The sequence below is a fragment of the Pigmentibacter sp. JX0631 genome (assembly GCF_029873255.1).
Classification (GTDB): domain Bacteria; phylum Bdellovibrionota_B; class Oligoflexia; order Silvanigrellales; family Silvanigrellaceae; genus Silvanigrella.
The window spans coordinates 2,145,001-2,202,671 of sequence record NZ_CP123622.1; the positions used below are offsets into that span (position 1 = coordinate 2,145,001).

The window sequence follows — 57,671 nt, forward strand, 5'->3', positions numbered from 1 at the left end:
AGTATTTTTCTCCAAGGGCAAAAATTTTTCAACCCTAAATTAGCAATTTCCTTAAAAGGGGAATTTTATTATGTTGCAAAGAAAACATATAATTATTACTATAATGGAAATTCAAATGGTTATTCAAAAACAGATCCAGCTTATTCAGTAGATGGTCAATTAAGAATAGATTATATAGCTATAGAAAATTCATTTACATTATTTTCTTCATTTAATTATGGCTATGAATTTGAAAATAAAAGCTATTCATCAAATGGCTCAGCATCAAATAATAAAAATATGTATTCTACAGCAATTGCTTTAGGAACAACTTATTTGCTATGATTATAAGACACTTTTAACAACATCCTTAAAAAATAAATTGTGAAAATATAGTATAAAATTATTAAGAATTTTCTTGTTACTATAATAATCCAAATAGAGTATTGTCAAAATAATCCTTTTTCTACTGATTACTGCTAAATTAAACCTTAGCTTTCATTTGGCATCAGTTTGAAAGATTCAGGAAGCCCAGGAGTAGTTGTAAATTGGTTTGCTGCAATTCTATATATTGTTTTATACCCTGACTCTTCCCAAATTTTTTTTAAAACATATACCATTTTAGGATTATGTTCTTCTTTTTCAACATAGGCACTTTCTATAATATTTTTCCAATATTTAGAAATATTATTATCGCTAAAATCATCAAATTTATTGCAATATTTATCAATTAATTGATTAAATTCATTTTTGTTTGGCATTGTCACCATAGCAAATAGAATACAATTCATACCAATCCAATAATTTTTTAAACACTCTTGCTCTTCTTCTTTATTTAAATAGAAAGCAATTTCTTTTAATGCATGAAGAGAAGTTAAAAGATGGAGAACTACAAAATTGCATGAATAGTGAAGATAAATTAAGGTAGTTAAGTAAAATAATTCATTCCATGATTCTTCCGTTGATAAATTACTTATCCATGCTTGTTCTGAATAAATTAACGGATGACCATACTTAAGAACTGTCGCTATTCTTAATTGTGTTCCTGAACGTTTTAACTCGGGATGGAAATTAAAATTGTTTTCTTCCTCTTCTTTTTTTAATATGGAATCAATGTAATTTTTAAATTGTAGAGGATCTTTATCAATTTCATCTAGGATATTTAAAAAAGAATTTATTGGAGAATTAAAAACTTCAGACTCTTCTTTTAAAACTTTTTCAGGATGGCATGATATAAATGAAAAGCACAAGTAGGCTAGTCCTTCAGTGATCATACATTTATTTTTAATGTCTAAACCCCAACCTAAATGGATTGCTGCATGAGTTAATGAGCTAACCCAACCAGGGAGTAAATGTGGTAAATATTCAGAAAGAACTCTATTTAATCCATGTATTTCAATTTCAGATTTAAAAAATTCATAATAAGAAGTATAACTTGTCCTTTTTCCTAAATATTCTTTCCAATTTTGTTTAGTTATATGATGCCTTGAAATTTTTGGTGGTTCTAATCCACAACCATATGTCGTACATTCAATATATTCAAAATAAAATTTATTTATTAAATTTATGTCTGCTGAAAGTCTAGCAAGAGCAACTACAGCATGTTTATTATGATTAGATAAGTGTCCATTAAATTCAATATGATTTGAGATGTCATTAAGTAGATCTGGAACCGTTTTTAAACTTCTGTTACTATTAATATTAATTATATTTTCCATAGCTACTTCCTATATGTTTATTTGATTTTTAAACTTTGCTTTAAAAAAGGTAATTTTTCTAATTTGGATAAATAAATTCCTGTTATAATTAATATGATACCAATAATTTGTGCAAAAATAGAGATTTTATTTTTGAAATTAAAGTCTAGCAAAACGCTAGAAATCATTTGTCCACTTATGACAAGTAAAGCTGTTTTTACTGCTCCCATTTTCGTAAATACATAGCTATTTAATGTTACAAATAAAGCTCCAAAAACTCCGCCTAATAAATATAATAAAGGTATTATGGTCGTATAAAAATATTTGTAGCTATCTAAGAAATAAAGGAGAAGGCTTAAAAATAAAAAACCACCTAAATGATTCCAAAAAGAAGCCTTTAGCGGTCCAACATAAAAACTTAATTTTCCATTAATAGATCTACTTGTACCAATTATAATACCATTTAATATAGCAAGGAATATAAAATATGTCATTGCTTAAGTCCTAAAATTAATAATGAGCCAACTTCCTGTTAAAATGAGGAATATAACGAAAAAATCTTTTAAATTTACAGATTTTTTAGTCGTGCCAAATAATCCAAAGAGGTCTGAAAAAATTCCAAAAATAATTTGCCCAACTAGCATTAAGGATAAAGTACCAGAAAGACCTAAAGTTGTATTAACTGCAATTACTGCTAAAATTACTGTGAAAGCCCCCGGAATTCCTCCAAAGTAACTCCAGAGAGGAATCTTCTTCAGAGGCTCTTTTTCAATTTTATTAACAATAGAATTTAAGTATATAATAAGAATAGCAGTTAGCGTTCCTATTCCGTGGGCTGTCCAAGAAGCAAATAGAGGAGAAGTTATTTTTGCTAAATGACTATTAAAATTAATCATCAAAGTAAGAACAACGCCAGCAAGTAATCCAAGAATCCATGAAGGTGAAAGAGTACTTTTCATTTTATTTCCGTAAGTTTTGTTTTAGTATATATTGAATTACTGAATTAAAATTATCAGAAATAAGTTCAGGCTCTGCGGTTTCTAATTTGCTTTTATCATGAATCCCATAGGTTACACCTAAGCTACGTAGTCCAGCATCTTTTGCCATAAGTAAATCATGCGTAGTATCGCCAATCATAAAAGAATTTTTGGGTTCTAACTGTAATTTTTCGATAACAAGTAAACCCATTTCTGGATGAGGTTTTGGCTGTTTGACGAGATCTGCTCCAACTATTAATTCAAAATAATTAAGTAACTCTGCAGCAGATAGTAAATTATTTGCACTTTTTAAATATTTACTAGTAGCAATTGCCAATATATATCCACGCTCTTTTAAGTTGGTAAGTCCTTCCACAACACCTGGAAAAATAAGGTTTTTAGCTTTGGGCAAAACTATTTCATTAAATGCTTTGTGGTAGTTTTTAATTGCTAAAGAAATAAGTTCATTTCCTAATTCAACATTAAGAAGTGATGCAAATGCCTTTTCTAGAGGAAGTCCTATTGTATTTCTAATATCTAGAACACTTACATCACTATAATTTAAACATTTTAAAGAATATAAAAATCCTTCAACAATTCCTGCAGGGGTATCGATTAGTGTTCCATCTAAATCAAAGATAACTCCATTATTCATATATGTCATTCTCATTTAAATTGCTAAATATTAATTTAACATTTGATTTTGTAAATAATTCATATGTGCTTTTGCTAATTTTCCAGCTAATTCTGCAGTACTAATTAATACAGACATATTTGCTTTTACGGTTTTTCCTGCAGTCGCTTGAGCAACAGCTTTCATTAAATAAGGAGTAGCCATTGGTCCTTTAATTCCTGCGTGTTCTGCTGCAATCATTGCTTTATTAATTATGTCTTCAACCTCTTCTCTTGCAATAGCATCTTCAGTATTTATTGGGCTTGTTATTACTACAGAACTTTTATTTCCTAATTCCCAATGCTTTTCAATAATTTTTGCTATCACTTCTTCATCATCGATTCTGTGCGGGCTTTTTATTCCACTAGATATGCAATAAAATGCAGGAAAATCATCGGATTTATAAGAAATAATTGGAATGCATTGTGTTTCTAAATATTCCATAGTTAGATTTAAGTCTAAAATATTTTTCGCGCCAGCACAGACAACAGCAACTTTTGATCGGGTAAATTGAATTAAATCTGCTGAAATATCCATACTAGTTTCCGCTCCTCTATGTACTCCTCCAATTCCGGCAGAAGCAAAAAATGGAATTTCAGCTAAATCACATGCAACCAGTGAAGAAGCTACTGTTGTCGCGCCAAGACCTTTATTTGCTAAGATAACTGGAATATCTCTGCTACTAACTTTTGGAATTCCTTTAGTCGAAGCGAATTGCTCTAATTCTTCATTATTCATTCCAATTAAAAAATGACCGTTTTTAAGACTGATAGTTGCTGGAATACTTCCTGATTCACGAATTACGTTTTCGATTTTTTGGGCAGTTATTAAATTTTCAGGAAAGGGTAGACCATGCGCAATTACAGTAGATTCAACTCCAACAACTGGCTTTTGATTTTGCAATGCATCAAGTACTTCTTCACTGTATTTAAGCAAAGGATGTTTTTTTATTTTCAACATATTTTACCTCTTTCATTAATAATTTGGCTGTTTGTGTAGTAAATTTTTTTTTTCTATAATTTCCGGTTTGTAAACTTCTTTAAACCAATTTTCTTTCTCTATTTCTTCAAATGAAATTGAAATAACATTTTCAGAGCAATTTAAATTTCTTGAAATTGTTTGAATGATATCTAAAGTAATTTTGTCCCTCTGCTCTTTGCTACTTGAGGGAAAATGTTTTATTATAATATGCGGCATGTTTCACCAAACTTTTTAGTTAATTGTAGTTCATTTGTAGTATTTTTTTTTTGTTTCTTCAAGTTAAAAATTAAAATTTTCTTCTTGAAGAATGGAATAATGATCTAATGGTATATTTTTAATAATAATATTATCTTTCAAATGTAATAAATCTCTTTCAAAATTAGAAATATTGTCACCTTGTGTTAAGAAAATTTTGATAGGAGCTTTAATAATTTTATTTGTTAATTTGTTTGTCGAAATAAAATTATATGTTGATTTTACTAATTCTACTATCCGTTTTGCCATTTGATAATCAAAAGCATTATTATTAGTTAAAATAAAATTAATAAATAGTTCTTCATTATAGCAATTATTTATACATATTTCTAATAATGGCGTATTAACTTTGCCAAAGAATACAGAAAATAAAATTGCAATAAATTTTTTATTTTTGAAAGAAGCTATTTCTCCAAGTGTATTTGAATCAAGTACTGAATTTTTTATACTAGGCATCCCTGGAGCTATTAATACAACTTCAGATACTTCTTCTCCTAAGCTTTCTAACAAGTAACAAGTTTCATATGCCAGTTGAGCGCCAAAAGAATAACCCCAAAGCTTATATGGCCCAGTAGGTTTAATTTTCTTTATTAATTCCAGATCTTTTTTGCTCATTTCTTCTATAGAATTATATGGCTTTTCATTTTCATTCAATCCATATGATTGTATACCATAAAATGTACACTCTGATTTTATTGATTTACTTAAATTTTTTAAATTTAAACAAAATCCACCCAACCCAGGCCAGCAAAAAATTGATTCATTTTCTTCTTTTTCATTTAAATTAATAATTCTATTTAATGTTTTTATGTTTCTGGATTTAATAAATTCAGTTAATTTATCAATGCTTTTATATTCAAAAAATGATTGAATTGGAATATCGATATTAAATTCATTTTTTAATCTTTTTAGTATTTTAATAATTGTTATTGAATTTCCACCCAATAAGAAAAAATTATCTGTTACTGAAAACTCTTTTATTTTAAGTTCGTCAATCCATATTTGATATATAATTTCTTCAAGATCACTTCTTGGTTTTATAATGCTTGTTGATTTTATATCTATATCTATTGTCTTTAAATACTCAGTATCTATTTTACCGTTTGCTGTCAGAGGAATTTTCTCTAAAGTAACTATTTTATTTGGAATCATGAAATTAGGTAATTTCTTTTTGAGATCTTCTAAAATAATTTCGATAGGACCTTGCATATGAACTGAGTCTTCTTTCATTCCCATATCTTTTTTTTGCTCAAGACTTATCGAACCACCGAGACAAAAATATGATGCACTTTCTTTACTAAGACCTAATATTTTTTCTAATTTAAGAGCCGTTGGTAAACTATGTCCAGATTTAGAACTATAGCCAGAGGACATTAATCCAATATTGATATCATTCATTTGAAGATGTTGTAAATATCTACCTAAATCAATGTATTGGTGCCAGCTAGACTTTTTATTAATTAAACTAATTCCAAATTGTGATCTTTGATAAACAATTTGATTAATAGCAATAACTTCATTTTCTAAAACATAATCACTAGATACTTTGTTTAGTTTATTTTGTTTTATTTCGTATAGGCCAGTTTCAAGTTGTTTGAAATAATTATTTTGATTTTGAAAATAAACTTCAATATCTTTAAATTTATCTAAATTATTGTTTGAAGTTACTTGATACGATCCTAAATAGATATAGTCTGTATTTAAATTTAAGGTATTTAGTATATTAGGATCATACTCAGTATTTGTAATTTCAAGTCCAAATTTAGGCAATATTTTATCAAATACTCCTAATATATGCCCCGTTTCAAACTCTAATACCTCTGAAACATTTAGTTGATAAACATTTTCTATTGCAGATTTTTTACCGATAAAATGGATTTTTAAATAATTTTCTTTTCCGGAATGAATATTACAAAAATTAAAGAGTTTATGATCTACAGGATGATAGTAATAGCATCCATTATTAATAAAGCTTAAATTATTGCATTCCAAGTACATTTGAGTCGCATAAAGAGCTCCAGGGGAAGCGTAAGAATATTTTGGTAAAAGTCTTTCGGAGCTTTTATATTTACCAAAATATCTAAGAATTTCACTGAAGTTATCAAATGACAAATCAGAAATAAATTTTTTAACGGAATTTTTTGCAGTCTGAAAATCAGAAATCAATTTAAAAATACTTTCATTATTCAGAATATTTCCATCAAAATACCGGTAACTTTTTCTTGAAAAAGTAAATTGCATCATTTCTTCAGTTGGAGTTTTATAGTTTAAGGAATATGCGCTTTTTAATTCTAGATCATTTTTACTATGAATCCCATTTTCTGCTAATTGCATTAAAACCTGGTGTTTATTTTCTTTACTAATGTGATGAGGTGAAAATTTTCCTTGATCCATTAAAACAGCTTCATTGGTATTTAATTCAATAAATGCTATTAGATAATCACTATTGTATTGTTTTTCATTTTTAACAATTACTGCAGCATGTTTAATCCATTGATTCATTTCAATTGTAGCTTTAATTTCATCCAACTCTATTCTATACCCTCTTAGCTTTATTTGATTATCAGCTCTGCCGCAGTATAAATATGATCCATCGTCTATTAGTCTTACCAAATCTCCAGTTTTATAAAGAATTTTGTCATCTTTAGTCATTGAAAAAGGATTTGATAAAAATCTTTCATTAGTAGTCATTAAGTTGTTTAAATATCCTTGACCTACTCCTTTTCCAGCAATATAAAGTTCTCCAATTTCTCCTATTGGGGTGATTTCTAAGTTTTTATCCAATACATAGTAATACATATTTGAAATAGGTTTACCTATTGAAATTATATTTTCATAGGTGTCTAATTTTTTAATATTTATATTAAGCGCTGAAGAATTTATGGTACATTCTGTAGGGCCATACAGATTTATAAAATTGCAAAATTGAATTTCTTTTGATGCTTTAGAAATCAGTGATTTATTTAAAGCTTCTCCACCTACGAAAAGATGTTTTAAAGTATTACATGATTTTAATTCTTTTGTATCTAGCAATCCTTGGAGAAGAGTTGGGACACATTGTAAAGTATTTATTTTATGCTTATTAATATAAGATATTATTTTTGCAGGATCCATGTAACTATACGAGTCAGTCAGAACAACTTGTGAGCCACAAGCCAAAGATAATATTTCCCATTGTGCAGCATCAAAACTTATTGGAGTTTTTTGAAGTATTATTGAATTACTATTAATACTTTGATTTTTTTCTAACCAATCCATCTGATTTAAAATATTCTCATGATTTATCATAACTCCTTTTGGATTGCCTGTACTTCCGGATGTGTAAATGACATAGCATAAGTCTTCACTTTTTATATTATTGGGTTCTAGTAAATGATTTATTTCAAATTTTTCTGCAAAGTTATCTGAAAATGATTCACTTAAAATTATATTTTCTACTGAATTGACCAAACTACCTATCTTTTTGGATAATTTTTTAGACGTAATAATATTTGTTACATTACTATTCTCAAGCATATATTTTATTCTATTATCAGGATACTCTATAGATAGAGGTAGGTAAGACGATCCAAACGATATTATTCCCCATATGCTAGTAATTATGTCAAGAGGGTTTTCCAAATAAACAGCTATAATTTGTTTATTACTAGAAATTATTTTGTTTAAGCGTCTTTTAATATTTAAGATATATTTAAGAAAATCTTCATAGGTATAATTGACATCATTATATGTTACAGCATTTTTTTCAGAATATCTGACACAATTAATTAAAAGTTTGGAAAAAATATTTTTTTTATTTAAAATTTCTTTGTGTGAATTTTCAAATTTGCTTTCTTCAAAATTTAAATTATTTTCAATAATTCTATTTATTATATAAAGGTTTTCACCTTCTAATTGGCTATTTATTTTTTGCAAGATTAACCTCTTTTTGTTTTAATTATTTGAATAATGTCTTAAATATTTTTCCTTGTAAAGAGGGAATTGAAGATAAATTTTAATTCATAAAGTTTACTAAATAATTTTAATTAAATTTATTATATTGTTAATTAAAATTAAATTTATTTACACATTTTTAAATATTATATTAATTTTTGTTATTTAATTAATTTTTTAATATTCTATTTTTTTAAATTACAAAAAAAATAAATTAAAAAATATTTTTTTGATGCGAATTATAATTGCAAATTATTCGTTAATATTATTAATTCTAATAAAAAAAATAATGGGCAAAAATTTATTACCTTTAGTTTAACTAACTAGTTACAGCTTTGCCCTGGTCCAGCTGGCATTTTGCAGCTACTACAACATCCTTCGCCACCATTTATGGATACACAAGTAGAGCAATAAGCTACTAAAATCCATCCGGCAGCGCACCATCCGCTACAGTTACAGCAAACAGCCTTTGACATTGGATTTCCCAATAATTTGTTTGGATCTTTCGGATCTTGATAGTCACTAAATAAAGTTAAACACGCGTCTAATTTTTTTGTAGTAATTTGTGAGCTATTTTTTTTTGCATTTTCAATTATCAATTTCTTACTTTCTTTTGAGTTGACTGAGTCTAGTTTTTTTGTAATGTCACTTCCAAGAACCCATCGAAAGCATTCTTGAATTTCGGTAAAAGCAAAAGAATTTTTTTGAGCAAGAAAAAATAGTGCTATGATAATAAAAAAGTTAAAATTTTTCATATATATTCCTTTTTATTTAAATATATATGAAATGATTAATATCTTTATTTTATGTCAAATATTTGACAAATAATTATTTATAATTCATTTTTCTAGGAGCAATAAATAATGATCGATTAATCCAGATCCTTCATGAATAGGAGTGTCATGACCAGAGATTATATAAGATATTTTAAATTTAACTTTTTTAATTTTTTAGGATATTCATCCAAATTAGCATAAGACAAATTACCAAAATTTTCTTTTAATATACAGTTACCATATAATACTTCTTCTTTCGCAAAATAGATAAATATTTCGTCTTTTGTATTTGATGGAACAAGATATATTGATTTTACTTTGCCGTCTTGAAGTTGAAAATTATTTGGCATAATTTTAGTAGGAAAAATATATAGTAGTCTAGGATAATCAGGAATTTATTTTTTAATAAAATCTAATGCTAAAAAAAGAAATGCATTTTAATTTAGAATTCAAAAGTTACAGTTTTTTAAGTATGCCACCATAAATTTTGCCATTTAACTTTCCATTGTTCTCAAGAATAACTGTACCATTTCCATCTTCAAATAAAATGTCACCATTGACTGTGCTATTATCAATGTACACATATTTTTTATTGAAAAAACTGAAACTCGATTTTTTAATAATAATTTCTTTAGTTTTTGTTTTATTTGTAATTTTAACTTTGTTTGATTCGACAAATATTGCCTTATTAAATGTTGAATTTTCTGCATAAAAATATCCTTTAACATATATTTTTCCATTTATGACAGAATTTTCTTCAAATCTAACAGCTCCATCATTTGTAAAATTATTTAATAAAACATTGTATCCTTTAAAGTTTCCACTTCCTTTATAGTCATCACAGATTAATTTTTTTGATACAAAAGTGCCAGAGTTATTAATATTTTTTATATTAATTTTATCTCCATAAAATGCTCCAGAACCATTAAATATTTCTGCTGTTAAGTTATCAGCTGTGAAAGAACCTGAGCTATTTATGCTCTCAACGAAAACATTTTGAAAATTACTTTTACCACTATTAATATAGTTCTTTTTTATTTTTATGTTAATAAGTTTGACAGAACCTGAATGATCAATGCATTCAATTTCGGAATTACTTAACTCTATTGCTCCCAGAGAATTTATGCAAGCAAATGCAGAGCAATGCAAATAGATAAACACCAGTGCAACAATAAATTTACAATATAGATTTTTCATTTTTCACCTAATTAAAAAAAGTCCTCTAATTAACTAAGAAAAAAAATATGTAATGTCAATATTATTTTTTGGATTGAAAATAAAATAAAATTAATAGAATACATTTTTAAATTTCTAAAAAAATAGATTTCTGCTTACCATAATTGAAGTAATAATTTTATCCAACTTTGTAAAGTTAAATTATTTAGCAACGACTCCAGCCACAAGAATTACAAGTAATACAGCCAGCTTGATGAATAAGAGTATCTTTTTGGCAATTAGGACAATTTTCACTAATCAATTTACTTCCTTCTGGGATATATTTTTTTAGCACCCGGCAAATTGCTTTTGCAAAGGTTGTCAAATCTCCTTCTGATTTTTGCAGTTGCTGTTCAATAAATTTTATATCAATACCGTGCCTTAAATTAAGAGAAACAAGGCGAGTGATTGCATTTTCACAACCATTGTTTTCAAAATTTTCTTTAATATTTATTTTTTGCAATTTTTTACTTTCATTAATAATTTCTAAAAAGTAAATACCTTTTTTATTTTTAAATATTTTACCTGTTTGATGATCTTGAGAAATTATTTTTTTCTTATATACTCCGCAGAATACTTCATAAGGATTACCATCAAGTAGACCAATAAGAACTACCCAATTTTGTGCTGCTACCTTTATATAATGGATATCACAATCAAGTAGTTCTGGTCTTTTAAAGGTCGCAAATTTAGATATTTTACTTTGATTAGAAGAATCAATATTATTTAATACTCCTTCTCTACTTTTATCTCGATATACTGTAACGGACTTCAAATTTTTTTCCCAAGCATTAAAATAGATATTTTTTACATCATCAATGGTAGCAGTACTAGGTAAGTTATAAGTAACTGAAATACCACTATCAATATATTTATAAATTTCTGCTAATAAGTTTATTTTATCTATAGAATTTATATTTTTCTCAGGAATTTTATCCCATGCTGCAAAAACCCATTCTTCTGATTTTATAAGTTCATCAATATTTTCTTTAGTTGGTTCAATATTTTTTCTTTTTAATTCATTTAAAACACAATTATCATAAATAAAGTGAGATCTATATTCACCTGTTAAAACACGTTCTTTTCTTTCATGATAAGGAGCAAATGCGGGTTCGCAGCCACTACCTCCAGCGCTTACAACCATTGATAAAGTACCAGTGGGAGCTATTGAAAGGCAACATACGTGCCGCATTGAAGAAAAATCACTTTCTTTTAGATTTGTTAATTTAATAAGTCTTTGAATAAAAGGACTTTTTAAAAACCACTGTGACGAGAATTCAGTGAAATTTCCACGTTCTTTACCTAAATTAATTGAAGTTCTGTAAGCTGTTTCGGAAAAAACACGCATTATATTAGAAACTATTTCTATACTTTCTTTTGAACAATATCTTACTTTATTTTTTATAAACCAATCATAAAGTCCTGTGAAACCGAGACCAATTCTAGTCATAGATTTTAATTTATCACGTTGAACAGGATGCGGTGATCTATTTTCATTATATTCTGCTAAAATAACATTATCTAAAAATCTAATTCCAAATTCAACTCTTTCTATTAACCAGTCTTCCCATTTCTCACTATATAAAGGCATGTTGTAAAAATTTATTGAAGACAAGACACAAGTATTATATGGATCTAACTTTTGTTCAGAGCATCCATTAGTTGAAACAATGTGATATTTTTTATTTGGGTGATAGTTACTATTAGACCAATATTCGCTTGAATCCCAAAATTCTATTCCTGGCTCTCCTGTTTTCCAGGCTTGAAGTGCAATTTGATTGAATAAATCATTTGCTAAAACTGATTTTTGAATTGAAATTTCTGGGCCTGGAGAATTATCTAGTAATATTCTTTTTCCTACTTTAATTTTTTGATTTTTCCTTTCCCAAATTAAATTTATCTTTTTATTTTCTGCAACTGCGTCCATAAATTCATTATCAACTTTTACAGAAATATTTTGGGAAGAAAGTTTTGTAATATCGGATTTACAAGAAATAAATTCGGGGCTATCAGGATGATAAATCCAAATATCTGGTTTAGTGGCTCCTCTTCTATTTTCTGCTCCTATAATTTGCATCGCTGAATCATATACTGTGAGAAAACTTACAGCACCTGTGCTTGTTTTTGCGCAATTATTAGTTTGTGCGCCTCTTGGTCTTAAACCTGAGATATCAATGCCGTTACCTTGGCCATATGATGCAATTCTACTCCAATTTTTTAGTGATTCGCCAAAAATGTCTTCAATAGAATCATTAACTGGTTCTTGAGTTGTGCAATTTACAAAAGAAACTTTACGATTAATATTACCCGCTCCACGCCATATGCCTCCAGCAGGGCTAAAATCTTTTTTGCAAATATATTCTATAGTTTTATTTTTCATAATAGAATAATATTTTGTGTCGTATTTATTAACTTCATGAGCGACTCTTTCGATCGCCTCTTGAAAAGTTTCTTTTTCCACTTTTCCAGTTTTTTCAATAATTTTATCATGACAATATTTGGCTTCAATAATATTTTTATAAATATCAGAAGAAAATTCATATTTTAAAGTTTTATTCATAGCCTGCTTCTTTTAAAAAAATTCCTTCCGAGCAGTTTAGTATTTAAATTGCTCAAATTTATTTTAGATTAAATTATTAAATTTTGAAACTTTAAATTACTGGAGTCGTTTTACCTTTTTCATCGATAGCAACCATTGTAAAAATACCACTAACTGCAACTTCCCTTTTATTTGTATACATTTGTTCAACATAAATTTTAACTTCAACTTTTACACTTTTTGTTCCAACATAAGTAACAATTCCATAAATATCAGCAAAAGTTCCAGCTGGTATTGGTTTTTGAAAATCAGTTTTATCTAAAGAAACAGTAACCATTTTTTTTCTTGAAAAACGAGTTGCAGTGATAAAAGCAACTTCATCCATCCAGTTTAATGCAGTTCCTCCAAATAAAGTATTATAATGATTAGTTGTGTCGGGAAATACGCATTTTATCATCCTTGTTTCTGAAAAATGTATTCTTTCTTGAATGTCATCAGAATAATTCATGTGTTACCTCTTGCTCGAGAGAAAATAAAAATAGGTATTCGGACTTTCATTTATTTTGATTACCGTTGCGGCACAGTGTTGGATTTTCACCAAGCTTCCCCTATTTGGAAAAGATACTCACATTTAAGGCGTGAAGCAATTTTATTTTCAAAATTAATTGTTTTTTTGTTTATATTTAAGCAAAAATATTACCGTTTTATCAATTTTAAATATCAATACCTTATGATTAATGTGGTAAATTTCTTTGATTTATTATTAATAAAATATGCGTAAAAACATTATTAGGATCAATTTCTTTTAAACATTTTAAATTTTTAAATCTACAATTACTTTTTTTACCATGTCTACTGCATGGACTGCAATTTAAATTTAAATATTCAAATTTGATATCTTTACTTAATGGTACGAAACCAAATTGTGGTGAAGTAGCACCAAAAATTACGGTACCTGGTACATTAAAATTATCGGCAGCATGTGCAGCAAAAGAATCATTAGTTACAACAAATTTAGCATTCGCAATAATATCTAAAGTTTCAGATAATTCTGTTTTACTAACCATATTTATGACTCTACTAGATTTAGGAAAGTCAAGATATTCCCCTAAGTATTGTTCATTTATGGATCCGCATAATATTATAGATAAATTAGTTTCGTTTTTTATTTTTTCAATTAAAAAACGAAAGTTTTCTTTTGGCCACATTTTAATAAAGCTACTCGCACCAGGGAAAAGGCAAATATATTGCATTTCTTTTGGAAAAAAATAATTAGCAGGTAAAAAAGGTGAAAAATTATATGTATCTAAAAAGTTTTCTTGATCATTTAAAATAATTTTTTGTAAAAGATTTTTTTGCAAGCTTTTTATTCTGATAAAATTTTTAGGTACAAGTCCAGTTTTTTGTTTGAAATAAAAGAAAGATAATAGAACCAAAAGTATTCTATAAAATGAATATTTTTCTATGATATATTTTTTCTCTAATCCAATATTTAATTTTTCTTTTAGGTATTTAAATACTCTTTTACTTCTATTTGTGTTTTGTAAATCAATATATATTGCATTAGAAATTGTTTTTATTGATAAAATATAGGATAGAAAGTTTTCTGGAAGAACTTCTTTGCCTTGTAAAAAGAAGGATGGAGTTTTATTTTTTTCGAAACAAATAAATGCCTGCAAGTTTTTAATTTTTAATGCGATATCTTTGTTACTAGGAGAAGTTATAAAAACTGGAAAATAATTATTTTCTATTAAACAAAATACGCTGTTTGCAGCAATTAAAACATCGCCTATAGCACTTAATCTAGTTAAAAAAACAAGTCTATTGTATTGATTAATTTTATTCATGGGAACCATTTTTCTTCAAGTATCTAAATAAAAATAAGCTTGACCAAATAAACATTGCTAAAATATACAGTCCTCCACCAGTTGCAGAAATAGCCGTAGCATATGATATTTTTCCTATTTGATCTGGATTAAATGCTTCTAGAATAAGGCCAGTGCCAAATATTGGTATTGATGTAAGAAAGGTAATTATAATAATTTTTAACAATTTTTTAGAAAAGTAAGGAAGAATAATATTTAGAGACAATCCGAGTAAAATAGCACTATAACCCATTACATTCATATGGGCATGAGCTGATTTTAACAAGGTTCTTTGGTTTTGCATAAATTCGGAAGTTGGAATTTGACTAATTGTAATTTGCTGAATTAAAACAGCTAAAATGCTGCCAAAAATACTCCAAGCTGCAATCCAAAAAAAACCTAAGCCTATTAAAAGAAATTTGTATTTTTGCAAAATCTTCCCTTCGTGATGTTTAGCAAAAAAGTAGAGCAAATTTGATATTTGCATTAATTTTAATTTACTATGTATTAAATGACTTTACATCTTCTTTGCCTAAGGTTTAATTCTTAGCAACACTCTTCATGTATCTTAATTTGGAGAACATGAAAATAAGGAAAGAAATGGTATAATTAAATGCATCTACGGTTAGAAAGTTTTGATGGTCCTCTTGATCTTCTTTTGCATCTAATAAAGGCGCAAGAGTTGAACATCTTTAATATTCCTATCGCAATGATCACTGAACAATATCTTGGTTTTTTAAAACAAGTTCCAGAACTGGATTTTCTCACAGCAGGTGAATATTTGGCTATGGCTGCACAACTGATTGAAATAAAGGCAAATTTATTAGTGCCAGTTTTGCAAAATAAGTCTCAATCTGAAGCAGAAAATTTGGCTCAAGTAGCTGAAGAAGATCCTAGAAAAGATTTGGTTCAACAATTGCTCGAATTTGAGGCATATAAAAAAGCTTCAGAAGTTTTACAGCAATTGAATACTATAGCGCAAGAACATTTTCCAACGGCAGAACACAAAAGACGTGAAGAAGAGTTTTCGGTTTTTGAGCATCCAATTAAAGGCAATCCTTTCGACCTTATTATAGCGTTTGAAAAAGTTTTATTAAAGTTTACAAATAAATCTACTCCTAAAGTTATTGTCCGGGCTCAAAAAATCACAATTCAACAAAAAATGGAATTTATCAAACAGAAATTATCTGAAAGTGATTCTGTAACTTTAAAATTTCTATTTAGCGAGTGCTTGTCGAGATATGAATTGATTGTGTTAATTATGGCTCTTTTAGAATTATGTAAAGCTAATCATGTGAATGTTTTGCAAACATCTATGTTTGCGGACATAGAAATTTCAAAAGGTTTAAAATTTTTTGATGATGCTTCTACTCTTCAAGAAACTGAAGAGTTGACTTGACATATTCTCGATATGCTACACTTAAAGGATATTCTGTATCATTTAAGCGCATTTCTAGTCGAGCACGTGTAATATTTTCTTTACTTATTGCTTGATTTAAATTATGAATTTCTTCATCAATTAAGTCATTAAATGATATTTTATTACTGTTTTGTTCTGTCATTTTCTTTTGCAAGCTTTTAATATTTAATGAATCTTCATTTTTTCTAGATAATTGATGTCCTAATCTTTCTATAAAAACCTGATTTTCATAAAATTTTTCATTTACTTGAATTTCTTGTTTTGCTTTTTCATGGTTTAAAACAATTATTTTTAAAAGCTTCGCTAAAAATATACTTTTTTCATATGTTTCATCAGTAGAATAATTCATCAAATTTTCTTTTAGCAAAATTAAATTAAAGCGAAATTTTTCATCTTTTAAATTTAAAAAATAAAAATATGCATTTGCAATAGTTTCTAGTTTATTTAAAATAAGATAAAAACCAGCATTTATGGTATCTTCTTGCCAGTATGTCAATGGCGCAAATAAATCTTCTTTTCTGAGTGCTAAATTAGAAAATATAATTTTGTTTATTTCTAAAAAAATGTAGTCTAAATTGAAATCTAAATTTATTTCTTTTTCTATTTGTTCAATAAACATTAAGGCTCTAGAACACTTTACCGTTGCGGAAGGAATTTCATTAATATTATTGATACCTTTTTTAGCATTGTGAATGAGAATTTTTTTTATTTCTTTTAAAAGTGCACAATATTGATTATAAAAATCTTTGAACATTAAAAAGCTTGTATACTGTCTAGCTAATGGAATTCCTAAAGCAAAATCGAATTCTTTTATAATTTCTTTGTAGGCAATATCACCCCTATTTTTTTGCTGAGTTTGTTCTAAGTGAATAAAATCAATAAATTGGGATTCGCCTCCATCTATAAGGCAATATGATGTTTTTACGATGAACTGCAGACATTCCTGATATGGATTGAAATTTATGAATTGATTTGGATTTTCTTTGTTGACCACGATGAATCTTCCCGTTATAAAGCAAAATCTGCGGCAAATTTTTGCGCGAAGAGTCCTGCTAGTGTTAAGTTATTAATCATACAGCACTATTCTACTCTTAATGCTAAATTGTGTCACTGCTTCTGAAGGAACTCCACGCCTTTTTGTGTGGTGGCATAAGCGGTTGAAATTGTTATTTTTTATTTGTATGCGTTGTGACAACGCCCAAGACAAGTAAGTTAAGCAACAAAAAGATACTCGCAGAAATAACGTAACTTGTTGAATTTATTAGTTAAATTCTTAATTGTTAGTGGAGATTAGAAATGAATACTACATACTCTGCCAAAGCTTCTGAGATTCAGAAGAAATGGTATATCGTTGATGCTGAAGGCAAAACCCTAGGACGCTTAGCAAGCCAAATCGCTTATATTTTGCGTGGTAAGCACAAACCTACATTTACACCTCACATGGATATGGGTGATAATGTTATTGTAATAAATGCTGAAAAAGTTGTTTTATCTTCCAATAAAGAACTTACTAAGCTTTATCACCGTCATACAGGCTTTTTTGGTGGTATTAAAACCCAAAATGCTGCTGAAGTACGTGCAACCAATCCTGAGCGTTTATTAGAGCTTGCTGTGAAGGGAATGCTTCCACATAACCGTTTGGGCAGTGAATGCTACCGCCATCTTAAAGTATATGTTGGCAAAGAGCATCCACATGCTGCTCAAAATCCGCAAGCATTACCTGAACGTACACTTAAAAACTAATAAGCGATCAAAATGAGGGAGCCTAAAATGGCAGTTAAATACATATCTGGCGTAGGTAAACGTAAGACATCTATCGCTCGTGTTTATTTGGTTAAAGATGGTAAAGGTACCATTACAATCAATCACCGTTCTCTTGAAGACTACTTTAAACGTCCAACTTCTCGCATGGTTGTTGAACAACCGTTAAACTTGACTCAAACTTTGGGTAAAGTTGATATCAATGTAAGAGTTATCGGCGGTGGGTTATCAGGACAAGCTGGTGCTATTCGTCATGGCATTACAAATGCTCTGTTAAACTTAAATCCGGAATTCCGTTCAATTCTTAAACCTGCAAGTCTTATTACTCGCGATGACCGTATCAAAGAGCGTAAGAAATATGGTTTACGTTCTGCGCGTGCTCGTTTCCAATTCTCAAAACGTTAAGAGAGTTTTTCTCAAAACGCCAAAAACCCAGACCAGAGATTTTTTCTCCAGTCTGGGTTTTTTTGGGTGGAAATTGTATTTTTTGTTTTGCTTTGAAAAAAGACTATTTTGCTAAAATTCGAGCAATTTCTGTAACTAATTGAACGCCGTAACCTGAGCTATGCTTACGAATATACCCAATAGAAAGATTATCGTTAGCTACACCAGCTATATCAATGTGTGCAAAAGGAATGTTATTAGTAAATTCATTTAAAAAAGCAGCACCAACCATGCTTCCTGCAGAGCCTCTAGTATTTCCAATATTTATAATATCTGAAATAGATCCTTTAACATCATCAATAACTTCATCCCAAATAGGCAGAGGGTAAGCTCTTTCGCCAGTAGCATCGGAAGCTGTCATAATAATTTTTTCAAGTTCTGGATGAAATGCAAAAACACCTGCTCCTATATGCCCAAAAGTAGTGATCATCGCTCCTGTGAGAGTAGAAAACTCAACAATATAGTTTGGGTTTAAATCCTTAGCTGCGAAATATAAAGCGTCACTAAGGACAACTCGGCCTTCAGCATCGGTATTTAATATTTCAATAGTTTTCCCAGAATATGATGTAATTACATCGCCAACTCTGTAAGAATGTGCATCGATCATATTTTCACACAAAGCAGCAACTGCATAAACTTTAATAGGAAGTTTTAATTTAGCAATTGCTAAAATGGAGCTTAAAGTAACTGCAGCACCCGACATGTCATACTTCATGCCTTCTTGGCTAGTAGAAGGTGTTTTTATTGAATAACCACCTGTGTCCATGGTTAGTCCTTTTCCAACAAAGGCAATAGACTTTTCAAACTTTTCTGGTGAATACTCAATTACAACAAATTGTGGTTCATTAGCGCTTCCATTTGAAACCGCTAGCATTGCATTAAAACCTTTTTCACGTAGTTTTTCAGCCCCCCAAACCTCAACTTTTAAACCTACTTTTTTTGCTTGTTCAATGGCTTGATGAGCTATAAATTTAGGAGTTGCAACATTTGGAGGGGAATCTTGGAGTAAGCGACAAAAATTTATCGAATCTTCAATGTGCTTTGCTTCTTCAAATGAGTCTTGTAAATTTTGTGCTGTATGAACAAAATTTAGTTGGATAGGTTTTTCAAGTTCTATTTTTGCTTCTTCTTTCATATTTGAATTAGGATATTTATACATACCCATATTGAAACCAAGACGACTTTGGGCAATCAATTCTTTTGAACTACAAAGTTGTGAGGTGCAATAAAAATGAACTGTTGCAGCTTTTAAATTTAATGCAGTCTCAGCGCATTTTATTCCAATTTGTCTAGATCTTGCTGGCAAATAATTTAATTTATTCCCCGCTCCAACTAACAAAATTCTTTTAGCAAATTTTTGATTCAAAACTAGTGAGGTTGAGGTTTGAAGCCATTTGCCTTCAAAATCACCTAATGCAATTAAATTAGAAATGGTGCCACCCATTTCATTATCAAGTGATAAAATAGTTTTAGATTTTAACTGTCCCTTTTCTATATCTTGTTCGTCAATTACAATTATTGCAAGATCTTGGGGTTGATTATTAGGGTGGGAGTTATTTGTGATATGAAGAGGTTTTAACTGTGGCAGTAACATAAAAACTTCCCTTAATTATTAAGCAGTTATTGTTATTTCGCAGCCCTATCATGCAATCATTCTTTGGTTTTAGCAAGGATAACTATGAGAATTTTTTCTTTTTATTTTTGGTTTTTACAGTTACCTTTAGTTGCTATTTTCTTCTTTTTTATCTGGTTTATTCCTTGGGTTTTTGTTTTGCATTTAGGTTTTTTAGTTTATTTCCCTTATAGAGATGATGGACAAACCCGATTTTTTCGGATTACAGGACCAATAGTAGGGCTTTTTTCAAAAACTTGGGTTAATAAAAAAGAAATTCCAAATGCTTGTAAAGCAGCTTTAATTGCTTCTGAAGATGGAAAATTTTATCAACATAATGGAATTGATATTGAAAGCATTCAAAAAATTGTAAAAGATAAAAGCAGAACAACTAAACAAAAACGCGGTGGTTCAACAATTACGCAACAATTAGTTAAAAATGCATTTCTTTCAAGAGATAGAAGCTACATCAGAAAAACCAGAGAATTAATTGGCGCTGTTTTGTTAGATGCGACTATAGCAAAAGATAAACAAATTGAATGGTATCTTAATATTGTTGAATTTGGACCAAATACTTACGGATTAGAAAATGCCGCACAAAAGTATTTTAAAATCGATGCAGCTAAATTAACTCCTTCACAGTGTGTTGCGCTTATTGCAATCTTGCCATCTCCTAGGAAGTGGAATCAAAGTTTAGAAAAGAAAAAATTAACTCAGTTTTTTCTACAAAGATACAGACAAATTTCAAATAATATTATGGAAATGCATATCGCTTCTCGAAAAGAAAAGCTTGATATTAAACAAATAAATTTAGGGTTTTCAACTAAAAAAGAGAATTTACCACAATTTATTGAGCCAGAAGTTACGCAAAAGACTATTGAAGAGCAAAATCAACAAAATTCTTCTATAGAAGATCAATCACAAATTGATAAGAGCGAAAAAGTAAATGATAAAGAGATAGAGAATAAAGCAAATGATTCAGTTCCGTCAGGAATAGAATCTGATGAAAGTCTAAATGATATAGAAAATAGTGATGAATAATTTGATAATTTTTTCAAAAATTTCAATATGTTTAATCTATTGGCAGGTTTCACTTGACCTCAATTCTAAGCTTATGTATTAAGTTCTCGTTTGTTGATAGACTATCACTACAAAATCATTTTTGTTTTAAGGCATTTTGGCAATTGCTTCTGATTAAGGGGATTCAAAATGAACGCAAGTTTTAGAAAGTTGTTTCTGCACGCTTTTTTTCTACTCTCAACAATTCCCTCTTTTCATTTAAATGCTTTTGCTGCAAATTCCGATGAAAATAAAAAAGAAGATGTAAGTTTACAAAAAATTAAAACAGAAAAAGTTTTAAAAGTTTGTTCTGATGCTGGTTTCCTGCCTTTTGAAATGAAAACACAAAAAGGCGACTGGATAGGATTTGATGTAGAAATGATGAAAGAATTTGCTAAAACTCTTTCAGTAGAACTTAAAATGATTCAAATTAGTTTTGATGGTATTATTCCCGCACTAATTTCCGCTAAATGTGACATAATAGCTGCGGGTATGACTGTTACAGCAGAACGTAAAGCGATGGTTCTTTTCAGTGATTCTACTTTTACAAGTGGGTTAAGTATTGCCATAAAGAACAATGAAAAAAATAAAAATGAGTTTAAAGATCTTAATTCTTTAGATAAAGTTGGATTAAAAATTGCTGTAAAAACAGGTTATACAAGTGATATTTATTTATCCAAAACATTAAAAAAAGCGCAAATTTTAAAATTTGATCAAGATGCTGATTTAGTTCTAGCTGTCATGCAAGGGAGAGCTAATGCTTTTGTTTCTGATACAACTTATGTTGATCTAATGGACAAGGGAAATAAAAATAAATTTATTATTTTACCAACTAAAGTTGTGGCTGAAAGTTTTTCTATAGCAGCTAAAAAAGATGATACAGTATTAATATCTAAATTTAATTCTTTCTTAAAACAATGGAAAGAAAATGGTGGATATGAAAAAGCAAGAAAATATTATTTTGTTGACCAAGTATGGCGTTCTCAAGTTGCTAACTAATTATTCATTAATGTAATTTATTTAAAAAATAATTCTTTTAAATTTTCTTAATATATTTTAAAAAATAAATATTTTTCTTTCACAAAGATAAAAAATTTGTTTAACTTTATTTTGAAGTAATAAATATATTGCTGAAAGTATTTCTTTCTAAGGAGTTTTTTTAATGAATCAGAAAGTAAATAAAATGTATAAATTTAAAGCTGCTTGGTGGCTTAAAAATCGGCATTTACAAACTCTCTATCCTGTTGTTTTTTCGGCTCGTAAAAAAATCATTTTAAAAAGAGAAAGAATTCAATTGGATGATGGAGACTTTTTAAGTTTGGATTGGAGTCAGAATTATGATCCCAAAAGACCAATTATTCTTTTTTTACATGGCTTAGAAGGATCTTCCCAGTCTCCATATATTCAAAGAATGATGAAAATTGCGATGAATAAAAATTATAATGCAGTTTGTCTAAACTTTAGGGGCTGCGATGGAGAAACAAACGTAAAATTAAAATCATATCATGCAGGAGAAATTGGTGATTTAAACTCTGTGGTAAAAAAACTAATTAGTGAGGTAACAGCCGAACAAAAAATTTATCTTGTCGGCTTTTCATTGGGGGCTAATGTCTTATTAAAATGGTTAGCTGAAAGTGAGCTTTCGGGATTCATTGCAAAAGCGATTGCAGTTTCTGTTCCATTTGAATTGGCAGGATCTGCTGATGCTTTGGGTAAAGGTTTTTCCAGAGCCTATGAATGGTGGTTATTAAAATGTTTAAAGCAAAGTTTGGAAAGAAAAAAATCAATTTTTTTGCAACATAATTTTACTTACAATGAAAAAAATATAAAAAGTTTTTGGGAATTTGATAACTTAATTACTGCGAAAATAAATGGTTTTAAAGATGTTTTTGATTACTATGAAAAATCAAGTTCACGCCAATTTATTAAAAAAATTAAAGTAAATACTTTGATAGTTCATGCAAAAGATGATCCTTTTCTTATGCAAGAAAATATACCTAAAGTTAATGAAATAAATGATTCGGTAAAACTTGAAATTACAAAAAATGGTGGACATTTAGGATTTGTTGAAGGATTTATTCCATTTTTTCCTAAATATTGGATAGACAACAGAATCTATGAATTTATTGAACAGTGATGAAATTTTTTTATAATTTGAGCTAGTAATATCTAAAAACTTTTAAGTATAAAATGTTATCGTTAATTGACGGTTGTTATTAAAAGAAGTATAAATATATTTAGATGAATGTGTGATTTACTTTCTTAGGAGTTTATAACCTGAAATTTGCTTTTTTACTCATCCTATTGATTATTTTATTTGTTATTATTTTAAAATTTTTATTAAAGTATAACGAAAAAAACAAGCAAAAAATTAATCATAAAAATAAATCCCAAAAAGATTTTATTCAAGAAACAGGCAGTTTAAAAACTGGTACTAGTGACCAAGTTAATAATTTAAAGAAAGATCTGGGAAAAATTTCTAAAGAATGGAACTCTATTCTTAGTTTGATTGAAAATAATATACAAGAAATTTATAAAAAAAGGGAACAATTGAATACTAGAAAGGAAAATTTACTAAGAAAAACTAAAAATACCCAAGAAATCATGAATGAATTGCTAATTAAATATAATAAAAATTCGGCAAGTATTTTAAAAAGTGAGTATATTAAACACTCTATAGAGTTAGAAAAGTTTCAAAATGAAATTCAGGTTATAGATAAACAAATTATTGAATACAATGATGCCTTACAAATACTTGTAGAGAAAAATAATAATGTGCAACTTGAGTATGATAATTTTAAGCAGTCATATTCACATGAAATTTCTAAAACTGAAATATTTTCAAAAATAAGTTTGATAAACTCTGAAATTGAAAGATTGAAAACAGGAGAACAGCAAAGCTTTTTAACTTCATTTGCTATTTATAAATCTGAAAATGTGTTAGAAAATAATGCTAAATTTGATGATAATCTTCTAAAAACTGGTAAAGAAAAAAAACACATAGATAAAATGAATGATAATTTAGCGTTTGAAAATTTGTTTTTTGAATCTGAAACAGAGGATAAAAAAACTTCGCCAAAAACAGTAGAACATTTATTTAAATAAGGAGTATTTAAATGGAAAAAAAGGATTTAAAATTAAGAAACTATGTCTTAGTAATTGATAGATCGGGATCAATGTCGGACTCAGTAAGTGCTAAGATATTGACTAGCAAATGGGATTATGTAAAAGAGTCTGTAAAAGCTTTAGCTAACAAATGTTTTGAATATGACAAAGATGGTTTAGATATTTATCTTTTTAATAGATCTTTTCAAAAGTTTTTAAATGCTACTCCTGATAATATTGATTCTGTCTTTTCGGACTATGCCCCAATGGGTGGTACAGATTTTATTCCAGTTCTAACAGAAGTTTTTAATCAACATTTTGTGCATTCAGAATTGCCAACATCCATAATTGTAATAACAGATGGAGAACCTTCTGATGGAATTCAAGGGCAAAAAGCTCTTGCTAATTTAATAGTTAATACTTCTAAAAAGTTAGAAAGTGATAATGAATTGGGAATTTCTTTTATTCAAGTAGGTAATGACAAACAGGCTTCTGAGTTCCTTAAAAAATTAGACGATGAGCTTCTGTCAGTAGGTGCTAAATTTGACATTTGCGATACCAAAACCTTTGATGATTTAGAAAACCTACCTTTAGATAAAATTTTATTAGATATTGTTAACGATTAATAAAAGCTATAAATCTAGTTATAAGAATATTAAAAAAAAATATAGCAAGAAAAATTAGGTAAGCTGAGTTTATTACTATAACTGCTCTAAAGAAGATAAATTTTAAATTAAGTAATATAAATAATTTTTATATTGCTTAATAATTAAATTTTTTCAAAATACATTCGAATTAGTCTTTCGTCTGAATTGAAATAATTATTTCATAGAATTTTCTATTAATTTAAAGAGATTTCCAAATAAATTAAAGGAAATATTAAAATTAATTTAAGTAACATAATTTGTTTATTTAATTGACAAATATTTTAATTAGTAATAAATGAGCTTTGTTCTTAAAAACAATAGAGGAGAGTGTATGAAAAGTAATAAATATTTTTTGTTAACCATATTTTATATGATATTTTTTCCTACAAATATTTTTGCTTCAGAAAGGTATCTTTCTTGTAATAATGATGATTTACTTCTAAACTATGAAACATTTACAGGAGTTTCTAGAGGAGCATCAATCACTATAACGAGTTTTACTATAAATAATAAAGATATAGTGGAATATTTTAAATCAAATTTACCTGACTTATTTATTAGTTCTTCTATCAATATGAATCCATTTTATAAAGAAAATAATATTATACAATTTAGTTCAGAAGGAATGACTATAAATCATTACTTTAAAAATAAAAGCGAGTATTCTACAAGTTCATTTATCCAATATTTTGGTCAAAAAAATTCAGGAAAGAGCTATGTTTTTCTTTCATCGAGACACTCTAAAGGAGTTAAATTTGAAATTTATGAAAACATTTATCCATTAAGTAATAAACCAATTTTGAATTGGTATTTTCAAGACTGTAAACGCCTGAACAGCAGCTACTCTTCCTTTGATCCGCTAGAATTTTGGAATGTAACTAATGAGCGTTTGAACACCGGCGATAGTTTTAATAGAGCAGCTAATGGTTATAAGAAAAGAAAATTTATTGCCAGTGATGAAGTTTGGAATAAGCATATAGACTCATGGGGAAAAAAAGACGTAAAAACGATTCTTTTAGATTATACACCTGATGCTCAAGTTATTGTGAATGGAAAAGTTTTTAAAGGTAAAAATGAAATTGGGAAATTGTTTGAAAAATTATTCACTATTTTTGGTGCAGCTGATGAACATATAATAAATCCTCCAGTGATACTTGATCAACTTGTTTATATAACTTGGCATGCTAAAATTAATGGAATAAATCATGCAGTAGGTTCAGATTCATTTTTTATACAAAATGGTAAAATTAAATATCAAACAATAGTATCTGATGATATCATATTCAAAGATTTATGAATTAAAAGTTAACACTTTTTAAGGATTGAAATTACAATCAATATCTCTGAAATAGTCTTCTGACTTAACTCAATTCTAAATTTTGAGGTTTATTTTTTTTTCTAGAATTTACAAATTTTTTAAAATATTCAATAATAAACAACCTATCCTTTTTTAAATCCCTATTCCTAATAATCTTGCTTTTTCAACCGATGTGATCTACTTATATAGAGATGTATATCACCTAAGAGGAGTTTGCCTACTAATGAGGCTTCAAGTAAATCCGCATTCTTCAACTCCCCTGTATGCACAAATAGTTGAACAAATGCGTAATCAAATTTTATCAGGGTCAATACTTGCAGGCACTCCTCTCCCATCTGTACGTGAAATATCTGAAATGATAGAAGTAAACTCTCTTACTATTCAAAAAGCCTTAAAAATTTTGGAAGTTGAAAAATTCATTATTATTCGAAGAGGGGTTGGTGCTTTTGTTTCGGAAAGTATAGTTTCCTTAACAATAGAACAAAAAGTAGAATTGATAAAAACTGGCTTAGTTAATGTTGTAAATCACGCAAAAGAATTAAGTATTGATAAAGAAAGATTCAATATATTAATTGAAGAATGTTGGGGTGAGGTGAACCAAAACAATGATTGATGTTCAAAATCTACTCCTTTACAGTAGGAACGGAGTTAAAAGGCTTAATATTCCAGCACTACACATCAATTCTCCTGGCATTACAGCACTTGTTGGACACAATGGTGCTGGGAAATCTTCACTGCTTAAGCTTATTGCAGGTCTAGATCAACCAAGTGCTGGGAGTATTTTGTATCATGGGAAAAATACTTTTTTGAATTATGAAACAATAAAATCTGAAATACATTTGCTATCATGGGGTATTGAACTATTTAAATCATTAACAGCTAATGATCATTTTAATTTAATGAAAAAAATATCTCCTGTATGGGATACTGAAATTGAAACAGAACTATTAAAAGATCTCATTATCCCTTTAGATAAAAAAATTGAAAGAATGTCAAGAGGTGAGCAAGTAAGATTAAGATTATTACTAAGCCTCCCAAGGGCGCCAAAAATTATTTTATTAGATGAAGTAACAAATGATCTTGATAATGATTCAAGAAGGGCGATTTTTAAAAATTTAGATAAATACACTTTTGCTACTGGTGCTCAAGTGATTGTAGCAACAAATATGATTGAAGATATTGAACGTTATGCAACAGGAATAATTTTGTTGCGAATGGGTGAAGTTATTTTACAAGATTCTTTAGATACAGTTAAAGAAAAGCATAAAACCTCTTTTGAGGAAATAATTAGGATCTATGAAAAGGAAGGGGCAAAAACATGAGCTCCATTACTAAATTTTTATTGAAGCAATACTGGGCTTTTATACTTATTTGTTTTTTAGGAACAGGAATTGGAATATTTTACGGAGGAATATGGAATTTTCTTCCTTTTCTCTTTTTACTATTATTCTTTTATGAATGGAATATAGCACCTAAAAAAGATAAAACCTGGTACTTTTTTGATTCTTTACCTATAAAATTGCGTCTTAAATTTTTCTTAAAGGTTATTTTTCCATTTTCTTTTAGTTTTTTAATTATATTTTTACTAACTATTTTTAAAAAAAATAATGACTTTGAAGTGATTGGTGGGATTGCTGACGGACTTAGAATTTCATCAATATTTACATTAAGCTCAATATTAGCTCTGTCATTATCAGGTTTTTTAAGCTGGGTAATTTTTTTCTACATAATTTGTTATTTATTTTCATTTATAACTTTTTATGAAGTAGTGATAGCAGTCTTCGCTTTATCGGTAAGCTTTTTTTATCTTTCTGAAAAAAGAGTTTCAAAACTGAAATATGTTGTACTACCTATTGTTACTACTTTTTTTGTTATGAGTATTGCAACTTATAATAAATTAAAAATATTTGAATTGGCTCTAAATTTACCTATTCACAATTTGCAAATAAATTTGGCTGAAAATTTATTAGAAAATAAGGCTTTTCTGGGTAGTAATTATTTAATTGATTGGTCTCAAGGAGGTAACGATAGTTTTTCAATGAACTCTAAAGTACTTATCCCTTCTAAATATGATGATAAATTACTAGAAAAAATTGAATTGATTTTTTTTGCTGAAGGTGAATGTACCAAGAATTGTCATCAGTTAGCGGATCTTGTAGCTAATTTTCCTAAAAACTGGAATCAAGAAAGATTGTTAAGTTATTTAAATTCGGAAAATGCTGTTCAGCAGATTTATGCTTTAGAAGTTATTGAAGGATCAATAGATCCAATCTTTCCTCATATTATTCTTCGTTTGACACATAGTTCAAATCAAGAAGTCAGCGAACTTGCTATGAATTTAATTAGTAAATGGGGTGAAAGAAATATTATACAGTTTTCACCCAACACTGTATTTTAATATATCAAAATTTAGACATAACAAAATTAGATAAAGTATCTTAGATGTCCTAAAATAACAGTACTTAGGTGTAAGGTTAAAAATGGCTTCATTTATAAATATCTCTAAAATTTTAATTTTTAGTATTATTGTATTTTATATGCCTTTTATTTATTCACTTGGTAATGAAATTCGGATTTGTTCAGATGATAATGATGATCAACCATTTTTGATTGCTAATCAAGAAAATCCTACGGGGATATTGATTGATATAATTCAAAAAGCAATTATACTTTCTAAAGAACTAAATATATTTACAGTAAAAATTCAACCAATGCCATGGAATCGTTGTTTAGATATGGTTAAAAAAGGGCAAGTCGATGCTGTCTTAAATATTTCATATAATCAAGAAAGAACACAATATATTCAATTTCCAGAGGACTCGGGGGAGAAAGAAAAGCAACCATGTAGTTCTAAACTAAAATTTTATTGCGGAGGATATTTAGTTATTACTTTGAAAACTTTTAGACCACAATATTCTGGAATAGTTACTGATCTTCCATATCCAATTCGAGTTGCAAGAGGTTACTCTATAAATTCAGAGCTGGAAGGAATATTGAAAGATAATTTAGAAATTGGAAAGAGTGATAACGTGAATTTAAAAAAAATGTTGCGTGATAAATCTGGTTCTGTAATTGCATATACTTCATATGCAGATAGATTTTATTCTGTTAAATTTGAAGATAATTATGATCTTTTGAAATTAATTAAAGTGCATAAAAAAAGTTATACAAAAAAATCATATTATTTAGGGTTTTCAAAATTTTCTTCTCTAGATGAAAAAATAAGAAAATCTATCTGGAAGAATTTACAAACAATTAATGATAATAAAAAAATATTAAATTCTATTTTTAAGAAGTATACAGACTTATGAGTATTAAAAATATTTTAATTATACTAAAAACAAATTTTATTTCTTTTCTTTTTTGTTATTCACTTTTTTCTTATGGAAAAATTATTAAAATATGTGCGGATGAAAACGAACAAATTCCTTACATAATTATTAGCGAAGGTTCTTTAAAAGGAATAGAGATAGAAATTATCGATGAAGCATTAAAAGATCCTATTTTAAAAGAAAAATATAAATATGAGATTGATGTCATGCCATGGGCAAGATGCTTAGATTCAGCAAAAAAAGGAATTTATGATGGTACAATTAATGCCTCATATACGGAAGAACGTGCTGAATTTTTAAATTATCCTCCCCAATCAGGGAAAAATGAAAAGAAACCATGCAGTTCAGATTATAAATTATATTGCGGTGGCTATCTAGTAATTACACAAAGAAACGAGAAATATGAATTTGATGGAAACAAAAAAAATTTACCAATACCCGTAAGGGTTTCTAGAGGGTATTCCGTTTTTAAAGAGTTAGAGGAAATATATAAAGAAAATTTGGATATCGGTAAAAGCGATATCGTCAATGTTCAAAAAATGTTACGTGATAAAATAGGGTCAGTGGTCGCTTATATTGCCTTTCAAAATAAAATAAATAAAATAAAAAATGTCAAAAACAAAGTGAAAGTAAATGAAGTACCATATGTTATGAAATCTTATTTTATTCCATTTTCTAAAGAGTCTAAAATACCAAAGCAGGACATTGATAAAATATGGGAAAATATAAAAAAAATAAATCAAAACGAAAATAAAATGAAAAAAATGTATGAAAAGTATAGTAAGTATATATAAATAAAAATAATTAAGGAAATTTAATGCATAAATTTTTAAAATATTTTCTTTTTCTAGTAATTACTAACTATAGTATAGCATTGAAAGCACAAAGTATTAAATTATGTTATCCTGATAATGATACTTCTCCTTTACAAGTTGGGCATGGTGATCTTGTTTTTAATCCCCCTGGTATTACTGTTGATATTGTCAATGAAGCGGCCAAAAATTTAAAAATTAATGTAATTTTTGTTAGAGAACCTATATCTAGAATATTCGATAGTTTAAAAAGAGGAAAAATCGACGGAGCATTTATCTTTTCTTATACAAAAGAAAGGGCAGAGGTTGCTGAATACCCGATAAAAAATAGTAATTTACTTGAGGGTTTAAGATTGATAAAATTATCGAATAACTTTTATACCCTAAGTGATTCTTTAATAGAATGGAGAAAAAACAATTTAGTAAATAATAAAGAAAGTATTGGTGTATTACGAGGTCATGCTGTTATAGGAACTTTAAAGGAATTTAAAATACCTTATGAAGAAAGTAGTACATTAGAAATGATGATTAAAAAACTTATAAATAAAAGAATTTCAGCATTTGTTGGACAATCTATAATAGTAGATAATTTCTTAAAAAAAAATAACATAAGTGGGATAAAAAAATTATCTATTCCAATAACTACAAAAAATTATTACTTGATATTTAGTAAAAGTTATTATGCAAATAATAAAAATTTAGCAAATAAGTTTTGGGATGAAGTTTCTAAAATAAGAGAAAAAGTAATATCTGAAAAATTTAAAAATTATGAAAAATAATATATACTATTAAAAACTTAAATAGGGTAATTTATGGAATCACCAGAAGATCATACTGAAAGCGTAAAAGAACACATAAGGCATGAAGCTATGCATAAATCAAATGAAAAGAGAGTGATGACTTATGCGATAACATCGGCAATTTATGCAATATTTGCAGCAACGGCATCTTTGCTCGCTGGTTATCATTCAAATGAATCAATTGTTGAGCAAATGAAATCCTCAGATCAATGGTCTTACTATCAAGCTAAAAGCATAAAAATGAATGTTGCAGAAACAAAGTTAGAAATCTTAAAAACAATTAATCCTCACTATAGCGATGAAAAAATATTAAATAAAATTGAATCATATAAAAATGAAATTAATGAAATATCAAAAATTGCAAAAGAAAAAGAAGTATTGTCTGAAATGCATTTATTAAAGCATATTTCATTCTCAAGATGTGTTACATTGTTTCAAGTTGCTATTGGTATGACTGCATTTGCAATACTTATTAAAAGAAAAAGATTTTGGTATTTAAGTATTGTATTTAGCTTAGTTGGGCTAGGTTTTTTAATTTCTGGTTTTAGTAGTTAAATTGGAACTAAATATAGTGAAAAATAAAATTCATGTAGCTACGGCACAATTCTCGCCATTAGCAGGTAATTTAGGCTATAATGTAAAAAAAATTTGCACTATATTAGAGGAATCTGCGCAAAAAAATGTCCAATTGGTACTTTTTCCTGAATTAGCAATTTGTGGTTATGATTTAAAATTAATTGATGAAGGACGAGGTGTTTTTTCTGAAGATGGAAGTGGATTAAATTTTTTATTCAATACTTGTAAAAATTGTAAAATTGCAGCAATAGTTGGTTGCTGTATTCAAAAAGGTTCAAAAATTTATAATAGTGCTTTGATCATAAATGAGTTTGGTGAACTTATACAAATTTATGATAAGCAGCTTTTAGATGCTGAAGAAAAAGAAATATTTAATTTTGGCGAAAAAACTTGTGTATTTAAAATTCATGATTGGAATTTTGGTATTGCAATTAGTTATGATTGCTATTCACTAGATATAACTACAAAGTTAAAATTTTTACAAATAGATGCATATCTTATTTTAGGTGCATTTATAAAAGGAGGTTATTACAGTTTTGACTTAAATCATTTTGCTTTATTGGCAAAAGAATTTGAGTGCTATGTTGTTGTTTCTAATTTTATTGGCAGTCATGGTGGATTGACATTTTCTGGAAATAGTTCAATATATGCAAAAAATGGTGATTTATTAAATAATTGTTTTGAAAATTTTGGTGTAACTTATGGAATTTTAGAAAAAAATATTATTAATAGTGAAGCTACAATTACTTTAGATAACGTCATTAATTTGGAGCTTGAAACAATAGAAGAAGAAAAGAAAATAAATCAATAATATTTTTCAAAATACTTTTCAATAAATTCTCTTAAATCTACATTTGATAAAGCTAGATGATCTTTTTCAAAATTCCCCGTGTTACGATAAAAGCAATATTTACATGCGTATTTCATAAAAAAATGACCTGGCGCTGCTACTCCATTTTTTGTTCCTAGTAGATACCAGCGATCAAATCTGCTATCAGCAGGTTGAGCATAGGAATAATTATTGCCAAATTTTGATATGCATTGATTTCGTAACGAGGAGATTTTTTCTGCTCCTCCATCCACTTCAAAATATTTCAGATATAAATACCGCCCATCATAATCTTTAAAATAAGAGACCCATTTACCAGTAATTTCAACTAAAGTTCCATTTTCTTTAAGCCATTCCCATTTTGCATCTTGGGTCGAGCAAAAAACATTTGTCTTGGCAGATTCATGACTTTCTGAACTCTGAGCATGCGCAGAAGTTGAAAGTATAAAAATAATAGTAAAAGACTTTTTTATATACGATATATATTTTTTCATTTTATTTTTCCTTGTTTTATTTTTTAGACTACAATGTATTTTGTTTTTAATCAATCTAATTTATGAATTTAATCTCTAAATAGTATATTCTAAGTAATTACTAAACTAAAATCAAAACAATGTGTTTTTTAATTTATAGTAACAAGTATATTTAATTATTTATGGTTAAAAAATTAAACTAGGAAAAAGTATTAAAAATTTAAATCTAAAAAGTGTGTTAAAAAATTTGCTACTATATATTTAGATAACCATTAAAAAATATAAATATTTGTAATTGTAATAAAATTAAAATTTATATATCAATATTCTTGCTAATTAATAAAAAATGATATTTTGTTACTCTTTGGAAGAGTCTGTTTAAAATGACTTATTTTAGTTATTAAATATAAAGAGTCTTGTATGCCAGAATATAAATATATCTATCATTTTCAGTATGAAGAAAAAAAGAAAATGCTGCACTACTTTGCAGCTTTAAGAATAGTCTATTTTCGAGATTTTCCTTATCTTTATGTAGGAAATTTTGAATATGAATTGAGCTACTTGCAAAATTACTTGGAAGATCCAAGCTCTGTTTTTATCACAATTCAAAAAGAAAATCAGATTCTTGGAATTGCAGCAGGAGGTTCATTTGCAAATCTTTCCAGTTCATTTGGGAACGTTGCTGAAAAATTTAGAATGCAAGGATTTGAGCCGAAAAAATTATTTTATATAGGAGAAGTTATTGTCAGATCGACCTCTGCAGGAGAAATTAATGGGGCAAAGCTATTTAAAAAGTTAGTACATTTTTCCTTAGATTTTCATTATGAGGGATTAGTTTTTTGTCATGAAAATAGTTTTAGTGAAAATGTAAGTCAAATTTCAAAAAATAAAAATGAAAGATTTAAAAGAATTTTTTTTAGATCAGGTTTTAATGATCCTAATATTGAAATTGATGTATCTTATGATTCTTTAGAAGACGATAATTCAATTAAAGAAAAAAAGCATACTTTAAAGTTTTGGCACTTAAAATACAAAGAAAATCTTTTAAAAAAATTTGGATTTAGAAAAGAATTTATATGAAAAATATAATTAAAAATAGCAAATTCGTTTTCTTTTTTATTTATTGTATTATACCTATTGTTATTATTAAATCTTTTAATCAACCTACAAACATTGTTTTTGGAATTCATGAGGGAATTACAGAGCTTTCTTTATTAATAATAATTTCGACAATAATGCTTAAAAAATATCACAAATGTGGGAATAAAACGTCGAGTATATATATTGCGTTAGTTTTTTTTATAACATCTTTGCTTATAGCTGACTTTATTTACATGTTAACTATAGTATTTCCTGATAAAGAGAGTTTACTAACATTTAAACTATCTATTTTAATGTATGATATCTCTTTTCTTGCTATTTTATACATTCTGGTTAAAAAAATGTATATAAAAATTAAAAGTTATTATATTCATGTTTTAACAATAATTTTTGCCATAATATTTGGATTTATTTCTTTACATTATGTTTTAATTCCCTATTTAAACTCGAGTTCTGCGGATAAAATAGTGCAGTTACTCTGCACTATTTTTTCTCTTATTGAAATTGTAGTGGTTGCTGTATCAATCTCGCTTTCATTTATCGTGAAAAAATTAAATCAATTGATTTTTTTAGCTGGTATAGTTTTGATGGCTTTTGGAGATTTAGTCATAAGATATGAACAAGTATTTAATCAAAATGGGCCTCAGACATACTATGAATATACTTGGAGTTTGGGAGTTTTTTTAATTGCAATAAGTTTTATTAAAGTGAAAGATTTACTAGATTTTAGAAAGGAAAATTTTTCAACTTTTTTTAGTTTAAGGTGTCTATTCCCAATTTCAGGAGTTTTAACGGCACTAGTTATTTATACTTTTTTTGTATTATCTATTGAATTTGAGAAAATAAGTATATTTAAACTTTCCCGTGAAGCAATCATTTTTTATTTTATATTAATTAGTTTAAATATAGTATCATTAAAATTTTCGATTTATCTTACAAAAACATTAAAAAAAGTTTATTTCAATGTTAGTGCTAGTAATCCAGAAGAAAAAATAAATCCTGTATTACAAGAAGTTGAAGAAATAGTGAAAGAATATTATATAGCAAATGAAAAATTAAAAAATCTATGTCAAGTTAATATATTGCAAGAAAGAGAAATAAATAAATACGAAATTGAGAAAGTTAAATATTTACTTTCTTCTAAATTATCCCATGATATTAGAGGTCCAATTACTATTCTTAGAATATTATTCAAAGAGACTGAAAAAGAACTAGAGCAATCACAAGCCAAAATAATTACAAACCAGATAGAAAGAATTTCAAGTATAATAGATGAACTAATTTTAGTGAATCTTAGCAAAAGCAGTACAATAACAAAACAATATTTTTGCAATACTAAAAAAGTAATTGAAGAAATTATTGTTGAAAAAACTGAAAAACTTTATAAAGATTTAAAAATAAAATTTTCAGTTCAAATTGAGAATCTTTCTCCAGCAAAAATGTGTCCGATTGAATTAACAAGAATTTTATCAAATATAATAAACAATGCTTATGAAGCTTCCCAGAATAAAAATGCCCAAATTTTTATTAATCTTTCAAAAAGTGAAGATAATTTTAATGTTATTGCAGTTAAAGACCATGGGAAAGGTATAAAAGTTGAAGATTTAAATAAAATTGGCAACTTTGGGGTTAGTATTGGAAAAGAACATTTCACCCATGCTGGTTTTGGGTTGGGTTTGTATTATGCAAAATTAACCATTGAAAAATGGGGAGGAAAATTGTTTATTCAATCAGAAGAAAATGTGGGAACAACAGTGTTTCTGCATATTCCAATTCATTTAACAAAGTAAAAAAATAAACTCTATTCATTTATTGGTTCTCTTCTGAAAAAAAATAAAATAAAGGTAATCTAAAATACTTAATAATCTATAAATTGTTTGTTAGAGCTAACAAAGCAAACTTTTTAAGTGAGGTATGACCTCATTTATTTTTATTTTACCGGATTATTAATGTTTATGAAAATTTTAAGTCTCGTTTGTAATATAGGTGTAGTAATGTCTTTGGGTTTGACTAATACCTCTAAAGCTTCTGTCAATATCATAGCTTGGTGGGGTTACTTTAATAAAGAATTGGTTAGTTTTTTAGAAGATAAATGTAAGACCAAGGTATCATATGATGAATATTATACAACGCATGAATTTATAAAAAGAATGAATGAACAATCATATTCTATCGCAATTTTTGCTCAAACAGGTTATAACTTTATAGCAAAAAAAGCAAACAATAAAGGAGTCAGTTTAGAAGAGATAAAAAAAACTCAACATCCTTTCATTTCTCAGTCTATTTTCAATCAAAATTTACCTAAAAATGTTGCTATTTTTGCCATAGAAGCCGCTGGATTTTTATATAATGCAGATAAAATTAGTATTTCACCAACAGACTCTTTGCAGGAAATTTTTAGGAAAGCAAAAGGAAAAAAAGTAATAGTGATTGATAATCCTATTGAACCAATGAAATTTATTTCTCCTAATTATCAGTTTCCAAGCAATATTAATGCTAAGTTTCAAGATCTTTTTGCAGATGTGGAAATTATTGTTTCTAATGATTTGGCTAATTTTAGCAACGATAAAGATATTGTGTTAGCACAAGCTTGGCTAGGAAACGCTTATGCCCAAATTAAAAACAATCCTAAATTAAAGTTTATTCATCACCCTGCTATTTCATATTTAGGTGCAGATCTTATTGCCGCATTGAATACAAAAGCAGAAACAGAGTGTGTAGTAAAAGCATTGGCTGGGAAAGAGATCAATACAAAAATAGTTTCTAATGATTTTCGTCTTTCTCCCTATGGGATATTAACAAAAAATAAAAATATTGCGAGTGACTTGTATTTAGAAGTAAACAACTATTTTTTTAAAAATACGCTTCAAAATTTACAGTGGACGACTAGGCCTACTGAGGAAGAATATTTAAAAATTATAAAACTATGGGAAAGAACAAAATTAGATTTGTTAAGTAAAAATTGATCTTTTATGCAAGTTTTTTTCACTTATTTAATAAAAGTAGTTCTAATGAGTTTAACTTTAACAACATATCAGAAAAATGCTTTTGCAGTAAATATATTATCATGGTGGGGATATTTTAATTCCGAAATTGTTTCTGAATTAGAGCTAAAGTGTGGAGCAAAAATATCTTACGATGAATTTTATTCTATCGATGAATTTTTAAAAAGATTTCACGAACAGGAATATTCGATAGTTATATTTCCCCAAAGCACGTATAATTTAGTTGCGCAAAAAGTTGCAAATAAAGGAATAGATATCTCGGATATTCGAAAAAAATATGCCGAAAGTGTGTCTAATTCAGGTTTTGCTAAAAATTTGCCAAAAAATGTAGGTATTTTTGCCATTGAGGCTGCAGGTTTTTTGTATAATTCTGAAAAATTAACAATTGGTCCTGACTTACCTTTAGAAGTTATTTTTCAAAAGCTAAAAAATAAAAAAATTATTATTTTAGATAATCCAATTGAGCCTATGAAATTGGTTTCTAAATTAGGTGAGCAAGTTTCTTTTGAAGAAGCTGTACTACGGTTTAAAAAACTTTTTACCAATGTAGATGTTATTTTAAGCAATGATATTGCTAATTTTTACAAAGATGAAAATATTGTACTGCTGCATGCTTGGATTGGAAATTCATACGAAATTATTAAAAAAAATCCAAAATATAAATTTATGCATCACCCAAAGGTTTCATATATAGGTGGAGATCTTATAGCTTCACTCGATAAAAATCCTAAAACTTCTTGTGTAATGAAAATTTTAGCCGACAAAGAAATGAATACAAAAATTATTGCACATGACTTTAGAATGTCACCATATGGTTCTCTACAAGAATTTGAGAAAAAAATTGATCCGCTCTATTTACAAGTTAATAATTCATTTTTTGATAAAAGTTATGATAAGTTACAGTGGCATGGTAGACCAAGTAGTAACGAGTTTCAAAAAATTTCGGAATTATGGCAGAAAATAAAAGTAGAAATACAAAACTAAACTTTAATAGAATTATAAACTATATCAATGCGCTTTCGTTAAGCATTATTATTATAATTTTTGTTATTTTAACAGGAGTTATTCTTCTTTTATATTTTCAGTATAAAGAAACAAATAATAATCTTTTAAAAGAAAAGAAAGAAAAAATTTATGGAACTTATGTAAATGAAACTTTTCAAAAAATTTTACTACTTTCTTACTCTAGTCCTTTTTTAAGTTACTTACATGCTGGTGAAACCTCGCGAAATTTGTTAGAAATTGAGCTTCTAAAAAATTTCAACATGTATGTTAGTAAAGAGTTAATTGGTTATAAACTTTTTGATCATAGTAATAATTTTCTTTCTTCTGTTGGAAAAGAAAGTGATACATACTTAATTTTAGAACTCTGCTATTTGAATAATACAATAAATCCTACAATTGGTAGATGCAAAGCCTATTTGCATGTTTTTTTTAATTTTGCAGCCGTACTAAAAAAAATTAGTAATTTAGATGCAAGTTGGAATCATTGTAGTAATTGTTATCAATTTGAAATAAAAAATGGAGCTATTTTAAATGGTATTAGAATAATTAAAAATAACAATTTTGTTATTCCGTATGAAATAAAACGTGATAAAAATGAACAATTACTTTATTCTTTTTTAATAGCATTAATTTTCTTACTTATATTTGTTTGTATTGCCTTTTATATAAATGGATTAATTTTAAAAAAATATATTATTAAACCAGTTAGTAATTTATTTGAATATGTCCAAACATCAAGAAGTAAAGGTTCATTTTTACTAGAAGAAATTTTTCAGGTAGCTGAAAAAATTGATGAATTAAGAATAAAAATAGCAACTGCAGAAAGAGAAAAACAACAGGCAGAGTTTATGAAGCTAGCTCAAGTAGCCCATGATATTCGCTCACCACTTGCCGCTCTAAATGTTTTTTTAAATGTAATAAATGAGTTACCCGAAGATAAAAGAATATTAGCGCGAAATGCTATATATCGAATTCAAGATATTGCAAATAATTTAGTAAAAAAACAGCAAAACATTTTTCAATCTGAAAATAAAGTACTTTCAGAAGAAGAAGAAAGTATCCAACTCATTTCTAGTCTAGTTGAATCTTTAATCTCAGAAAAAAGAATGCAATATACTTTTAATAGTAGTATTAAAATTGAATTTGAACACAGTCATAATGCATATAATACATTTGCAAAAGTTCAGCCAAATGAATTTAAAAGAATGTTATCTAATTTAATCAACAATTCTTTTGAAGCAATTGAAAATGAAGGGAAAGTTACACTTTCATTATCAGTATTAGAGGGTAAAATTCAATTGAAACTTAAGGATACTGGGAAAGGGATTCCAGAAAATATTCTTCCGAAATTAATAGAGGAAGGACGCACATATAATAAAAAAGGTGGCACAGGTCTTGGTCTTTCTCATGCTAACAAATTAATTAAAAATTGGGGAGGTGATTTTTCTATTCAATCGCAAGAAAATTATGGGACTACAGTATCAATGAGTTTTGCAAAAGCAATTTCCCCTGCTTGGTTTTTGCCCAAATTAAGTATCCCTGAAAATTCTTTAGTTGTAGTGTTAGACGATGATGAATCAATTCATAGTACTTGGAAAGAAAAATTTAAGAGTCTTAGCGATGCTAATATTACATTACAACATTTTATAAATCCTAGTGCTTTTTTTACTTGGTACGATGACATAAAAAAGAATTTAAACAAAAATTTGTTTGTTTTGTGCGACTATGAATTTATGAATTCATCTGAAAATGGAGTTTCAATATTAAGAAAATTAAATATACCTGATCAATCTGTCTTAGTTTCAAGTAAATTTGATGATTCAACGTTACAAATAGATTGTGAAAAATGTGGAATTAAATTGATACCAAAATGTTTAGTCTATTTATTACCTATTTTTGTTGAAAAAGGAATATCTAAAAATTCAAATTTTTCTGATAAAGTAAAAGACTATAGTGTTACAAATGATTCAGAAGTTTTTGCTGTTTTAATTGATGATGATATTTTCATGCATGACTTATGGAAATTAACAGCAAAAGATAAATGTATAGTTTGTTTTCAAGACCCCGAATCTTTTTTTATGCAAATGCATAAATTTAGTAAAGATATAAATATTTATATAGATTCTTCCTTATCAGGAAACAAAAAGGGAGAAGATATTGCAAAAGAAATTTATCAATTAGGATTTAAAAATATCTACTTAGCAACAGGTTATCATCCAAAACATTTCCCTGAGATGCCATGGATAAAAGAAATTCGTGATAAAACTCCACCTTGGTTTAATTGAAATTCTAATTTTAGCAGTGACATTTTTTAGACTCCAAGATTTTTGGTAATAAATAAAATATTATTTTAAAGTAATAAAAATTTTTGGAGGTAATATATGCAGCGTATAAATGAAAAATTTGAAAAATTAAACATCATTTATAGAAATCATCCCCTCATTTCTTTTTTAAATGATAATACGAAACCCCCTTTAGGAAAATTATCTTTTATTCCGTTACTTTCTCCAAAAATTTTCAGAGTCACTAACCACGATTTGGAATTCAAATAATGTCAATTCACGAAAATGTTTTTATGAACTTGTTGGTTTACTTTATAATGCTATTCCAATCGAGAAATATATTATTTTAGAATCAGTAGAAAGAAATGGTAATATTCTTTTTAAAGCTTTTTCTTCTATTGCTGAAGAATTGAGTTTAGTTACTGGAAATAAATATGTTTACTTTGGTCAACATCATTTTGAACTGGAATCAGGTAGAGCAATAAGTGAACTTTATAAAGCAAATATTAATTATATAAATAATTATCAATTGAATTCTGAAGAGTTTAATAAATCTTGTTTTTTAATTGATAAAGTATACGATATTTTTAATTTATTTTGGCTAGATCTTTATAATTATGCAGTAAATTATACTAATAAATTAAGTTAAAATATTAAAATATTTTACAAAGTTATCGAATTTTAATTTTTAAATATTTTATTTAAACAAATAAAAAAACCCTTTATTTTAAAATTTAAATAAAATAAAGGGTAAATTTTTAAGTTTCAAAATTGCAAATTAGTTATTGGATTCAAACTCAGCGTCAACAACTCCATCTTTGTTTTTAGAATTGTTTTGATTGTTACCTTGTTGTTGTCCGCCTGCACCAGTTCCTGGGTTTGCGCCTGGTTGAGCGCCTTGTGCGCCGGCATTTTTATACATTTCTTCTGCCAATTTATGGGCTTTCGCTTCAAGAGAAGCAATTGCTGCTTCTAAAGCTGCTTTGTCTTCGCTCTTTGTTTCGAGTACAGAACGCGCGCTTGTTAATTCTGTTTCTAAAGAAGCCTTCATATCAGCTGGAAGTTTGTCGCCATTTTCTTTTAAATTCTTTTCAGTTTGGAAGATAATACTATCTAACTTGTTGCGACTATCAATAGCTTCACGACGTGCTTTGTCTTCTGCAGCATGGCGCTCTGCTTCTTCCATCATGCGTTTGATTTCTGCTTCAGAAAGTCCGCCAGAGTTAGAAACAGTAATTTTTTGTTCTTTACTTGTTCCAAGATCTTTTGCTGAAACATTTAGAATACCGTTAGCGTCAATATCAAATGTTACTTCGATTTGCGGAACACCACGTGGTGCAGCTGGGATTTCAGTTAAGTTAAATTGTCCAAGACGGCGGTTGTCACGAGCCATTTCGCGTTCACCTTGGAATACACCAATTTCCACGCTTGTTTGGTTATCGGCTGCTGTCGAGAAAATTTGGCTTGCACGTTTTGGAATAGTGCTGTTGCGTTCAATAAGTTTAGTAAATACGCCACCAAGTGTTTCAATACCTAAACTTAAAGGAGTAACATCAAGTAATAGAACGTCTTTTACTTCACCGCCGAGAACGCCAGCTTGTACCGCTGCACCAACAGCGACAACTTCGTCAGGGTTCACTGTGCGGTTTGGTTCTTTCTTGAAGAAAGCTTTTACTTTGTCACCAACTAAAGGAATACGTGTAGAACCACCAACCATTACAACTTCATCTATTTGTTCAACAGAAAGGTTAGCGTCACGTAAAGCTGCGCGGCATGGCTCGATTGTTCTATCAATGATGTCCATGATCATTTGTTCAAATTGGGAGCGCATCAAGCTTACAGCAAGGTGTTTTGGTCCTGTTTGATCTGCTGTTAAGTATGGTAGATTGATGTCTACTTTAGTTTGTCCAGAAAGTTCAATTTTTGCTTTTTCTGCAGCTTCTTTTAAACGTTGCATCGCCATTGGGTCTTTAGACACATCAATAGAAGTTTGTTTTTTGAACTCAGCAACTAGAAATTCAATTAAACGTTCATCAACGTTGTCACCACCAAGGTGTGTGTCTCCATTTGTGGAAAGAACTTCAACAACGTTGTCGCCTACTTCAAGAACAGAAACATCGAATGTACCGCCACCAAAGTCATAAACAGCTATTTTTTGGTTTGTTTTTTTGTCTAAACCATACGCAAGTGCAGCTGCTGTAGGCTCGTTGATGATCCGTAGTACTTCAAGACCTGCAATTTTACCTGCATCTTTTGTAGCTTGGCGTTGGGAGTCATTAAAATATGCTGGAACTGTAATAACAGCTTTAGTTACGCTTTGGCCAAGGTAACTTTCTGCAGCTTCTTTTAATTTTTGCAGAACTTTTGCTGAAATTTCAGGTGGAGCCATGTCTTTTCCACCAATTTCAAATAAAACTTTATCACTTGCGCCTTTTTTTACTAAATATGGCATTTTTGTAGCTTCTTCTGAGCGTTCGGAGAAGTGGCTACCGATAAAGCGTTTTGCTGAGTAAATAGTGTTACGTGGATTTGTTACTGCTTGGTTGCGAGCTGCACGCCCAACAATAAATTCGCCATCGCGTGTGTAAGCTACAACTGAGGGAGTTGTGCGTTCACCTTCTTGATTTGTAATGACTTTTGCTTGACCATTTTCCATAACAGCCACAACCGAGTTGGTTGTTCCCAAGTCGATACCAATTATTTTACTCATACTAGAACCTCCAAAAAAGGATAAAAATTGATCATTTTGTTTTAAATGCTTAGGGAAAAGATTTGTGTTTTTAGGCTGTTATGTATGAGCCTGAAATCAGGAAGCTTCCTTTCCCTGCTTTCCAGAAACATAAGCACCTATTTTCTTGTGTCAACTAAACTTTTTGAAAACAGGTCAATTTGTTTCTACTTCTTTTTGAGGGTGTATCCTTTAAAAGAGTTAAGTAGATAAATAAATTGAATTATGTGGTGGGATAGAGGGTGTCAAAATTGAGGAATGAGAGAAAATAAGCAAGTCAAGCTTATAAGACAGCTAAAAAAAGTTAATAAAATAAATTTAAAGAACAAAAATGTCTTAAAGTGATAGTTTAGTGGAATAAAATTTGCAGGCTTTTGGAGTATCGGCTAAATGAATATACTAGGCTTTTTTTTAGTGCTTTTGGAGAGTGGTAATTGTGTTAGATAGTTTAATCGATTTTTTTACAACTTACGGTTCAATTGCAGTTTTTGGGGTCCTTCTATTGTGTGGATTTGGCCTACCAATTCCTGAAGATATTACACTGGTTGCGGGTGGCGTAATATCTTCCGTAGCTTGCAATGTAGATGGCTCATTTTTACAGGCCTTAAATGATTGTAACGAAGTGCATATCATGCTTCTGATTTCTATGGCAGGAGTTTTAATAGGTGATAGCACTATGTTTTTCTTAGGAAGAATATATGGTAAAAAACTGTTAAAAGTTAGATTTTTTTCAAAAATAGTGACTGAAAAAAGATATTCTTGGATCCAAGAAAAATTTGCAAAACATGGGTTTTGGCTTATTTTTGCAGCTCGATTTATGCCTGGATTGCGATCCCCTATTTTTGTTGTGACAGGGATTACACGTCAGGTCTCTTATCTTAAATTTTTATTAACTGATGGATTTGCAGCTTTAATTAGTGTTCCAGTCTGGGTTTACTTAGGATTTTGGGGCGAACGTCAATTAAGTGATTTAAATTTACTCGATCATTATGTGAAAAAAGGACAATATGGAATATTTGCTGTACTAGGAATAGCAATTATAACATTAATTATTGTCTGGTTTATCAAAAAGAAAATTAATGAAAAAACGGGTATATAAAAATTAACAAGTTAACATGAAAGTAAATTAGAATGGAATTTTTGTATCTGGATTCAAGGTTTTCTCTACCTACAGCAATGCTTAAATATTTAGGTTTTTTGATTGCAATAACTATGTCTCAAGCAGCAATAGCTATTGTTGCAAGAAAAAAAGGTGACACTTCTGCGCAAACGTCGCAAATGGCAACATTGAATCCTTTGCCACATATTGAATTATTTGGAACAGTAGTGATTCCTTTTATTCTGATATTTGCAAACTCTCCATTAGTTATTGGTTGGCCAAAGCAATTTAGTATTGAAACTAGGTATTTTAAAAAAATAAAAAGTGATATAAATTTAGTATATTCTTCTGGGATATTAATTAATTTTCTTATAGCATTAATATGCACAGTAATATTAAAATTTATGGGCAATATAACAATTTCCCAAGGTGCGGATTACTCTAGTCCAGAAATATTATCAAGAATGATATTATCTTATATATGTTTTTCAAATATTGTTATCGGAGCCTTAAATATACTACCATTTCCTGGTTCGTCTGGATGGAAGATATTAATAAATAATTTATCTTATGATCTATCGCGTAAAGCGCAAGAAAAGCAGATGTTTATATATATTGTGTTTTTAATTTTATTAATAACCGGTATTTTAGATTTTTACTTTTATTTTTTCATAAATCTTTTTCGCGCTATTAATTTGTTATAAGGTTACATATGTCCAAAGACCTTACTTATACAATTTATAGTCATTCAGATGCTGATGGTGGAATAGCTGCAGCATTATTTTCAAAATATATTCATGAAAAATATGCAAAATTTGGTTGGAATATTGAAATAAATCCAGTGAATCATGTATCTTCACTAGGGGAGTGGAGTCTGCGGGAAATTAAATGGCCCTGTGCTATTCTTGATTTTTCATTACATCCGGCCTTTCTAAATAATAAGTTTTTTTCAACTAAACAAACTCTTGAAAAAAAATTAGCTAATGAAAAGCAAATACCTGAATGTTATTGGATTGATCATCATCCCACAGGTTCTAGTTTTCCTTTTTTAAATGAAAAAAATACATCTGAAATTATCCCCAATGTTATAACAAAGTGGGATACACAAGCTATAAGTACTCCAGGGCTACTGCGCACTCATCATCATGAATTATCTTTTCCTATTAAAATATTAAAAGAATATGAAGAGTTTATTGATCTAGCAGAAATAATTGATGGTGCTTTGTATGTCACCAGTGATGCTGCACATGATTATTCATCACAAGCTGTAAAGTTACAAACATTATTTAGTCCTAGTCATTCAGTTATTGATAAAGTTGCTTTATATAAAAAACTTGTAAGACAAATTATTAAAAGTCCATCTGTTGAAGAACTATTTGATAGTGATTATATTTATGATGCCATCATAAAAAATGAAGAGTTACTATTTTATAAGCAATACAGAATTTATAAAAAAGTAACACAGCAAATATCAAAAGTTGCTTACTCTAATTTTCTAGAGGCGAAAGAATTTTCAGGTATGGCAAGATTTCTCCCATATTTATTATTTCCAGAATCAGAATATGCTCTACATGTTTTTCCAAATTATAATAAAGGAAGCTCATCTATTTCCTGTGGAATAAATCCTTGGAATAAACCGAAAAATTCAACTAAACATTTAGGGAATTATTTTGCGCAGAATTTTGCTGGAGGTGGGCACGCTTTTGTAGCTGGAGGAAGAGTATTAGAAGATGAAATTTATAAATTAGATAAGCTCATAGAGTATTTAAATGAGTGAATTTTGGATTGAATCTCCTCTAAATAATTTTTCACTTAATTTAAATAGGAATAATTATTTAATTGAAGGAGATAATCTTCCAGTATTACAAGCTCTTTCGTCTTTATACACCAACAAAATTAAATTAATATATATAGATCCTCCGTACAATACAAAACAAAAATTTATATATAATGATAATTTTGGTAATCATAATTCTTGGTGTGATATGATGAGACCTCGATTAGATCTTGCTTATAGATTGCTTGCAAATGATGGTTTTATATTTATAAGTATTGATGATAATGAAGTTCATTATTTAAGATTGCTAATGGATGAAATTTTTGGTTGTGAAAATTTTAGAAATTGTATTGTTGTTCCACGTGGAATAAAAAATGTTCAAGCGCAATTTTCTACAGCAAGAAATTTATCTATTGGACATGAATATATTTTATTTTATAGCAAAAATAAAGAAACGAGAATTAAAAAATTTGAATTGTTAAATAAAAATAATTTAAAGTGTTATGGCTCTTGGAATAATCATTGGCGAGGAACAAATAGACCAAATTTGAGGTATGAATTATTTGGAATTACACCAAAAGCAGGGCAGTGGCGTTGGTCTAAGGAAAGAAGTTTTCAAGCTATAGAAAATTATAAAAAAATATTATCTGATTGCAAAAAGAAAAATAGTGAAGATCTTTCCCAAGAAGAAATATGGAAATGGTATAAAAAAAATATTAATGAAAAAGTAAAATTTGATCTATTACGGTTAAGTAAACTTGGAAAACCTGAGCATTTTATTCCTCCAAATAATTATATATTAGGAAGTGATCTATGGAGTGATTTAAAAGCATCTGGTTCGAGAGATTTAAAAAAAATATTAGAATATGGTAAATTTGATATGCCAAAATCTGTTGCTTTAATTAAAAGAATAATTAGTATTTGTACTTTACCAAATACAAACGATATTATTCTTGATTTTTTTGCAGGATCAGGAACAACGGCGCAAGCTGTTTTGGAAAAAAATATTGAAGACAATGGAAATAGACAATTTATTTTAGTTCAATCAAGTGAAAAAATAAGTAATTTGATAAATAAGAATGTAAGCATAAATAATATAGCAGAATTAGCTAAAGTAAGAATTGAAAAGTTTCTTCAATTAAATGATTCTAAGGATAGTAAAAAATTTATTTATGTTCAATTTATACCAAATGAAATAAATTCTTCTTCGCCAGCAGGTGTAGCAGGTGCAGGTTTAACTCCATCATCAAAACCACCCATGATGAACGACATTTGATCTCCGGTTAATAAACATTTAGGAGTATCTTTACCAGTAGTGCTTGCGGTAGCTGCAGTTGTTGCGCTTTTGGCTTGTGCTGCAGGTGCGGCAGGCGATGCTCCTTCTTTTTCCAGTTTTTCTAGTAATGTTTTAGATTTCAAATAATTTGGTGGAGCTTTTTCAACGGACTTTTTCGCGTGTTCTATTGCTTTTACTTTATCTCCTAATTTTGAATAAGCTAACGCAATATTATAAAGCAGTAAGTATTCTTTATCAGGCATATCTAATACTTTTATTGCATTTTTATAAAGAGAAACTCCTTCATTAAATTTGCCCGCTTTTACTAACAAAACGCCTTTATTATTAAAAAAACTTGCCAATTCTGAACCTTTTTTAAGATTTGCTAATACTTTTTTACTTTCTTCAGTTCTTCCTTGTGTTGCAAGTGCTCTTCCTAAACCAAAGGAAGCTCTGTCATCGGTTGGATTCAATTTTAAGACATTTTTAAAATTTTCTTCAGCTTTTTCTGCTTCACCATTCCCTAAATTTAATTCTCCAATTACAAGTAATCTATCAACGTTGTGAGGACTTAATAGTTTTGCTTTTTCTAATGCTTTCATAGCATCGTCAAATTTATTATTCTTAATATGAACTTTTGAAATTAAGTTTAAAGCGGGAATGTGATTAGGATCAATTTTTAAAATTTTATTCAAAAATTCTTCAGATTTTTTTAGATCTTGTGCTCTTAGAAGCAATTCAGCATAAAGAGTTAAAAAACGAAGAGAGTTAGGTTCTTTTTTTAATCTGGGGAGTAGAATTTCTTCAGCTTTTTTATAATTTTTAGTAAGTAAAGAGTTATTAAATTCCTTTTGAAAGTTTCTATCACTTTCTGGATTTTTCTCTTGTTCTTCTAACTCTTCTAATCTTTTGATAAAGTCTTTTTCTGCAACTGGTTTCGTTAAAGTTTCATAAAAATAAAACTCAGAAATAATTGCTTTATCTTCTTTTCCAATGCTTCCCACGATTGGTACACAAAAACAATCTCGAATTTTTTTATTCTCATGAGTTTTAATATATTGCACAAGCGCAATACCAGAAAAAACAGGCATTCTGACATCTACAAATATTATATCAAATATAGTAGCATTTGTTTCTAATTCTTTTAATGCCTGCTCTGCTCCCAAAAAACCTTTGTAATTAATTTTTCCAATTTTTTGGAAAATTTTTTCCATTTGCGACAGGACATCAGGATCATCGTCAACAACTATTATGTTTTTAAATATAGATAGTGTCATTTTTCCCCCTTAAGACTTCTACAGATTTTAACATGTCTTATCGATAGCTAGAGATGTCAGTTAATTGTATTAGCTCTCTCTTAGGATGAGGGAATGAAAACAGGATGTCTGCCCAAAATCCGTTGGAAAAAAAGCTTGATAGGTATTATGAGGATATTATTGATAAAATAATGGAACTCATTGAAACCCAAAAAAATGTCTTGGGCGAACAAAAAGAACTAAAAAAAGATATCGCAAAATTAAAGGAACATGTTTTAGAAACTAAAACTGAGTTTGAGCAAATTAATGCTAAACTTGATAATTTAACAAAACTTGCAAAATCTGGGGGAGGCTCTGGTTCTAGCGCTTCCTATTCTTCAAATTCATCTTCCTATGGAAATAAACCTGCAACTGGTGGCCAACCAAAGAGTTTAAAAGATTTTCTTGCTACGGAAGCTGCTATTTTTGATGTAAAAGTATTGAATGCTTTTATTAAATCCACAAAAGAAATTGTGAAAACCAATACAAGAACAGAGCCAACATTTTTAAAGCCTGTTGTTGGTGAAAACACAAATTTAAAAATTGTAGTGGCTGGTAGAATGAACCTGTCACGTGATACAGGTAAAGGAACAATGGCTTTTTGTATGGAATTAGAATCTGCCACTGCTATAACTAGGGCAGTATTTATGTCTCCAGAAGATGCAAAGGTCTCAGATGCAGATATTAAAGACGTAACAAGTGAAATATGTAACCAAATTTGTGGAAAATCTAAATTAGCACTAAAGAATGAGGGCTATAGTTTTGATATTGGTATTCCTGAAATACATCAAGGACAACCGAAAGATCTTTTGGCCGTCCTTGGTTATCCTAAAATTTCTTTATTTTTTGCTTATGAAAAAAAGCCCTTTTACGTCTTATTTTGGGGATGAAGCCTTTTCTTTTAAATTATTCTTATCTTATTCAAGAAAATAATTGATCCCCAAAAACGTAACACTGGCTTTGAAAAATTATTAACCTAACAGACGTAACGCAAGCATTGGAATTTGATTAGATTGAGATAATACAGAAACACCAGATTGTTTTAAAATGTTTGATTGCGCTAGTTTAGCAGTTTCTTCAGCAAAATCAGTATCACGAATTCGACTATTTGTAGCAGCATTATTTTCCGCTTGAATACTTAATTGAGTAATTGTTGAATTTAGGCGGCTTTGAATTGCACCCATAGTAGAACGATAGGATGAAACTTTGGTGATTGCTTCATCTATTATACTAATAGATTTTTGTGACATTTCTTTTGAAGAAACACTTGTTATATCATCTTCTTCTGATGTACCTAAATTTAAACCATCGGGATTCACAGAGGCATTAACATTGCTAAAATCAATTCTAATAATATTTGTTGGATTTATATTATCTAAACTATCAGCTGATTCAAAATAGTTTTTACCAACTTGTAATTCAAGTGGAAATTTATTTGATCTTTTAGTAATTTCCTCATCTATGTCATCTTGATTTCCAACTAACAAAAGCGTTCCGTTAAATTCAGTAGTTTTAGATATACGGTTGATCTCATCTTTTAGTTGGCTAAATTCTTTATTTAAAAAACCCCGTTCAGTGTTACCTATGGTATCACTTGCTCCTTGAATAGAAAGCTCACGAAGTCTTGATAAAATGTTACCAATTTCATTCAAACCACCTTCGGCAGTTTGAATTAATGAAACACCATCATTAGCATTTCTTCTAGCCATAATAAGAGAGCGATAGTCAGCTCTTAACTTATCACTAATAGCAAGACCAGCAGCGTCATCAGAAGCTTTATTAATTCTAAAACCAGATGACAACTTTTCCATGGATTGGTTATTCATCTCGTTACTAATTGTTAAATTACGTTGCGCATTTAAAGATTGCACATTTGTAGCAATACGAAAACCCATAAAAAGTCACCTCCTAGAACCCTGTCCATTGCTAAGTAAATTGAAATTAAATTCACTTACTGCAACTATTTTGACTGCGTCAAAATTATGATAATTAATCGAAGTAATGATTAAAGTCTTTAGAATTTTTTTTATCAATTTATAATTAAATAAATAGTCAATATATATATTTAATTAAATATAAAGAAATTTTTTATATTTTTTTGTAAAATATTAATTTAAAAATAATTTATTTTTTGCTTCAAGATACTCGGAAATAATTTTAGAGACTAATTTGTTACAATTTAAAATTTCATTTATTTCTGAAACAATTTGACCAACTTCAAGCTCACCTTCAGCCAAATTCCCATTGAGCATGCCTTCTTTTGCTCGTCCTTTACCTAATAGGTGTGCCAATTTTTCTTTGTCAGCACACTCATCTTCAGCTAAAGCTATTTTTTTAGAAAATTCATTTTCCAATAATCTTACAGGAACTAATTTTTTCATTCTTAAAAAAGTAGAATTAAATTTGGCTTGGCACATTGCTGTTTTAAAATTATTATGAGCAGAACTTTCTTCAGTGGCTGCAAAAGCTGTTCCTATTTGTACTCCTTCTGCACCTAAGGCGAAACAAGCTAAAATAGCTTCACCGGTACCTATTCCGCCGGCAGCGATAACAGGAATATTTAAAATTTTACGCATTTGTTGTAATAAGACGAAGGTTGTTAATTCATCGCGGCCATTGTGTCCTCCAGCTTCGAATCCTTCAACGACTACAGCATCTACACCTGCATTTTGACATTTCAATGCCAATTCAGGATTGCTAACTACATGGACGACAATGCAACCTTCTTTTTTTAGGATAGGAGTCCAAGTTTTAGGGGAACCCGCACTGGTAAAAAAAATTTTAATTCCTGCAGAAAGTGCTACTTCGATTTGACTTTGAGTTTTATCATATAGCAAAGGAATATTTACGCCTAGAGAATGATTTGTTAACTGTTTTGCTTTTATTATATGCTGTTTAAGGACATCGGGTTGCATACTGCCAGCACCTATTAATCCTAGGCATCCTGTATTTGCTGCTGCTGCTGCTAATTTACCCCCACTTACCCAAACCATGCCAGCTTGAATGATAGGATGTGTAATATTAAATAAATTACAAATCCTATTTTTGGGCCAAATATTATTTTGATTCATCTTTAATATCTCCATTTCCAGTAAGTTAATTAGAGTTACATAATTTTTTTAATGTACTTTTAATTAAAGTGCAAATATTATTAATTTAAAATAAAGTAATAAGGTAATAAAGTAATAAACAAATTTGTTACATAAAAATCTGAAAAATATAAAGATATTTTTAATTGCTAAGTAATAATATATTCATCAAATTTATAAAATAAAATATGTATTAATAATACTTCGAAATTATTTTTTATTACTTAATTTAGGAAAAGAGATTTATGAATGATAATGAGATTTTAAAATCAATTGGAATAAATAAAGAAGAAACTGATACTTATATTAAATATGTCTTGTATGATAAAAACAACAGAAATTTAATAAAATCAAAAGAATTATTGATCACTGCGCATGGTGGTTATCATTCCGCAACAAGACAGTTTCGTGCAGATAAAAAAATATCATTTTTTAGTAATCACGGATATAATCTAGTTTCAGAAGGTGATTCAACTTTACGCAGAGTTACTCAAGCTAGAGCTATTGCTAGAGAAACATATTTTCGTGATAATTATGTGGTAAATTACAATTTAAGTGATGTTTCTGATCATAAAGGGTATTACTTAGATAAATACTACGACAGAAAAGATTTTATCAAAATAATAATGTTTGAATCCTATTTATATTCAGTAAGAAATGTCTATGAAAGACAAAAAATATTCAATAGAATTTCGCCTGATCTCATTCTTTCTGCTTGCCCAGATATATTAATGGTGAAGGCGAGTACAAACCTACTTCAGGTTCTTTTGGATCCAAAAAACGCAGACTATGAAAAAATATTTTGCAGTTTTTGTCGCGGTAGCGGTTCAGGAAGCCCCTCTATGCGAGCTACAAGCATTCCTAGACCTCTTGGTGATCAAGAAGTTCTCAGAATTGAAGCCGTTGTAAAAAGTGAAATACAAAGTCGTGGAATTGCTGGAGAGCGTCCAAGTGCTACGGCAGTACCATTAGTAGCAACTGCTACTTCAATTCCAATAGGAACGACAGGTGTTGCAGGAAGCCGTGTAGGTGGAGGATTGGCAGCTGGTGCAGGAAGTCGTGTAGGTGGAGGATTGGCAGCTGGTGTAGGAAGTCGTGTAGGTGCAGGAGCATCAGGCGTTGCAGCAAGTCACGCAACTGCGAGAAGCATACCAGTTACGCCAGTAATTGAACCTGCAAAAAGGGCAAAAGACTTTAGAAATAGAGATTTTAGTTATCAAACGTTGAATGCTAGTGATCTTTCGAATGCCGATTTGAGTGGAGCTAATTTTAATAATGCTATTTTAAGAAATGTTAACTTAACTGGATCTGTATTAAGTTGGGCGAAATTTGATCAAACAATTTTTAATAATACAAGTTTGTGGAACTGTGATTTAGATAATACAAATTTTGATAAAGCAAGATTTTCTTTTGAAAATATGACAATAAATGAAATAATAAATAATTCCGATCCTGTAGTTTTAGCTACGAAAGCTCAAAAATGGTCGACAACAAGTTACTTACCATTAGGAGATTCAAAAGATTTAGGTTTTAATGTCATGATACCTACTATTTTTAAATTAGAAGATATTAGGGAACCAGGTTTATATCGTTTTGTTATCCTTCCAAATGGTGAAATTAGAATTGGATATGAAGATAACAGGAAAAATGAAACACAAATTTGGCGTGATAGGTTTGGAAGAGTTGTGGAAAGAAGAAATATAGTAACAAATTTTACTCAAAATGGTAAAACGGAAATTTGTTCGCATGGGGGTCTTTGTGATTATCAAAAGACTATTGCTGCTGGAGTCATTAATATAGGAAGTTACTTTGGCAGAAATTATATTATCTCAATTACAAACCAGTCAGGCCATTATAAGCCAAATAAAGAATCATTATTTATTGCAGGAATTATCATTCAAAATAAGTATCCTACTTTAATTAATAGAACGAGAATAGAAGCTATGAGTTCTGATCATAGGGGAAGATCTTTTTTAGAGCATGTAGGAACTATAAATTAATTTTTTATTTAAATTGGTATTTCTGCAACTACAAAATTTCTATCGCAATTGCAGAAATATCATCTTCTAAAACTCTAGAATCTAACAGGTCTAATACTTCGTTTTTAACATTTTGCATTACATCATTTAAATTTAAATATTCAACAGAAAAATGTTTTTTTAATATTTCTTTAATTTTTTTTGTTCCAATCTGTTCACCTTTTGAAAGACCTTCAATAAGCCCATCAGTATAAGCAAATATGATGTCCGAACTTTGGATTCCTTTTAATTGACCTTTAAAAAAGAGATCTTTTTCACTACCAAGAATTTTACCTGAATTTGGTAAAGCTTCTATTGTTAGAGGCATATTATTTTGTAAGTTACTGCGTTTAATAACAAATGGAAAATTATGTGCTGCTGAGTAAGTATAAACATTCATTTCATCTTTTGATATCACTAAAGAAAGCATAGTCATCATAAAAGATTGTTTACTCATTTTTAGAAGTGTTTCATTAAAATCCTTTAAAATTACAGCAGGGGAATCAAATTTTTTATTTTCATTAATTGCTAACATACAATGTTTTTCAAATATTCCAGAAATTACAGCAGTTAATAGTGCAGGAGCAAAGCCATGACCAGTTATATCGCCAATATAAATGTTAGCAGTTCTATCTTCTAAAAAAAAATTGAACCAATCACCACCAACATGCAACGCCGATTTATAAAATGAAGCTATAGAAAAATGCGCATTGTGAACTGGACTTGTTGGTAATAAAGATTTTTGAATTGTCGTTGCCATCCCAAGAGCTTCTAATTCTATTTTTTCTTTCAAAAGTTCATTTTCTTTTTGCATTTTTGAAAATGCTTTCATAATATATTCTTGTTCTTTAACTCGTAGCAAATTAATGCCATAAATTAATAACTCATTAGATTTTATTTTTGATATAAAAAATTCAAATGGGATATTTTTTCTTTTATTTAAAACCCATTCATACTCAAACTTACTTAAATTTTCATTTATGTACTTTAAAATATCTATTTTATGAAAAATTTTTTGAATTTCTTTACTTTCATATTGATTTCCAGCATCGAATGCAAAATTTGAAGTTTTTAGTATGTATTTCTTCAGGTCAAACACCGCAATAGGAAAGTCAAAATTATTAGCAAATTTTTTGATATTTTGAAACATTTACTAACCTTCAGTTAAAAGTATCTTAGTTTCATTTAATATTTTTATATTATATTTTTTTAATTAAAATTTATCTAGTTTTTTTTATATGTCAAAATTAAGTCAATATAGTATTTATAATTCATTCAAAATATATCGTGACATCATAATATCTTGCGCAGCGAGTCCGGTTAAATCAATTACTGTATAACCTGCTTTACTAATATAAGATTCATTTTTAGCGAAAATATCACCTAACTCTAGAACTTTGGATTGAATTTCAGGCTTTTGTTTAACTGCGTGGCTTAATTCTCCATACTTCAAACATTGATCTAATGAATCAACAAAAACATTTTTTGCTTGGAAAATCACTGAAGAGGAAAGTTCTTGCTTAATTCCATCATCAGCTCCTAAAGCAATAATTACTGTTCCAGGAATAATATGCTCTGGAAATAAATATGGTTCCTTTGAACTGGTGGTACAAATAATAATCTTATTATTCATCAATACAACATTTGGATCATCTGTTAAATTTACAGCGCATCCTAAGTCGACAAATTTTTGTTGAATATTTTTTAGTTTTTCTATATTTCTTCCATATATATATAAATTTTTCAATTCTGGGAAAATAAATTTTAGGTATTTTGCATTTAAGTATGCTTGAATTCCATTTCCCATTATTCCAAGTGATTCAATTTTATCACTTGCAAAAAATTTGGCACAAAGTGTAGCTGATAATGCTGTTCTTGTATCTGTAATAAAACCATCATCCTTTATTAAAACTTCAGGAATTCCTGTGCTAGTATTTAAGGCAATAATGACTCCTTGGCTTGGAGAAATATTTTTTAAATAATTATCTGGAAAACCAGAAGCAATTTTTACATAATAGTATTTATCATCTTTTAAGTAACCAGATTTTATATGAATATCTGCATTTTTTTCTGAAAAATGAGTTTGGGTTATTGGAGCACAAATTATTTTTTTTTCAGAATAATAAATAAATGATTTTTTTAATTCAAAAAGTAAATCATTAATATTTAATTTTTTTACTATATCTTCTTGGGTTATTATTTTCATTACTTTTCTTTGTTATATATTAATTAAAAAATTTTCAAATCTTTTTATTGCTTCAGGCATGTTTAATCTGCCAAAACCAACGCGAAAATGATTTTTATCATGATCAAAAACATCTCCAGGTAAAAGCTGTACTTTTTGTCTTTGACTGAACTGTTCGCAAAAATCATAAGCAGAAATATTTAGCTTTAATTTTGGATAAGCTATACATCCTCCTTTTGGTTCAAACCATTCAAATATTTCTTTTTTATTTAGAAAGAAATTTCTTAGTAAGGTTAAATTTTTTTCTATTATTTTTTTATTCCTAGAATAAATTATATCTTCATTTTGGAGGGCAATAATTGCTAATATTTCGCTAGGAGCTCCATTGCATATAGTTAAATAGTGTTTAAATTGAGATAATTTGGTCATTAATTGTTTATCTTGAGATGCTAACCAACCTATACGCAATCCAGGGAGGCCATAAGATTTAGAAAGAACTCCAAGGCTTATTCCTTTTTCATAGATACTAGCAACAGGAGGGAGTTGATCCGCTTTGTTAATTTCAAGTCCTCTATAAACTTCATCAGAGAAAATATAGAGATTATGTTTTCTGGCAATATCAATAACATGATTTAATTCATTCTTCGATATAATATGACCTGTGGGGTTATGGGGGAAATTGATTATTATAAGTTTTGTATTTTTTTTGATTAGTGTTGGTAAAATATCTAAATTAAATGAACACTGTCCATTCAAAAATTCTATAGGAAGTTCACTAACTTCACAAAGATGGTTTGGTAAGTCTTTTAGTGATTGATAACATGGAGAAAAAACAATAGCATGATCATCTTTTGTAAGTATATTAGTAAATGCTGCAAAAATACCTTCTTCAGCACCATTAAAGGTGCAAATATTATCAACACTCGATGATAAATTATACCGTTTATTTATTTCTTCCAAAAGTAGAGGATGACCTTTAGGGTGTGTGTACGATAGTTTTAAGGAATTCCATAATTCAAGAGTTTCTGTTGAAGCTAAGCTTAAAAGTTCATGCATGTGATATGTTTCCATATCTGATCCAGAAAACATGATTTCACAATTAAATTCCCGCTCAGATAGATATTCTTCTAATTTGAAAATAGGTAATCTCATAATATTATAGCCTTTTTTGAAACAAATATGCTCAGAAAGAGTATATTTAGACAAAATTATATAAATTATATATTTTTGTCAATATCTTTTTTCTGTATTAAGATAATGAAATTATTATAGTATTAGAGTGACTCGTCTAACTTTTAAATTATAGATTTCATAAAGAACTTTTTATTCTCAGTAGACTAAAAGATAGATGACAAGGTTTTATTTTCTTCACTCATCTTGGATGGATTTTAAATCAACTAGAACAAGACTCATTTTGAAAGTCATTTGGTTTTTAATATCTATAAATTTAAACTTTTTATTAATTAAATAGTTAAAATTTTTATATGTTTGGATTGAATAAAAATTAAATTTAATTTGTACTATAAATATTAATATTTTATTTAGTTAAATTTTCTTAAGAATTTAAATACGAAAATATTTTAGTTTATAAATTACTTAAAAATTGAGGATCTAATAAAACTCATAGAGTTAATAAATTAAAAGATATTTTTTTGATTCTTAAACTATTTAGATTAATTAATAAATGAACATGTTTTAAATTATTATATATCACATTATTTTTTATTAAGTTA

The 57,671-nt window shown here is 28.5% G+C and carries 55 protein-coding genes and 1 riboswitch (1 of these 56 running past the window's edge); of the genes, 31 read left to right on the forward strand and 24 right to left on the reverse strand.

Annotated features, from left to right (window positions below):
- Nucleotides 1-324, forward strand: the end of a protein-coding gene (locus QEJ31_RS09415; protein WP_280589586.1) for a hypothetical protein. Its footprint begins 696 nt before the window's first position; 324 of the gene's 1,020 nt are visible here — the last part of the coding sequence; its start codon lies off the left edge, out of view; its stop codon occupies nt 322-324.
- Between the two features lie 146 nt (nt 325-470).
- On the opposite strand, the gene QEJ31_RS09420 is transcribed toward QEJ31_RS09415, so the two are convergent.
- The 14 genes from QEJ31_RS09420 to QEJ31_RS09485 all read right to left on the reverse strand — a co-directional run bounded on the left by QEJ31_RS09420 (nt 471) and on the right by QEJ31_RS09485 (nt 15,323).
- Nucleotides 471-1,697 (reverse strand): questin oxidase family protein, encoded by a 1,227-nt coding sequence (locus QEJ31_RS09420; RefSeq protein WP_280589588.1) that lies wholly within the window; start codon nt 1,695-1,697, stop codon nt 471-473.
- A gap of 17 nt (nt 1,698-1,714) precedes the next feature.
- Nucleotides 1,715-2,170, reverse strand: coding sequence for a DMT family transporter (locus tag QEJ31_RS09425; RefSeq protein ID WP_280589590.1), 456 nt, complete (start codon nt 2,168-2,170; stop codon nt 1,715-1,717).
- A gap of 3 nt (nt 2,171-2,173) precedes the next feature.
- Nucleotides 2,174-2,635, reverse strand: a complete 462-nt coding sequence (locus QEJ31_RS09430; RefSeq protein WP_280589592.1) for a DMT family transporter — start codon at nt 2,633-2,635, stop codon at nt 2,174-2,176.
- A gap of 1 nt (nt 2,636) precedes the next feature.
- The gene (locus QEJ31_RS09435; RefSeq protein ID WP_280589594.1) at nt 2,637-3,308 is read right to left on the reverse strand and encodes an HAD family hydrolase; all 672 of its coding nucleotides are present in this window, start codon (nt 3,306-3,308) and stop codon (nt 2,637-2,639) included.
- 30 nt (nt 3,309-3,338) lie between these two features.
- A complete protein-coding gene (locus QEJ31_RS09440; protein ID WP_280589596.1) occupies nt 3,339-4,286 on the reverse strand; it encodes a pseudouridine-5'-phosphate glycosidase in 948 nt (315 codons plus the stop codon).
- Between the two features lie 15 nt (nt 4,287-4,301).
- Nucleotides 4,302-4,523: a tautomerase family protein gene (locus QEJ31_RS09445; protein WP_280589598.1), complete on the reverse strand. Its 222-nt coding sequence runs from the start codon at nt 4,521-4,523 to the stop codon at nt 4,302-4,304.
- A gap of 63 nt (nt 4,524-4,586) precedes the next feature.
- Complete coding sequence (locus tag QEJ31_RS09450; RefSeq protein ID WP_280589600.1) at nt 4,587-8,477, reverse strand: amino acid adenylation domain-containing protein; 3,891 nt, start codon at nt 8,475-8,477, stop codon at nt 4,587-4,589.
- Nucleotides 8,478-8,818: 341 nt separating this feature from the next.
- A complete protein-coding gene (locus QEJ31_RS09455) occupies nt 8,819-9,250 on the reverse strand; it encodes a hypothetical protein (protein ID WP_280589602.1) in 432 nt (143 codons plus the stop codon).
- Between the two features lie 158 nt (nt 9,251-9,408).
- Nucleotides 9,409-9,621: a hypothetical protein gene (locus QEJ31_RS09460; protein ID WP_280589603.1), complete on the reverse strand. Its 213-nt coding sequence runs from the start codon at nt 9,619-9,621 to the stop codon at nt 9,409-9,411.
- A 106-nt stretch (nt 9,622-9,727) separates the two neighbouring features.
- Nucleotides 9,728-10,468: a hypothetical protein gene (locus tag QEJ31_RS09465; RefSeq protein WP_280589605.1), complete on the reverse strand. Its 741-nt coding sequence runs from the start codon at nt 10,466-10,468 to the stop codon at nt 9,728-9,730.
- A 184-nt stretch (nt 10,469-10,652) separates the two neighbouring features.
- Nucleotides 10,653-13,046 (reverse strand): hypothetical protein, encoded by a 2,394-nt coding sequence (locus QEJ31_RS09470; protein ID WP_280589606.1) that lies wholly within the window; start codon nt 13,044-13,046, stop codon nt 10,653-10,655.
- A gap of 91 nt (nt 13,047-13,137) precedes the next feature.
- Nucleotides 13,138-13,533: an acyl-CoA thioesterase gene (locus QEJ31_RS09475; RefSeq protein WP_280589608.1), complete on the reverse strand. Its 396-nt coding sequence runs from the start codon at nt 13,531-13,533 to the stop codon at nt 13,138-13,140.
- Nucleotides 13,534-13,544: 11 nt separating this feature from the next.
- Nucleotides 13,545-13,675, reverse strand: a riboswitch (cobalamin riboswitch).
- Nucleotides 13,676-13,759: 84 nt separating this feature from the next.
- Nucleotides 13,760-14,872 (reverse strand): glycosyltransferase family 9 protein, encoded by a 1,113-nt coding sequence (locus QEJ31_RS09480; protein ID WP_280589610.1) that lies wholly within the window; start codon nt 14,870-14,872, stop codon nt 13,760-13,762.
- The gene (locus tag QEJ31_RS09485; RefSeq protein WP_280589611.1) at nt 14,865-15,323 is read right to left on the reverse strand and encodes a hypothetical protein; all 459 of its coding nucleotides are present in this window, start codon (nt 15,321-15,323) and stop codon (nt 14,865-14,867) included. Before QEJ31_RS09485 ends, QEJ31_RS09480 begins: the two co-directional genes overlap by 8 nt.
- A 180-nt stretch (nt 15,324-15,503) precedes the next feature.
- Here QEJ31_RS09485 and QEJ31_RS09490 point away from each other — a divergent pair, with 180 nt between their 5' ends.
- Nucleotides 15,504-16,289 carry a segregation/condensation protein A gene (locus tag QEJ31_RS09490; RefSeq protein WP_280589612.1) on the forward strand — a complete coding sequence of 262 codons (786 nt, stop codon included), beginning with the start codon at nt 15,504-15,506 and terminating at the stop codon, nt 16,287-16,289.
- On the opposite strand, the gene QEJ31_RS09495 is transcribed toward QEJ31_RS09490, so the two are convergent.
- Complete coding sequence (locus QEJ31_RS09495; RefSeq protein WP_280589614.1) at nt 16,258-17,304, reverse strand: hypothetical protein; 1,047 nt, start codon at nt 17,302-17,304, stop codon at nt 16,258-16,260. The two genes, QEJ31_RS09490 and QEJ31_RS09495, sit on opposite strands and share 32 nt — an antisense overlap.
- A 302-nt stretch (nt 17,305-17,606) precedes the next feature.
- Between QEJ31_RS09495 and rplM the strand changes: the two genes are divergently transcribed.
- Together rplM and rpsI are read left to right on the forward strand one after the other, a co-directional pair.
- Nucleotides 17,607-18,053, forward strand: a complete 447-nt coding sequence (gene rplM, locus QEJ31_RS09500; protein WP_280589616.1) for a 50S ribosomal protein L13 — start codon at nt 17,607-17,609, stop codon at nt 18,051-18,053.
- Nucleotides 18,054-18,080: 27 nt separating this feature from the next.
- On the forward strand, nt 18,081-18,476 hold the full coding sequence (gene rpsI / locus QEJ31_RS09505) for a 30S ribosomal protein S9 (RefSeq protein ID WP_158996498.1): 396 nt from the start codon (nt 18,081-18,083) through the stop codon (nt 18,474-18,476).
- 103 nt (nt 18,477-18,579) lie between these two features.
- On the opposite strand, the gene QEJ31_RS09510 is transcribed toward rpsI, so the two are convergent.
- Nucleotides 18,580-20,109 (reverse strand): leucyl aminopeptidase family protein, encoded by a 1,530-nt coding sequence (locus tag QEJ31_RS09510; RefSeq protein WP_280589619.1) that lies wholly within the window; start codon nt 20,107-20,109, stop codon nt 18,580-18,582.
- 84 nt (nt 20,110-20,193) lie between these two features.
- Between QEJ31_RS09510 and QEJ31_RS09515 the strand changes: the two genes are divergently transcribed.
- The 14 genes from QEJ31_RS09515 (at nt 20,194) to QEJ31_RS09580 (ending at nt 32,587) form a co-directional block, all read left to right on the forward strand.
- Complete coding sequence (locus QEJ31_RS09515; RefSeq protein ID WP_280589621.1) at nt 20,194-21,168, forward strand: biosynthetic peptidoglycan transglycosylase; 975 nt, start codon at nt 20,194-20,196, stop codon at nt 21,166-21,168.
- Between the two features lie 168 nt (nt 21,169-21,336).
- Nucleotides 21,337-22,185 (forward strand): transporter substrate-binding domain-containing protein, encoded by an 849-nt coding sequence (locus QEJ31_RS09520; RefSeq protein WP_280589623.1) that lies wholly within the window; start codon nt 21,337-21,339, stop codon nt 22,183-22,185.
- A gap of 163 nt (nt 22,186-22,348) precedes the next feature.
- Nucleotides 22,349-23,323 carry a hydrolase gene (locus QEJ31_RS09525; RefSeq protein ID WP_280589625.1) on the forward strand — a complete coding sequence of 325 codons (975 nt, stop codon included), beginning with the start codon at nt 22,349-22,351 and terminating at the stop codon, nt 23,321-23,323.
- 167 nt (nt 23,324-23,490) lie between these two features.
- Nucleotides 23,491-24,291 carry a hypothetical protein gene (locus QEJ31_RS09530; protein WP_280589627.1) on the forward strand — a complete coding sequence of 267 codons (801 nt, stop codon included), beginning with the start codon at nt 23,491-23,493 and terminating at the stop codon, nt 24,289-24,291.
- 11 nt (nt 24,292-24,302) lie between these two features.
- Nucleotides 24,303-24,917 carry a VWA domain-containing protein gene (locus QEJ31_RS09535; protein WP_280589629.1) on the forward strand — a complete coding sequence of 205 codons (615 nt, stop codon included), beginning with the start codon at nt 24,303-24,305 and terminating at the stop codon, nt 24,915-24,917.
- A 352-nt stretch (nt 24,918-25,269) separates the two neighbouring features.
- Nucleotides 25,270-26,235, forward strand: a complete 966-nt coding sequence (locus QEJ31_RS09540; protein WP_280589631.1) for a hypothetical protein — start codon at nt 25,270-25,272, stop codon at nt 26,233-26,235.
- Nucleotides 26,236-26,479: 244 nt separating this feature from the next.
- A complete protein-coding gene (locus QEJ31_RS09545; protein WP_280589633.1) occupies nt 26,480-26,869 on the forward strand; it encodes a GntR family transcriptional regulator in 390 nt (129 codons plus the stop codon).
- Nucleotides 26,862-27,578, forward strand: a complete 717-nt coding sequence (locus QEJ31_RS09550) for an ATP-binding cassette domain-containing protein (RefSeq protein ID WP_280589634.1) — start codon at nt 26,862-26,864, stop codon at nt 27,576-27,578. The genes QEJ31_RS09545 and QEJ31_RS09550 overlap by 8 nt, the downstream gene beginning before the upstream one ends.
- Nucleotides 27,575-28,654 (forward strand): hypothetical protein, encoded by a 1,080-nt coding sequence (locus tag QEJ31_RS09555; protein WP_280589635.1) that lies wholly within the window; start codon nt 27,575-27,577, stop codon nt 28,652-28,654. Before QEJ31_RS09550 ends, QEJ31_RS09555 begins: the two co-directional genes overlap by 4 nt.
- 82 nt (nt 28,655-28,736) lie before the next feature.
- Nucleotides 28,737-29,567, forward strand: coding sequence for a transporter substrate-binding domain-containing protein (locus QEJ31_RS09560; RefSeq protein ID WP_280589637.1), 831 nt, complete (start codon nt 28,737-28,739; stop codon nt 29,565-29,567).
- Nucleotides 29,564-30,382 carry a transporter substrate-binding domain-containing protein gene (locus tag QEJ31_RS09565; RefSeq protein ID WP_280589638.1) on the forward strand — a complete coding sequence of 273 codons (819 nt, stop codon included), beginning with the start codon at nt 29,564-29,566 and terminating at the stop codon, nt 30,380-30,382. The genes QEJ31_RS09560 and QEJ31_RS09565 overlap by 4 nt, the downstream gene beginning before the upstream one ends.
- Nucleotides 30,383-30,405: 23 nt before the next feature.
- On the forward strand, nt 30,406-31,179 hold the full coding sequence (locus tag QEJ31_RS09570) for a transporter substrate-binding domain-containing protein (RefSeq protein ID WP_280589640.1): 774 nt from the start codon (nt 30,406-30,408) through the stop codon (nt 31,177-31,179).
- 33 nt (nt 31,180-31,212) lie between these two features.
- The gene (locus QEJ31_RS09575) at nt 31,213-31,755 is read left to right on the forward strand and encodes a DUF4337 domain-containing protein (protein WP_280589641.1); all 543 of its coding nucleotides are present in this window, start codon (nt 31,213-31,215) and stop codon (nt 31,753-31,755) included.
- A 16-nt stretch (nt 31,756-31,771) separates the two neighbouring features.
- Nucleotides 31,772-32,587 (forward strand): carbon-nitrogen hydrolase family protein, encoded by an 816-nt coding sequence (locus QEJ31_RS09580; RefSeq protein ID WP_280589643.1) that lies wholly within the window; start codon nt 31,772-31,774, stop codon nt 32,585-32,587.
- Here QEJ31_RS09580 and QEJ31_RS09585 read toward each other — a convergent pair.
- Nucleotides 32,581-33,099, reverse strand: coding sequence for a hypothetical protein (locus tag QEJ31_RS09585; RefSeq protein WP_280589645.1), 519 nt, complete (start codon nt 33,097-33,099; stop codon nt 32,581-32,583). The two genes, QEJ31_RS09580 and QEJ31_RS09585, sit on opposite strands and share 7 nt — an antisense overlap.
- 399 nt (nt 33,100-33,498) lie before the next feature.
- On the opposite strand from QEJ31_RS09585, the gene QEJ31_RS09590 reads away from it, so the two are divergent.
- From QEJ31_RS09590 to QEJ31_RS09620, 7 genes are all read left to right on the forward strand, one after another.
- A complete protein-coding gene (locus QEJ31_RS09590) occupies nt 33,499-34,158 on the forward strand; it encodes a hypothetical protein (RefSeq protein WP_280589646.1) in 660 nt (219 codons plus the stop codon).
- Nucleotides 34,155-35,969 (forward strand): HAMP domain-containing sensor histidine kinase, encoded by a 1,815-nt coding sequence (locus QEJ31_RS09595; RefSeq protein ID WP_280589647.1) that lies wholly within the window; start codon nt 34,155-34,157, stop codon nt 35,967-35,969. Before QEJ31_RS09590 ends, QEJ31_RS09595 begins: the two co-directional genes overlap by 4 nt.
- Before the next feature lie 165 nt (nt 35,970-36,134).
- Nucleotides 36,135-37,145, forward strand: a complete 1,011-nt coding sequence (locus QEJ31_RS09600) for a hypothetical protein (RefSeq protein ID WP_280589649.1) — start codon at nt 36,135-36,137, stop codon at nt 37,143-37,145.
- A gap of 45 nt (nt 37,146-37,190) precedes the next feature.
- The gene (locus QEJ31_RS09605) at nt 37,191-38,168 is read left to right on the forward strand and encodes a hypothetical protein (protein WP_280589650.1); all 978 of its coding nucleotides are present in this window, start codon (nt 37,191-37,193) and stop codon (nt 38,166-38,168) included.
- The gene (locus QEJ31_RS09610) at nt 38,135-40,474 is read left to right on the forward strand and encodes a HAMP domain-containing sensor histidine kinase (protein WP_280589652.1); all 2,340 of its coding nucleotides are present in this window, start codon (nt 38,135-38,137) and stop codon (nt 40,472-40,474) included. The genes QEJ31_RS09605 and QEJ31_RS09610 overlap by 34 nt, the downstream gene beginning before the upstream one ends.
- A 96-nt stretch (nt 40,475-40,570) precedes the next feature.
- Nucleotides 40,571-40,741, forward strand: a complete 171-nt coding sequence (locus QEJ31_RS09615; RefSeq protein ID WP_280589654.1) for a hypothetical protein — start codon at nt 40,571-40,573, stop codon at nt 40,739-40,741.
- 139 nt (nt 40,742-40,880) lie between these two features.
- Nucleotides 40,881-41,120 carry a hypothetical protein gene (locus QEJ31_RS09620; protein WP_280589656.1) on the forward strand — a complete coding sequence of 80 codons (240 nt, stop codon included), beginning with the start codon at nt 40,881-40,883 and terminating at the stop codon, nt 41,118-41,120.
- Nucleotides 41,121-41,249: 129 nt separating this feature from the next.
- Here the strand turns inward: QEJ31_RS09620 and dnaK are convergent, their stop codons facing one another.
- The gene (gene dnaK / locus QEJ31_RS09625; RefSeq protein WP_280589660.1) at nt 41,250-43,181 is read right to left on the reverse strand and encodes a molecular chaperone DnaK; all 1,932 of its coding nucleotides are present in this window, start codon (nt 43,179-43,181) and stop codon (nt 41,250-41,252) included.
- 454 nt (nt 43,182-43,635) lie between these two features.
- Between dnaK and QEJ31_RS09630 the strand changes: the two genes are divergently transcribed.
- Genes QEJ31_RS09630 through QEJ31_RS09645 form a run of 4 tightly spaced genes read left to right on the forward strand, consistent with a single transcriptional unit; the run spans nt 43,636 to nt 47,351 of the window.
- Entirely contained in the window at nt 43,636-44,298 is a 663-nt protein-coding gene (locus QEJ31_RS09630) for a DedA family protein (RefSeq protein ID WP_280589661.1), read from the forward strand.
- A gap of 32 nt (nt 44,299-44,330) precedes the next feature.
- Nucleotides 44,331-45,002, forward strand: coding sequence for a site-2 protease family protein (locus QEJ31_RS09635; RefSeq protein ID WP_280589663.1), 672 nt, complete (start codon nt 44,331-44,333; stop codon nt 45,000-45,002).
- Nucleotides 45,003-45,010: 8 nt separating this feature from the next.
- On the forward strand, nt 45,011-46,075 hold the full coding sequence (locus QEJ31_RS09640) for a hypothetical protein (RefSeq protein WP_280589664.1): 1,065 nt from the start codon (nt 45,011-45,013) through the stop codon (nt 46,073-46,075).
- Complete coding sequence (locus tag QEJ31_RS09645; protein ID WP_280589665.1) at nt 46,068-47,351, forward strand: site-specific DNA-methyltransferase; 1,284 nt, start codon at nt 46,068-46,070, stop codon at nt 47,349-47,351. The genes QEJ31_RS09640 and QEJ31_RS09645 overlap by 8 nt, the downstream gene beginning before the upstream one ends.
- Here the strand turns inward: QEJ31_RS09645 and QEJ31_RS09650 are convergent.
- The gene (locus tag QEJ31_RS09650; protein ID WP_280589667.1) at nt 47,252-48,628 is read right to left on the reverse strand and encodes a response regulator; all 1,377 of its coding nucleotides are present in this window, start codon (nt 48,626-48,628) and stop codon (nt 47,252-47,254) included. The genes QEJ31_RS09645 and QEJ31_RS09650 overlap by 100 nt on opposite strands.
- Nucleotides 48,629-48,732: 104 nt before the next feature.
- Here QEJ31_RS09650 and QEJ31_RS09655 point away from each other — a divergent pair, with 104 nt between their 5' ends.
- On the forward strand, nt 48,733-49,536 hold the full coding sequence (locus QEJ31_RS09655; RefSeq protein ID WP_280589669.1) for a chemotaxis protein CheX: 804 nt from the start codon (nt 48,733-48,735) through the stop codon (nt 49,534-49,536).
- Nucleotides 49,537-49,617: 81 nt separating this feature from the next.
- Here the strand turns inward: QEJ31_RS09655 and QEJ31_RS09660 are convergent, their stop codons facing one another.
- Together QEJ31_RS09660 and QEJ31_RS09665 are read right to left on the reverse strand one after the other, a co-directional pair.
- Nucleotides 49,618-50,541, reverse strand: a complete 924-nt coding sequence (locus QEJ31_RS09660) for a flagellin (protein WP_280589671.1) — start codon at nt 50,539-50,541, stop codon at nt 49,618-49,620.
- A gap of 213 nt (nt 50,542-50,754) precedes the next feature.
- Entirely contained in the window at nt 50,755-51,717 is a 963-nt protein-coding gene (locus QEJ31_RS09665; protein ID WP_280589673.1) for a nitronate monooxygenase, read from the reverse strand.
- Between the two features lie 263 nt (nt 51,718-51,980).
- Here QEJ31_RS09665 and QEJ31_RS09670 point away from each other — a divergent pair, with 263 nt between their 5' ends.
- Nucleotides 51,981-53,735: a pentapeptide repeat-containing protein gene (locus QEJ31_RS09670; RefSeq protein ID WP_280589675.1), complete on the forward strand. Its 1,755-nt coding sequence runs from the start codon at nt 51,981-51,983 to the stop codon at nt 53,733-53,735.
- A 28-nt stretch (nt 53,736-53,763) separates the two neighbouring features.
- Here QEJ31_RS09670 and QEJ31_RS09675 read toward each other — a convergent pair whose 3' ends face one another.
- From QEJ31_RS09675 to QEJ31_RS09685, 3 genes are all read right to left on the reverse strand, one after another.
- Nucleotides 53,764-54,903, reverse strand: coding sequence for a PP2C family protein-serine/threonine phosphatase (locus QEJ31_RS09675; RefSeq protein WP_280589677.1), 1,140 nt, complete (start codon nt 54,901-54,903; stop codon nt 53,764-53,766).
- Between the two features lie 114 nt (nt 54,904-55,017).
- The gene (locus QEJ31_RS09680) at nt 55,018-55,959 is read right to left on the reverse strand and encodes a hypothetical protein (protein ID WP_280589679.1); all 942 of its coding nucleotides are present in this window, start codon (nt 55,957-55,959) and stop codon (nt 55,018-55,020) included.
- A gap of 12 nt (nt 55,960-55,971) precedes the next feature.
- A complete protein-coding gene (locus QEJ31_RS09685) occupies nt 55,972-57,090 on the reverse strand; it encodes an aminotransferase class I/II-fold pyridoxal phosphate-dependent enzyme (RefSeq protein WP_280589681.1) in 1,119 nt (372 codons plus the stop codon).
- Nucleotides 57,091-57,671 lie beyond the last annotated feature (581 nt).

Excerpts from the sequence above, each read along its gene's own strand:
- QEJ31_RS09515 (WP_280589621.1), top strand. The coding sequence starts at position 20,194 with ATGAGAATTTTTTCTTTTTATTTTTGGTTTTTACAGTTACCTTTAGTT.
- QEJ31_RS09510 (WP_280589619.1), bottom strand. The coding sequence starts at position 20,109 with ATGTTACTGCCACAGTTAAAACCTCTTCATATCACAAATAACTCCCAC.
- QEJ31_RS09520 (WP_280589623.1), top strand. The coding sequence starts at position 21,337 with ATGAACGCAAGTTTTAGAAAGTTGTTTCTGCACGCTTTTTTTCTACTC.
- dnaK (WP_280589660.1), bottom strand. The coding sequence starts at position 43,181 with ATGAGTAAAATAATTGGTATCGACTTGGGAACAACCAACTCGGTTGTG.
- QEJ31_RS09685 (WP_280589681.1), bottom strand. The coding sequence starts at position 57,090 with ATGAGATTACCTATTTTCAAATTAGAAGAATATCTATCTGAGCGGGAA.
- QEJ31_RS09605 (WP_280589650.1), top strand. The coding sequence starts at position 37,191 with ATGAGTTTAACTTTAACAACATATCAGAAAAATGCTTTTGCAGTAAAT.
- QEJ31_RS09455 (WP_280589602.1), bottom strand. The coding sequence starts at position 9,250 with ATGAAAAATTTTAACTTTTTTATTATCATAGCACTATTTTTTCTTGCT.
- QEJ31_RS09490 (WP_280589612.1), top strand. The coding sequence starts at position 15,504 with ATGCATCTACGGTTAGAAAGTTTTGATGGTCCTCTTGATCTTCTTTTG.
- QEJ31_RS09575 (WP_280589641.1), top strand. The coding sequence starts at position 31,213 with ATGGAATCACCAGAAGATCATACTGAAAGCGTAAAAGAACACATAAGG.
- QEJ31_RS09445 (WP_280589598.1), bottom strand. The coding sequence starts at position 4,523 with ATGCCGCATATTATAATAAAACATTTTCCCTCAAGTAGCAAAGAGCAG.
- QEJ31_RS09535 (WP_280589629.1), top strand. The coding sequence starts at position 24,303 with ATGGAAAAAAAGGATTTAAAATTAAGAAACTATGTCTTAGTAATTGAT.
- QEJ31_RS09430 (WP_280589592.1), bottom strand. The coding sequence starts at position 2,635 with ATGAAAAGTACTCTTTCACCTTCATGGATTCTTGGATTACTTGCTGGC.
- QEJ31_RS09545 (WP_280589633.1), top strand. The coding sequence starts at position 26,480 with ATGAGGCTTCAAGTAAATCCGCATTCTTCAACTCCCCTGTATGCACAA.
- QEJ31_RS09525 (WP_280589625.1), top strand. The coding sequence starts at position 22,349 with ATGAATCAGAAAGTAAATAAAATGTATAAATTTAAAGCTGCTTGGTGG.
- QEJ31_RS09615 (WP_280589654.1), top strand. The coding sequence starts at position 40,571 with ATGCAGCGTATAAATGAAAAATTTGAAAAATTAAACATCATTTATAGA.
- QEJ31_RS09680 (WP_280589679.1), bottom strand. The coding sequence starts at position 55,959 with ATGAAAATAATAACCCAAGAAGATATAGTAAAAAAATTAAATATTAAT.
- QEJ31_RS09645 (WP_280589665.1), top strand. The coding sequence starts at position 46,068 with ATGAGTGAATTTTGGATTGAATCTCCTCTAAATAATTTTTCACTTAAT.
- QEJ31_RS09595 (WP_280589647.1), top strand. The coding sequence starts at position 34,155 with ATGAAAAATATAATTAAAAATAGCAAATTCGTTTTCTTTTTTATTTAT.
- QEJ31_RS09475 (WP_280589608.1), bottom strand. The coding sequence starts at position 13,533 with ATGAATTATTCTGATGACATTCAAGAAAGAATACATTTTTCAGAAACA.
- QEJ31_RS09465 (WP_280589605.1), bottom strand. The coding sequence starts at position 10,468 with ATGAAAAATCTATATTGTAAATTTATTGTTGCACTGGTGTTTATCTAT.
- QEJ31_RS09440 (WP_280589596.1), bottom strand. The coding sequence starts at position 4,286 with ATGTTGAAAATAAAAAAACATCCTTTGCTTAAATACAGTGAAGAAGTA.
- rpsI (WP_158996498.1), top strand. The coding sequence starts at position 18,081 with ATGGCAGTTAAATACATATCTGGCGTAGGTAAACGTAAGACATCTATC.
- QEJ31_RS09555 (WP_280589635.1), top strand. The coding sequence starts at position 27,575 with ATGAGCTCCATTACTAAATTTTTATTGAAGCAATACTGGGCTTTTATA.
- QEJ31_RS09675 (WP_280589677.1), bottom strand. The coding sequence starts at position 54,903 with ATGTTTCAAAATATCAAAAAATTTGCTAATAATTTTGACTTTCCTATT.
- QEJ31_RS09600 (WP_280589649.1), top strand. The coding sequence starts at position 36,135 with ATGAAAATTTTAAGTCTCGTTTGTAATATAGGTGTAGTAATGTCTTTG.
- QEJ31_RS09425 (WP_280589590.1), bottom strand. The coding sequence starts at position 2,170 with ATGACATATTTTATATTCCTTGCTATATTAAATGGTATTATAATTGGT.
- QEJ31_RS09420 (WP_280589588.1), bottom strand. The coding sequence starts at position 1,697 with ATGGAAAATATAATTAATATTAATAGTAACAGAAGTTTAAAAACGGTT.
- QEJ31_RS09560 (WP_280589637.1), top strand. The coding sequence starts at position 28,737 with ATGGCTTCATTTATAAATATCTCTAAAATTTTAATTTTTAGTATTATT.
- QEJ31_RS09550 (WP_280589634.1), top strand. The coding sequence starts at position 26,862 with ATGATTGATGTTCAAAATCTACTCCTTTACAGTAGGAACGGAGTTAAA.
- QEJ31_RS09650 (WP_280589667.1), bottom strand. The coding sequence starts at position 48,628 with ATGACACTATCTATATTTAAAAACATAATAGTTGTTGACGATGATCCT.
- QEJ31_RS09585 (WP_280589645.1), bottom strand. The coding sequence starts at position 33,099 with ATGAAAAAATATATATCGTATATAAAAAAGTCTTTTACTATTATTTTT.
- QEJ31_RS09665 (WP_280589673.1), bottom strand. The coding sequence starts at position 51,717 with ATGAATCAAAATAATATTTGGCCCAAAAATAGGATTTGTAATTTATTT.
- QEJ31_RS09655 (WP_280589669.1), top strand. The coding sequence starts at position 48,733 with ATGTCTGCCCAAAATCCGTTGGAAAAAAAGCTTGATAGGTATTATGAG.
- QEJ31_RS09590 (WP_280589646.1), top strand. The coding sequence starts at position 33,499 with ATGCCAGAATATAAATATATCTATCATTTTCAGTATGAAGAAAAAAAG.
- QEJ31_RS09635 (WP_280589663.1), top strand. The coding sequence starts at position 44,331 with ATGGAATTTTTGTATCTGGATTCAAGGTTTTCTCTACCTACAGCAATG.
- QEJ31_RS09660 (WP_280589671.1), bottom strand. The coding sequence starts at position 50,541 with ATGGGTTTTCGTATTGCTACAAATGTGCAATCTTTAAATGCGCAACGT.
- QEJ31_RS09480 (WP_280589610.1), bottom strand. The coding sequence starts at position 14,872 with ATGAATAAAATTAATCAATACAATAGACTTGTTTTTTTAACTAGATTA.
- QEJ31_RS09670 (WP_280589675.1), top strand. The coding sequence starts at position 51,981 with ATGAATGATAATGAGATTTTAAAATCAATTGGAATAAATAAAGAAGAA.
- QEJ31_RS09570 (WP_280589640.1), top strand. The coding sequence starts at position 30,406 with ATGCATAAATTTTTAAAATATTTTCTTTTTCTAGTAATTACTAACTAT.
- rplM (WP_280589616.1), top strand. The coding sequence starts at position 17,607 with ATGAATACTACATACTCTGCCAAAGCTTCTGAGATTCAGAAGAAATGG.
- QEJ31_RS09435 (WP_280589594.1), bottom strand. The coding sequence starts at position 3,308 with ATGAATAATGGAGTTATCTTTGATTTAGATGGAACACTAATCGATACC.
- QEJ31_RS09565 (WP_280589638.1), top strand. The coding sequence starts at position 29,564 with ATGAGTATTAAAAATATTTTAATTATACTAAAAACAAATTTTATTTCT.
- QEJ31_RS09460 (WP_280589603.1), bottom strand. The coding sequence starts at position 9,621 with ATGCCAAATAATTTTCAACTTCAAGACGGCAAAGTAAAATCAATATAT.
- QEJ31_RS09610 (WP_280589652.1), top strand. The coding sequence starts at position 38,135 with ATGGCAGAAAATAAAAGTAGAAATACAAAACTAAACTTTAATAGAATT.
- QEJ31_RS09470 (WP_280589606.1), bottom strand. The coding sequence starts at position 13,046 with ATGAATAAAACTTTAAAATATGAATTTTCTTCTGATATTTATAAAAAT.
- QEJ31_RS09640 (WP_280589664.1), top strand. The coding sequence starts at position 45,011 with ATGTCCAAAGACCTTACTTATACAATTTATAGTCATTCAGATGCTGAT.
- QEJ31_RS09540 (WP_280589631.1), top strand. The coding sequence starts at position 25,270 with ATGAAAAGTAATAAATATTTTTTGTTAACCATATTTTATATGATATTT.